The organism is Burkholderia sp. 3C, assembly GCF_054589155.1.
Map to the genome: position 1 here is coordinate 102,596 of NZ_BAAILN010000159.1, position 44,722 is coordinate 147,317.

Consider the following 44,722-nt stretch of genomic DNA (forward strand, 5'->3'; position numbering starts at 1 on the left):
CCTTCGGGATTGCATTTTTCGCACGCATCGCCCGACCGGCACATTACAATCGCCTTTCGCAAAACACGCTCATGCGCCCTGATTCGGCTTAATTGCTTGATCCGAAAGCGCATTTGCTGTGATGTCGCGGTTTTCGCCGGTGGTAGAATACCCGGCTATTTTTCTGATTTTCCCCAACGGAGAGACCAAGGTGTCGTTCATTTCCAATGCATTCGCGCAAGGTACCGGCGGTGGCGCCGAATCGAGCCTGATGAGCTTTCTGCCGCTCGTCCTGATGTTCGCGGTGCTCTACTTCATCATGATTCGTCCGCAGATGAAGCGACAGAAAGAGCATCGCAACATGCTCTCGGCCATGGCCAAGGGCGACGAGGTCGTGACGAACGGCGGCCTGGTCGGCAAGGTCACGAAGGTCGGCGAAGCCTATGTCGGCGTCGAAGTGTCGGAAGGCACCGAGATCACGGTGCAGAAGTCGGCCGTGACGACGATCCTGCCGAAGGGCACGATCAAGTCGCTGTAAGAGGTACCCCGAGCGTCCGGCATCCGGGCCGGCCCGCGTCGTGAAGCGCGGGCGGCACGGCGGCCGGACGCGACGCTTTTCAAGCCAACTTTCCCGTTCGGCCCCCTCATGAATCGTTACCCAATCTGGAAATATGTCGTGATGGTCGTCGCGCTCGCGATCGGCCTTCTGTACACATTGCCCAACTTCTACGGCGAAGCGCCGGCGGTGCAGGTGTCGAGCGGCAAGGCCACGGTCAAGATCGACACGGGCACGCTGTCCGATGTGCAAACCGCCCTCGCGGGCGCGAAGATCACGCCGGACGACATCACCTTCGACAATTCGGCGAGCAACGCGAACATCCGCGTGCGCCTGAAGGACACCGACACCCAGCTTCGCGTCAAGGATCTCTTGCAGACGGCGCTCAACAGCGACCCGAGCGATCCGCAGTACGTCGTCGCCCTGAACCTGCAAAGCGCCTCGCCGCGCTGGCTGACCGCCCTGCACGCGCTGCCGATGTACCTCGGCCTCGATCTGCGCGGCGGCGTGCACTTCCTGTTGCAGGTCGACATGAACGGCGCGCTGACCAAGAAGCTCGATTCGGATGCCACCGACGCGCGCACGCAATTGCGCGACAAGGGCGTGCGCGACGGCGGCGTGAACCGCGTCGACCTGTCGGTCGTGGCGAATTTCGCCGACCAGGACACCGCCGAACAGGCGCGTCGCCTGCTGACGGGTTCGATCACCGAACTGCAATGGGCCACCCAGCCGGGCGGCGGCGGTTACCAGGTGGTCGGCACGTTCTCGCCGGCCGTGCAGGCCGCGGTGGAAGACGCCGCGCTCAAGCAGAACCTGACCACGCTCCACAACCGCGTCAACGAACTCGGCGTGTCCGAGCCGATCCTCCAGCAGCAAGGCAAGGATCGCATCGTGGTCGAGCTGCCGGGCGTGCAGGACACGGCCAAGGCGAAGGACATCATCGGCCGCACGGCCACGCTCGAAGCGCGCCTCGCCGATCCGGTCAACCTCCATCCGAACCCCACCGACCCGGTGCCGCCGGGCGACGAGCTGTTCACGCAAGGCGCACAGGCGCCGGTGCTGCTGCGCAAGCAGGTGATCTTCACCGGCGACCGCATCATCGACGCGTCGGCCGGCTTCGACGATCACCAGCGCCCGTCCGTCAACATCCGCCTCGACGCGGCCGGTGGCCGCTCGGTGCGCGACGTGTCGCGCGAGAACATCGGCAAGCCGATGGCGATGGTGCTGTTCGAGAAGGGCAAGGGCGAGGTGCTGACGGTCGCGACGATCCAGTCCGAACTCGGCGACCGCTTCCAGATCACCGGCCAGCCCACCTCGCAGGCCGCCACCGACCTCGCGCTGCTGCTGCGCGCCGGTTCGCTGGCCGCGCCGATGGACATCATCGAGGAACGCACGATCGGCCCGAGCCTCGGCGCCGACAACATCCGCATGGGCGTGCACTCGGTGGTGTGGGGCTTCGTCGCGATCGCGGTGTTCATGGTGCTGTACTACATGCTGTTCGGCGTGGTGTCGGTGATCGGCCTGTCGCTGAACCTGCTGCTGCTGGTGGCTGCGCTGTCGATGATGCAGGCCACGCTCACGCTGCCCGGCATCGCCGCCATCGCGCTCGCGCTCGGCATGGCGATCGACTCGAACGTGCTGATCAACGAGCGGATTCGCGAGGAACTGCGCGGCGGTGCGGCGCCTCAAGTGGCGATCCAGCAAGGCTACGCGCACGCCTGGGCGACCATTCTCGACTCGAACGTGACCACCCTGATCGCCGGTCTGGCGCTGCTCGCGTTCGGTTCGGGCCCGGTCCGCGCGTTCGCGATCGTGCACTGTATCGGCATCCTGACCTCGATGTTCTCGGCCGTGTTCTTCTCGCGCGGCCTCGTGAACCTCTGGTACGGCGGCCGCAAGAAGCTCAAGTCGGTGGCGATCGGCCAGGTCTGGAAGGCACCGGCCGCCGAAGCCGCCGGCCTGCCGATCCTCGAGCAGGACGCCGACACCGATACGGCCAAGGCCGTCGCCGGTTCGTCGGCCAAGGCCTCGAAGCAAGGCGCCAAGCAGGGTGCTGCGCGCGGCAATGCCAAGCCGGTGGCGCGTCGCCGCACCGGCCCCGGCGTGCCGCCGAAGACGCCCGGCTCCTCCAACTAAGCGCCGGAGAACGTACATGGAATTTTTCCGCATCCGTAAAGACATCCCGTTCATGCGGCACGCGTTGATCTTCAACGTGGTTTCGCTCGTGACGTTCCTGGCCGCCGTGTTCTTCCTCGTGCATCGCGGCCTGCACCTGTCGGTCGAATTCACCGGCGGCACGGTGCTCGAAGTGCAGTACCAGCAAGCCGCCGAACTCGAACCGGTGCGCGCCACGCTCGGCAAGCTCGGCTACAGCGACGCGCAGGTGCAGAGCTTCGGCACCTCGCGCAACGTGCTGATCCGCCTCGCGCTGAAGTCGGGCCTGACCTCGGCGCAGCAGAGCGATCAGGTGATGGCGGGCCTGAAGGCGCAGAACCCCGACGTGCAGTTGCAGCGCGTGGAGTTCGTCGGCCCGCAGGTCGGCAAGGAACTCGCCACCGACGGCCTGCTCGCGCTGGCCTGCGTGGTGATCGGCATCGTGATCTACCTGTCGTTCCGTTTCGAGTGGAAATACGCGGTGGCGGGCATCATCGCCAACCTGCACGACGTGGTGATCATTCTCGGCTTCTTCGCGTTCTTCCAGTGGGAGTTCTCGTTGTCGGTGCTGGCCGCCGTGCTCGCGGTGCTCGGCTACTCGGTCAACGAATCGGTGGTGATTTTCGACCGGATTCGCGAGACGTTCCGCCGCGAACGCAAGATGACCGTGCAGGAAGTGATCAACCACGCCATCACCAGCACGATGTCGCGCACGATCATCACCCACACGTCGACCGAAATGATGGTGCTGTCGATGTTCTTCTTCGGCGGCCCGACGCTGCATTACTTCGCGCTGGCGCTGACGGTCGGCATCATGTTCGGCATCTACTCGTCGGTGTTCGTGGCCGGCTCGCTGGCCATGTGGCTCGGCATCCGCCGCGAGGATCTGATCCGCGACAAGAAGAGTGCGCACGATCCGGGCGACCCGAACGCGGGCGCGCAGGTCTGATCCTCACCGTGCTCGCGCTGCATGAAAAAACCGGCCGCCCTGGCCGGTTTTTTTTTGTCTGCGCGCGGTGGGCGAACGTCCGGGTTCAGGCGTCCGCCCTCGCCGGCTCCCAGTCGAGGCCGAAGCGCGCCGGGTATTTGCGCAGGCGGCGCGCGTCGTTCGGCTGCCGCGACGGGGGATGGATTCCGCTCGCACAGCGCTTTTGCACAGGCGCCTGGGGACAAGCGCTGTGAGTCGGCCATCTTCATGCGCCTGTGCGCTCGCCACAAAACAAAAACCGCCGCACCCGTTCCCGGGTTGCGGCGGTTTTTTCTGCAGGAAACCGAAACGCTTACTGCGCCACGCCTTCTGCCGTGATCAGCAGCTTCGTCTGCATCTTGAAGCCGTAGGCCTTGCCGTAGTCGAGGCCGAATTCGTCGCGGTTGAACACGCCGACGGCGTCCACGCCGCACACTTCGCGCTTGAGCATCGGGTGCTGCATGCACTTGAACGAATCGATCTTCAGCGTCAGCGGCTTGGTCACGCCGTGCATCGTCAGCGTGCCGACGGCGGCCACCGGCTTGTCGCCCTTGAACTTCAGGTCGCCCTTGAACGTCGCGTCCGGGTACTGGGCGGCGTCGAAGAACTCGGCCGTCTGGACGTGCTCGTCGAGCTTGGCGCTGCCGGTGTGGATCGAGGCGATCTTGGTCGTGACTTCAACCGAGCCCGTCTTGGCTTCCTTGTCGATCGTGACCGTGCCGCTCGACGTGTCGAACTTGCCGCGCCAGACCGACAGGCCGCCGAAGTGGTCGGTCTCGAAGCTCGGGTACGTGTGGCTCGGGTCGAGCTGGTACGTCACCGGTGCGGCCATCGCCGGGATCGACAGCGCTGCGGCGAGTGCGCCCGCAGCCATCATCAGGGTCTTGTTCAATTCATTCTCCTAACTAACGTTGAACGGACGCCGCAGCGAGTTGCGGCTTCCGGATGCGATTCGCCGGCCTTACTTGGCGGCGACGAGATGGAACTTGATCTGCACTTCGTCGGCCACGATCGAGGTGTCCTTCCACTCGCCCGTGCCGATCTCGAACGTCGAGCGCTTGATCGGCAGCACGCCGTCGAACACGCGCGTGTTGCCGCTGTCGGCGATGGTGACCGGCACCGTGACGGCCTCCGTCTTGCCCTTGATCGTCAGCTTGCCGGCGACGTTGTACTTGTTGCCGCCCGCGGGCGCGATCGAGGACGACACGAAGCTCGCCTGCGGAAAGCCCTTCGCGTCGAACCATTCCTTGCCGGCCACCTGGTCGTTGTACATCTTGTCGCCGAGGTCGAAGCTGGCGATGTCGATCGTGACCTGCGCGCTGCCTTGCGCGGCGTGGGCCGGATCGAACTTCAGGTTGGCGCTGAATTTCTTGAACACGCCTTCGGTCGGCACGTTCATCTGCTTCGAGACGGCCGACACCTTGCTCTTGGCGACGTCGACCTGCGCGAGCGCGCTGCCCGACACGGCGAGCGCGGCGGCGGCCACGGCCGCCAGCACGGTGCGATGGAACGAGATCTTCATGGCTTTCCTTTTGTTATTTGAGGAACGGGAGCATGCGGGCCAGCACGCCGTCGCGATCGACGATCTGGTGCTTGAGCGCGCCCAGCACGTGCAGCGCAACGATCGCGAGCAGCGTGTAGTTCAGCGTGATGTGGAGCGTCTTCAGCGTTTCCTTGAGCACCGGATCGGGATCGATCAGGCGCGGCAGCGGAATCAGGCCGAGATAGACGACCGGGATGTTCGAGGCCGAGCTGTACAGGTAGCCGGTGATCGGGATCGCCAGCATCAGCACGTAGAGCAGCCCGTGCACCGCGTGCGCCACGCCCGTGACCAGCTTCGAGGTGCCGGCCGGCAACGGCGGCGCGGCATGCGTGGCGCGCCACAGCACGCGGATCACGGCCAGCGCGAACACGGTCACGCCGATCCACTTGTGCCACGAGAAATACTTGAGCTTGGTGGGCGTGAAGCCGGGGATGTCGGTCATCACCCAACCGAGCGCGAAGCCGCAGACGATCAGCAGGGCGATCAGCCAGTGCAGCGCGATCGCGGTGCGCGTGTAGGCGGCCGGCCGGTTCAGCGTGAGGGACGATGCCATGTGTCGGAGCCCAGGGAATGACGGTGGAGCGTCGCCTGCCTCGGCGGCAGATTCGACGGATTCAAGGCCGCCATCCTAACCCAACAATCTGGCGCCCGATGCAACTGAAAACTGGCAAACCAGTCAGAATCGGGCAGGGTGTCGCCAACCCGGCGTAATGCGCCGTTACGTTCCCGTAACCGGGCCTTGACACCGGGAAAATGCCCTTTTGGTAAGATTGGCGCGGCTTCCCGCCCGCCCCCGCGTCCTCGCAATGCCGCGCAACCGGCTTCCAATATGGAAACAAACGAACTGATTGCCTGTCATGAGTGCGACGCACTGTTGCACAAAACGCAGCTTAGCGGCAAAGAAGCGGCCCGCTGCCCACGCTGCGACGCCCTGCTCTACCGCGCTACGGCGAGCCATCTCGAACGCATCTGCGCGCTGACGCTGACCGCGCTGATCACCTTCGTGATCGCTCAGACCTTTCCGATCCTCGAAATGGACGTCAACGGCATGCGCGTCCAGACCACCCTGGTCGGCGCACTCGGCGCGCTGTGGGACCAGGGCATGCAGGTGGTGGCGGTGATCGTATTCTGCTCGACGCTGCTGTTCCCGCTGATCGAAATGTCCGCGCTGCTCTACGTGCTGTTCGCGCTGCGCGCGGGCACCGTGCCGCCGGCCTTCAACGCCGTGATGCGGGCGATCCACCTGGTGCGTCCGTGGGGGATGATCGAGGTGTTCATGCTCGGCATCGTCGTGACGATCGTGAAGATGGTCAGCCTCGCCCGCGTGGTGCCGGAGGCCGCGCTGTTCGCGTTCGGCGCGCTGACGCTGATGCTGGCCGTGGTGGTGATGTTCGATCCGCACACGTTGTGGGACATCGCCGACGAGATCCGCGCTCGCCGCCAGGCGAAAGGCCGCGCCGGCCCGCATGAACACGCTCACGCCGGAGTGCCGCGCCAATGAAGATCACCACCGCCGCCAGCCAGGGCATGGCGAGCTGCCACACCTGCGGCCACGTGCAGAAGCTCGAGCGCCCCGCTGCGCATCCGCCCGAGCCGTGCGCGCGCTGCGGCACCGCGCTGCATCTGCGCACGCCCGACAGCGTGATGCGCACCTGGGCGCTGCTGATCGCGGCCGCGATCCTGTATATTCCCGCGAACCTGTTGCCGATCATGCGCACGGCCTCGATCGTCGGCTCGCAGGAAGACACCATCATGAGCGGGGTCGTCTATTTCTGGACCTCGGGCGACTGGCCGCTGGCGCTGGTGGTGTTCGTCGCCAGCATCCTGGTGCCGATGCTCAAGCTCGGCGCACTGACCATCCTCGTCATCACCGCGCAGCGCCGTTCGAGCTGGCGGCCGGTACAGCGCACCCGGTTGTACCGGATCGTCGAGCGGATCGGCCGCTGGTCGATGCTCGACATCTTCGTCGTCACGCTGACGGTCGCGCTCGTCCACTTCCGCTCGCTCGCCGAGATCACCGCCGGCCCCGGCGCGATCGCGTTCGGCTCGGTGGTGATCCTCACCATGCTCGCCTCGATGCAGTTCGACCCGCGCCTGATCTGGGACTACGTCGTCACCTCTGGAAAACACCATGAATAGTCCGCAAGGCCCGCAACACGACCCGAACGAGGCGCCCTCCACGCCCCCCAACCCGCTCGACCTGCCGGACGCCGTCGTCGCGCGCCGCACCGGCTGGCTGCCGTCGCTGGTGTGGCTGGTGCCGCTGGTCGCCGCGCTGATCGGCATCGGGCTGGTGGTCAAGTCGGTATTCGACCGCGGCCCCGAGGTCACCATCAGCTTCCGCAACGCGGAAGGGCTGGAGCCGGGCAAGACCCAGGTGAAATACAAGGACGTCGAGATCGGCACGGTCAAGACCATCAAGCTCTCGAAGGATTTCTCGCACGTGCTCGTCAACGTGCAGCTCAAGAAGGAAGCCGAGGATTTCGCCGTCAAGGGCACGCGCTTCTGGGTGGTGCGGCCGCGCGTCGGCGTGAGCGGCGTGTCGGGCCTCGGCACGCTGCTGTCGGGCGCCTACATCGGCGTGGATGCGGGCCGCTCGCCCGATTCGCAGACCGATTTCACCGGCCTCGAAACACCGCCGCCCGTCACGGGCGACGAAAAAGGCAGTTCCTATGTGCTGCACGGCGATTCGCTCGGCTCGGTCGACATCGGCTCGCCGGTCTATTACCGCCGCGTGCAGGTCGGCCAGGTGGTGGGTTTCTCGCTCGACAAGGACGGCACGGGCGTGACCTTCAACGTGTTCGTCAATGCGCCGTACGACCAGTACGTCGGCTCGAACTCGCGCTGGTGGCAGGCAAGCGGCGTGGACCTGCGCCTCGATTCGAGCGGCTTCAAGCTCAACACGCAGTCGCTCGCGACGGTGATTCTCGGCGGCCTCGCGTTCCAGTCGCCGCCGAACCAGTCGGCCGGCAGCACGGTGCGCAACGGCGCGACGTTCCGGCTCGGCTCGGACGAAGCCGATGCGATGCGCGATCCGGACGGCCAGCCGGTGGCGGTGGTGATGAACTTCAACCAGTCGCTGCGCGGGCTGTCGGTGGGCGCGCCGGTCGATTTCCGCGGCATCGTGCTCGGCAACGTCACGAACATCGCGATCGACTACGACCCGAAGGCCAAGAACTTCATGATGCCGGTCACCATGAACATCTATCCGGAGCGGCTCGGCAAGACCTTCCGTCAACTGGTGGCCAAGCAGGGCGAGGCGGGCCAGCGCGAGATCCTGACGCGCCTGGTCGAGCACGGGCTGCGCGGCCAGTTGCGCACCGGCAACCTGCTGACCAGCCAGCTCTACGTGGCGCTCGACTTCTTCCCGAAGGCCGCGCCGGCCAAGGTCGACCTGAACCGCAAGCCGGTGGAACTGCCGACCGTGCCGAACACGCTCGACGAGCTGCAACTGCAGGTGGCCGACATCGCCAAGAAGCTCGACAAGATCCCGTTCGACCAGATCGGCAACAACCTCAACGACGCGCTCAAGCACGCCGACACGCTGTTCCAGCAGCTCGACACGCAGGTCGCGCCGCAGGCGCGCGACACGCTGTCGGCGGCCAAGCAGACGTTCACGACGGCCGAGGCCACGCTGCAGCAGGATTCGCCGCTGCAATCGGACGTGCGCGGCGCGCTGAAGGAGCTGACGCGCACGCTTCAATCGCTGAACAACCTCGCCGACTACATGGAGCGCCATCCCGAATCGCTGCTCCGCGGCAAACCCGGAGACCAGAAATGAGCGCATCCACGCCCCGTCCGACTCGCCGCGCCGCGCGCGCCGGCCTGAAGGCGCTGGCCGCCCTAGCCGCCGCCACTGGCGTCGCGCTGGCCACCGGCTGCGCCTCGCCGAGCGCGCACTTCTACACGTTGTCGGGCGACGCCGGCAAGCTGAGCGCCGGCCGCGCGATGCCGGCCAATCCGGCGTTTCTGATCCAGGTGCCGGCCGTCAACGTGCCCGAGCAGGTCGCCAAGCCGCAGCTCGTCGTGCAGCGCGGCGACGCGCACGTGGACGTGCTCGAGGAACACCGCTGGGCCTCGACGCCGGCCGACGAAATCCGTCGCGCGCTGTCGGGTGCGCTGACGCGCCGCCTCGACACCATCGACGTGGCCGATTCGGCCGTGCCGCCGGGCGTGCCGGTGTATCGCGTCAGCGTGGATGTGCAGCGTTTCGAATCCTGGCCCGACAGCAAGGCCGCGATCGACGCCGTGTGGAGCGTGCGTTCGTTGAGCACGCAATCGGTGATGACCTGCCGCACCGCGCTGGTCGAGCCGGTCGGCGCGGGCTATGACGCGCTGGTGGGCGGCCACCGCAAGGCGATCGGCGAGCTGGCCGGGCGCATCGCGGTGGGCGTGCGCGCGATGGCGGCCGCGCCGGCGCCGGCTGCGTCGAAGAGCGGGGGGGTGAATCCGGTGGCGGTGCGGTGCCCGGTGGAAGCGGGGGGGTGACGCTGCTTCCCGGCGGATTCGGAAATCGGGCCGCTCGGCCCGCTGCGCCGTTCTCCGCCCGCCGCACCTCACGCCACTGCATCAATTTGACAATCCTTGTCATCCCCCGCCCATCCGCCGGGCCGATAATTCGCCAACGCGGTGGCCGCCCCATCGCCCACCACACGCATTTCTGACCGATTGACGCGCCCGGGCCGCACACGGCAAGCTCCTCACGGCGCGCCGCCCGCCGCACCACGCTCCGGAAGCCACCGCCGCCGCCCATCCGGCGCGGTATGTGCCGCCCCTCCGTCCGACCGACCCGCGCCGCCACCCGCGGCGCCTGACCGTCCGCTGCCATGTTCCGTTCCCTTGCCACGCTCCTGAAGAAATGGCGCGCCTCGCGCAGCGCCAGCCAGCAACTCGACGCGCTGCTCGCCTCCGCCGATGCCGCTGCGCCCTACGCCGAGCGCAGCGAATGGCTGATCGAACTCACGCACTGGCTGCGCCGCGAAGGCGGCGTGCAGCAGCCGGCCGAGGCCGAATCGCCGGCCCGCCCCGCCGAAACCGGCGACGACGACGCGCCCCGCCGCTTTGCCTCGCACGCGCGGCTGCGCTACGTGCTGCACGTGCTCGACCGCAACCCGGCCTGGAAGACCCACGTCGCGCGCATGCTGCGCGCGCTGCTGCGCGAAAGCGACGGCATCTCGCTGCTCTGCGACGCCGGCATGCCCGTGCATTCGGGCTTCTTCGGCGCGCTGTTCGAACGCATCGACGCGTCGCTGGTGCCGCCCGCGCCGAACCGCCGCGAGCTGGCCGCGCTGTTCACGCTGATGTTTCCCGCGCCCGGCGACGCAACATCGATCGAGGCGCTGCCGGCCGATCTGCTCGCGCGCCTGCAGGCGTTGTTCGCCCATGACATCTCCGACACCGAGCGCCACCAGCCCGGTTCGTTCTCGCGCGACCTGCTGGCCGCGCTGCACAACCTGACGCTGCAGATCAGCTCGACCGGGCTGTCGCACACCGTGCGCAGCCGCCTGTCCGACGACGACGCGCGCAAGCCCGCCGAGGCGCAGCCGTTCTACCGGCTCACGCGCGCGATGCTGGCCGTGGAAGCCGCGCAGGACGACACCGGCCACGCCGAGCCGGCCCGGCTGCTGCACGAGGTCAACTACCTGCGCGTGCTGCTCGACGAATGCCGCCAATCGGCCGACGACGTGTCCGCGCATCTCTATCGCAACGGCGTGTCGGTCGACATCGTGTTCCAGGTCGAGCGCATGCGCATGCGAATCCAGCGCGCCGAGGCGCTGCTCGACGCCTGGATGGCGCGCAGCGACCCGCGCAGCCTCGCGCGCCTGACCGCCGCGCTGATCGACGCGAACCAGAACAGCCAGAGCGTCTCGCACCTGGTGCGCAGCAACTTCTCGCTGTTCGCGCGCAAGCTGGTGGAAACCAACGCCGACACCGGCGAGCACTACATCACGCGCGGCCGCGCCGACTATCTGAAGATGATGCGGATGGCGGCCGGCGGCGGGCTGGTGACGGTGGCCACCGTCTGCGTGAAGTTCTGGATCACCGGCGCGCACCTGCAATCGATGGTCGAGGGCGTGCTGGCCGGCATCAACTACGCGGCCAGCTTCACGCTGATGCACTTCCTGCATTTCACGCTGGCCACCAAGCAGCCGGCGATGACCGCGCCGACGCTCGCCCGCGAACTCGACGACATCGGCCACGAGGAAGGCGTGCGGCGCTTCGTGGCGTCGGTGGTGGCGCTGATCCGCACGCAGGCGGCCGCGATCTCCGGCAACGTGCTGGCGGTGTTGCCGGTCTGCCTGGCCGTGCAGCTCGGCGCGCACGCCTGGCTGCATGCCGACGTGATCTCGGTCGAGAAGGCGCACGCCACGCTGCGCTCGTTCTCGCTGCTCGGGCCGACGCCGTTCTATGCGGCGCTGACCGGCGTGCTGCTGTGGGCGTCGAGCCTGGTGGCAGGATGGGCCGACAACTGGTTCGTGCTGCATCGCGTCGCCGACGCGATCGCCTGGCACCGCCGCCTGCGCCTGACGCTCGGCGTGGCCGGCGCGGCGCGGCTGGCGCGCTTCTGCCGCAGCAACGTGGCCGGGGTGATCGGCAACGTCGGCCTCGGCATGATGCTCGGGCTGGTGCCGGCGATCGTCAGCGCGTTCGCGTTCGGCTTCGAGGTGCGCCACGTCACGCTGTCGGCCGGCTCGATCGGCGTGGCGGTCGGCGTGATCGGCGAGCGTGCGCTCGGCTCGGGCGAGCTGTGGTGGGCGATGGCCGGCGTGCTGTCGATGGCGGTGCTCAACGTGGCCGTGAGCTTCGCGCTGGCGTTCACGATGGCGGTGCGCTCGCGCGCGCTGCGGCCGACCAAGGTGCGCGCGCTGATCGCCGCGATCTGGCGCGCCGTGCGCGCGAACCCGGCCAGCCTGATCTGGCCGCAGGCCGCGCGCGGCCAGGATGACGGCACGCCGGGTCCGCGGTCGCACTGAGGGGCGATGAGGCACGGCGGCTGCTCCGGGCTGCTCCGGGCTGCTCCGGGCTGCTCCGGCCTGCTCCGGGCTGCTCCGTGTTGCTCCGTGTTGCTCCGTGTTGCTCCGGCCTGCTCCGGCCTGCTCCGGCCTGCTCCGGCCTGCTCCGGCCTGCTCCGCGACACGCGGAGCGCCCTCGGCGACCCCCAAGCCCCCTGCTTGAACGATAGCGGCCCGACGGCGCGCACCCGCCCCGCCCGCCCTCATGCCGATTCGCCCCGGCGACAGCCCCCGGGCCGCGTACAATGACGGCTTTTGCACGCACCGCCCCGCCTAATGTCCTCTTCCGACTTCGATTTCTTCGCTCCCTGCCCCCGCGGGCTCGAAGCCGCCCTGGCCGCCGAGCTGGCCGAGATCGGCACCCGCCGCACCGGCGGCGCGCCGTTCGAGGTTGGCGCCCAGGTCCCGGGCGGTGTCCACTTCCGCGGCGGCTGGATGGCCGCGATGGCGGCGAACCTCTATTCGCGGATCGCCAGCCGCGTGCTGCTGAACATCGCCGACCGCCCGTACCGCAGCGAACAGGATGTCTACGCGCTCGCGCTCGAACAAGCCTGGGAGCGCTGGTTCGCGCCCACCCAGACGCTGCGCGTCGACATCACCGCGATCAAGTCGCCGCTCAAGAGCCTCGAATTCGCCACGCTGCGCGTCAAGGATGCGATCTGCGACCGCCTGCGCGAAAAAACCGGCTCGCGTCCGAGCATCGACACCGCGCTGCCCGACGTGCGCGTGTTCGCGTTCCTGACCGCCACGCACTGCACGCTGTATCTCGACACCTCGGGCGAGCCGCTGTTCAAGCGCGGCTGGCGGCTCGACAAGGGCGCCGCGCCGCTGCGCGAGAACCTCGCCGCCGGCATCCTGCGCCTGGCCAACTGGACGCCGGAAGTGCCGCTGTACGATCCGATGTGCGGCAGCGGCACGTTCCTCGCCGAAGCCGCACAGATCGCGCTCGACGTCGCACCGGGCGTCGAACGCCGCTTCGGCTTCGAGAAGCTCAAGCAATACGACATCAGCGCGTGGCAAACGCTGAAGGTCGCCGCGATGGACGCCAAGCGCGCCGCACGCGGCCGCCGCGACGGGCTGCAGGTGTACGGCAGCGACATCTCGGGCGACATGCTCGACAAGGCGCGCGCCAACATCGAACGGGCCGGCGCGCCGGGCGTCTCGCTCAAGCAGGTCGATGCGCGCTTCATGGCGCCGCCGTGCGACGCGCCGGGCCTGATCATCGCGAATCCGCCGTACGGCGAGCGGATCGAGGTGCGCGGACGCAACGCGCGTGGCGAAGTGCGCGAGACGGGCCGCAACCGTGGCGCCGACGACGCGTTCCGCCGCACCCACACCGACGCGCCGCCCGACAACGAGTTCTTCATCGCGCTCGGCACCGCGCTCAAGCAGCGCTTCACGGGCTGGCAGGCGTTCCTGCTGACCTCCGACCGCTCGCTGCCGGGCCTGCTGCGCCTGCGCGAATCGGCCAAGACGCCGCTGTTCAACGGCGCGCTCGAATGCCGGCTGTTCCGCTTCGACATGATGGCGGGCAGCGTGCGCCGGCAGCCGGGCGAAGCCGGCACGGACGAATAAACCGGCACCGCGCGGCGCCCGCCGCGCATCGTGCGCCTCACCCGACAGGGCCGGATTTTCCGGCCCTGTCGCATTTCCGGGGCATCCTTCAACCGCTGCGGCAGGATGTTGCCGGCTGCTGACAACACGCTGTCAGCAGCCCCCCGCCACACTGCGTCTCACGCATCCGACGCGATGCGCTCCTCCCCGCCACTTCCTCTTCCGGAGACGCCCCATGACGACCGCCACCGCTACCCCCACCGCCACGACTACCGCCGCCGACACCCCGCTCACGCGCCGCCCGATCACGTGGTTCGAGATCCCGACCGTCGATCTCGACCGCGCCACGCGCTTCTACGAGGCGATGCTCGAGATCCGCCTGCGCCGCGAAAACTTCGGCGGCGCGCCGATCGCCGTGTTCGACGGCGAAGGCGCGACCAGCGGCGCGCTGGTGCAGGACCCGCACGGCAGCAAGCCCGCCAAGGCCGGCCCGGTCGTCTACCTGGGCGCCGGCGACTCGGTGACGGGCGCGATCGAGCGCGCCAAGCGCGCGGGCGGCGCGGTCGATGGCCCGGTGCACGAACTGCCGCGCGGCATCGGCTACATCGCCTACGTGTTCGACACCGAAGGCAACCGCGTCGGCCTGCACGCCAGCGCACACTGAACGCGTCACCGCCCTGCCACGCCTGCGCCACGGCCACGCGATGACCTGCGCCGCGCCGCATGCGCGGCGCTATCATCGCGGCAACACCCACGCTTTCGCCGCACCCATGCCATGACCCGCCGCGCCGACCGCCTGTTCCAGATCGCCGAATTGCTGCGCGGCCGCCGCCTGACGACCGCGCAGCAACTGGCCGAATGGCTCGCGATCTCGCCGCGCACCGTCTACCGCGACATCCGCGATCTGCAGTTGTCCGGCGTGCCGATCGAGGGCGAGGCCGGCATCGGCTACCGGCTGAATCGCGCGGCCAGCCTGCCGCCGCTGACCTTCACGGCCGACGAGCTGTCCGCGCTCGCGGCCGGCGCGCGAATGCTCGAATCGTGGGGCGGCACGCGCTTTGCCGGCGGCGCGCGTTCGGCGCTGGCCAAGATCGCCTCGGCGATGCCGGCCGACAAGCGCATCGTGCTGGACCGCCTGCCGGTGTTCGCGCCCTCGCAGCGCGTCGATGCCGCCTATTCCGAAACGATGGACGTGCTGCACCGCGCGCTGGAGGAACGGCGCGTCGTGCATTTCCGCTATCGGGACAAGAAGGATGCGGCCAGCGAGCGGCGCATCTGGCCGCTCGGCCTGGCCTATTGGGGCGGGCAATGGACGGTGTCCGCGTGGTGCGAACTGCGCGACAATTTCCGCAATTTCGACGTGGCCCGCATGCGCGGGGCCACCGCCTGCGAGGTCCACCCCGACATCGACGGGCGCCGGCTCGCCGATTTCCTGCGCACGCTCGAACGCGAATGCGGCAAGGACTGGCCGGCGGGCTGAACGCCGCGCCGGCCGCCGCGCGACTCGAGCGACTACTCGACCGACTTGACCATGTCCTCGACCACCTTCTTCGCGTCGCCGAACACCATCATCGTCTTGTCCATGTAGAACAGCTCGTTGTCGAGCCCCGCGTAACCCGAGGCCATCGAGCGCTTGTTGACGATCACGGTGCGTGCCTTGTACGCCTCCAGGATCGGCATGCCCGCGATCGGCGATTTCGGGTCGTTCTTCGCGGCCGGGTTGACCACGTCGTTCGCGCCGAGCACCAGCACCACGTCGGTCTGGCCGAACGCGTTGTTGATGTCCTCCATCTCGAACACCAGGTCGTACGGCACCTCGGCCTCGGCCAGCAGCACGTTCATGTGCCCCGGCATGCGCCCGGCCACCGGGTGGATCGCGTAGCGCACGTCGATGCCCTTCTCGATCAGCTTGTCGGTCAGCTCCTTGAGCGCATGCTGCGCGCGCGCCACCGCCAGCCCGTAGCCCGGCACGATCACCACCGTTTCGGCGTTGGCGAGCATGAACGCGGCGTCGTCGGCCGAGCCCGATTTCACCGGCCGCTGCTCCTTCGCGCCGGCCGCATCGCCCGCGCCGGCCTCGCCGCCGAAGCCGCCGAGGATCACGTTGAAGAACGAGCGGTTCATCGCGTGGCACATGATGTACGACAGGATCGCACCCGACGAGCCGACCAGCGAGCCGGCGATGATCAGCATCGGGTTGTTCAGCGAGAAGCCGATGCCGGCCGCCGCCCACCCCGAATACGAGTTCAGCATCGACACCACCACCGGCATGTCCGCGCCGCCGATCGGGATGATGATCAGCACGCCGAGCGCGAACGCGATCGCCGTCATCACGATGAACGGCAGCCACGCCTGCGTGACGAAGAACAGGATGCCGAAGCCGAGCATGCCGAGCGCCAGCATCAGGTTGATCAGATGCTGGCCCGCGTACACCACCGGCGCGCCCTGGAACAGCCGGAACTTGTATTTCCCCGACAGCTTGCCGAACGCGATCACCGAGCCGGAGAACGTGATCGCGCCCACGAAGGTGCCGATGAACAGCTCGATGCGGTTGCCGAACGGGATGAAGTTGGCGGCCGCCGCGTCCTGCGGCACCAGGCCGAACGCTTCCGGCTCGGCCACCACGGCGTAGGCGATGCACACGGCAGCCAGGCCGATCAGCGAGTGCATCGCGGCGACCAGCTCGGGCATCTTGGTCATCTCGACGCGCGCGGCCACGTAGGCCCCCACCGCGCCGCCGACCACCAACGCGCCGAGCACCAGCGCCAGCCCGAGCGGCAGGTTGGCGCCAAGCCAGGCCGCCTGCCGGACGATCAGCGCGAGCGTGGTCAGGATCGCGATCGCCATCCCGACCATCCCGAACAGGTTGCCGCGCCGCGCGGTGCGCGGATGCGACAGCCCCTTGAGCGCCTGGATGAAGCACACCGAGGCGACCAGATACAGCAGCGTGACGACGTTCAGGCTCATCGCGCGCCCTCCGTCCTGCCCTTGGCGCCGTCCTTCGGCGTCTTCTTGCGGAACATCTCCAGCATTCGCCTGGTGACGAGGAAGCCGCCGAACACGTTGACGGCGGCCAGCGCCACCGCGATCGTGCCGAACACCTTGCCGGTGGTGCCGACCGTCAGCGCGGCGGCCAGCATCGCGCCGACGATCACGATCGCCGAAATCGCGTTGGTGACGGCCATCAGCGGCGTATGCAGCGCCGGCGTGACGTTCCAGACCACGTGATAGCCGACGTACACCGCCAGCACGAAGATGATCACGTTGATCACCGTGTGATTGATCACTTCCATCGCGATCGCCCCCTTATTTGCGGACCACGTCGCCGTCGCGACACAGCAGCGTCGCGGCGACGATGTCGTCGTTCATGTCGATGTTCAGGACGCCTTCCTGCGTGACGATCAGCTTCAGGAAGTCGGCGAGATTGCGTGCGTAGAGCGCCGAGGCATCGGCCGGCACCTGCGCGGCGAGGTTGGTGTGGCCGGCGATCGTCACGCCGTGCACGTTCACCACTTCGTCGGCCACGGTCAGCGGGCAATTGCCGCCGCGCCGTCCGTCCGGGCCGGGCGCGCCGCGCCCGGCGGCCAGGTCGACCAGCACCGCGCCGGGCTTCATGGCGGCCACCGTCTCGGCCTGGATCAGCGTGGGCGCGGCGCGGCCAGGGATCAGCGCGGTGGTGATCACGATGTCGGCCTGCTTGGCGCGCTCGTGCACCAGCGCCGCCTGCCGCGCGAGCCACGACGGCGGCATCGGCCGCGCGTAGCCGCCGGTGCCCTGCGCGGCCTCGCGTTCCTCGTCGGTCTCGAACGGCACATCGACGAACTTCGCGCCGAGCGATTCGATCTGCTCCTTGACGGCGGGCCGCACGTCGGATGCCTCGATCACCGCGCCGAGCCGCTTGGCCGTGGCGATCGCCTGCAGGCCGGCCACCCCCGCGCCGAGCACCAGCACGCGGGCCGCCTTCACGGTGCCGGCAGCCGTCATCAGCATCGGCAGGAAGCGCGGATAGAGCGAGGCGGCCAGCAGCACCGCCTTGTAGCCGGCGATATTGGCCTGGGAAGACAGCACGTCGAGGCTTTGCGCGCGGGTGGTGCGCGGCGCGGCCTCCAGCGCGAACGCGGTCACGCCGGCTGCCGCGAGCTGCGCGGCCTGCTCGGTGTTGAACGGATCGAGCATGCCGGCCAGCACCGCGCCACGGCGCATCAGCGCCAGCTCGGCCGCGTCGGGCGCCTGCACCTTCAGCACCAGGTCCGCGGCGTAGACGGCTGCGCGCTCGGCCAGCGTCGCGCCGGCGGCCGCATAGGCGTCGTCGGGGTAGCTCGCGGCCGTGCCGGCGCCATGCTCGACACTGACGGCGTGGCCGGCCGCCACGTATTTCCTGACGGTTTCGGGCGTCGCGGCCACGCGCGCCTCATGAGCCCGCGTCTCGACGGGCACTCCGATCTGCATCGTGATCCTCCAGCTGGCTTTCTGATTCTTGATTTCGACTGCGAGGCGAGCCGGAGCATTTCCGGACGACGACGACCGGCTCGGGGCAACGGCATGGTCAACGCGCCAATGTACCCGATCGCCGCCGCCGTGCCGCATCCGGCCCTTTCCCGGCTGGACAAACGGCTGCGGATCGGTCAGGCACGGTGGTGGCCGGCTTGCGACTGGCTTGCTGCAGGCTTGGGGCCGGATCGCCGCGCGTGCCGGGGCCGCCCCCGCTTGCGCTTCGGCAGCCGCGCCGCGCAACCGGTAAAATGCTCGCCCATGAAACCCGAACTCTGGACCCCGCACGTCACGGTGGCCGCGATCGTCGAACGCGACGGCCGCTTCCTGCTGATCGAGGAACACACGTCGGCAGGATTGCGGCTCAATCAGGCCGCCGGCCATCTCGAGGCCGGCGAAACGCTGATCGAGGCCGTGATCCGCGAAACGCTCGAGGAAACGGCGCACCCGTTCGAGCCGGAAGCGCTGGTGGGCGTCTATCAGACGCACTTCGAGCGGCCCGGCAAGGGCGGCGCGACCTACCTGCGCTTCACGTTCTGCGGGCGGGCCGGCGAAACCGTCGCGGGCCGCGCGCTCGACGACGGCATCGTCCGCACGCTGTGGATGACGGCCGACGAGCTGCGCGCCGCCTCGCATCGCCACCGCACGCCCGCGGTCATGCAGTGCGTCGACGATTACCTCGCCGGCCGCCGCGTGCCGCTGGAGTTCGTCCATACGCATTCCGTCGCGCCCTACCGCGCGACGCCCGAACATCAGGCTGTCAGCAAATGAAGAAGCAACGTGTCGTGGTCGGCATGTCGGGCGGTGTCGATTCGTCGGTCACCGCGTGGCTGCTGAAGGAACAGGGTTACGACGTGGTCGGCCTGTTCATGAAGAACTGGGAAGACGACGACGACGGCGAGTACTGCTCGACCCGTCAGGACTGGATCGACGTGGTGTCGGTGGCCGACCTGATCGGCATCGACGTCGAGGCTGTCAATTTCGCCGCCGAATACAAGGACCGCGTGTTCGCCGAATTCCTGCGCGAATACTCGGCCGGCCGCACGCCGAACCCGGACGTGCTCTGCAACGCCGAGATCAAGTTCAAGGCGTTCCTCGATCACGCGATGTCGCTCGGCGCGGAAACCATCGCCACCGGCCACTACGCGCGCGTGCGCGAGCGCGACGGCCGCTTCGAGCTGCTCAAGGCGTTCGATCACACCAAGGATCAGTCCTACTTCCTGCACCGGCTCAATCAGGCGCAGCTTTCGAAAACGCTGTTCCCGCTGGGCGAGATGCCGAAAACGCGCGTGCGCGAGATCGCCGAACTGATCGGCCTACCGAACGCGAAGAAGAAGGATTCGACCGGCATCTGCTTCATCGGCGAGCGGCCGTTCCGCGATTTCCTGAACCGTTACCTGCCGACCCAGCCCGGCCCGATGAAGACGCCCGACGGCCGGCGCGTGGGCGAGCACATCGGCCTGGCGTTCTACACGTTCGGCCAGCGCAAGGGCATCGGCCTCGGCGGCAGCAAGGACGGCAGCGGCGAGCCGTGGTTCGTGGCCGGCAAGGACATCGCGTCGAACACGCTGTACGTCGCGCAGGGGCACGATCATGCGTGGCTGCTGTCGCACGAACTGGTGGCCGGCAACGTCAGTTGGGTGGCCGGCGAGCCGCCCGCCGAAGGCTTCACGTGCGGCGCGAAAACACGCTACCGGCAGGCCGACGCGGCCTGCGCGTTCGGCCGCGCCAAGCCGGGCGAAGCCGGCGAGGCGCGCTTCTCGCTAGCGTTCGAGGCCGCGCAATGGGCCGTCACGCCGGGCCAGTCGGCCGTGCTCTACGACGGCGAAATCTGCCTGGGCGGCGGCATCATCGAGGTGGTCGCAACGGGCCAGCCCGGCTCGGCCGACGCAGTGGGCGCGGCGCTCGCGCGCGAGACGGCCGGCGGCGTGGCGATCTGAATCGGGCCGCTTTCTCGCGCCTTTCAACCGCCTTTAGTGGGGCCGGCTTCGAAGCGGCCTGACACATTATCGGTTTAGACTTGCGGCACGCGACGATTGGCCGCCGCACCAGCAGGCGGCCGGCGCCGTGCGCCGCCGGCCGCGGCCTTGACGGCCTCGCCATGGCGGCCAACCGAAGAATAAGGAATCCCCCATGTTTGCAAGACGCTATCTCGCGATGTGGTGCGCGACGCTCGTGCTCGTTCTGCTCGCCCTCCTCGCCTTGTCCCACCTGATCGCGTGGCCCTGGATCCTGATCCCCGCCGCCCTCGTCGGCCTCGGCCTCTGGGATCTCCAACAGGATCACCACGCGATCCTGCGGAACTACCCGCTCTGGGGCCACTTCCGCTTCATGTTCGAGTTCATCCGCCCGGAGATCCGCCAGTATTTCGTCGAGGACGATACCGACGAGAAGCCGTTCTCGCGCGCCCAGCGCAGCGTGGTGTACCAGCGCGCCAAGAACGTGGCCGACAACCGGCCGTACGGCACCGAGCTGAACGTCAAGGCGGTCGCGCACGAGTGGATCAGCCACTCGCTGGTGCCGACCCGGCTCGCGAACCACGATTTCCGGATTCGCGTCGGCGCCGAGCGCGCCCAGCCCTACGACATTTCCATCTTCAACGTCTCGGCGATGAGCTACGGCTCGCTGTCGGCGAACGCGATCCGCGCGCTGAACCTCGGCGCCAAGAAGGGCGGCTTCGCGCACGACACCGGCGAGGGCTCGCTGTCGAAATATCACCGCGAGCACGGCGGCGACATCATCTGGGAAATCGCCTCGGGTTACTTCGGATGCCGTAACGACGACGGCACGTTCAACGCGGACAAATACGCGAAGCAGGCCGCCGATCCGCAGGTCAAGATGATCGAGGTGAAGCTGTCGCAGGGCGCCAAGCCGGGCCACGGCGGCGTGCTGCCGGCCGCCAAGATCACGCCCGAGATCGCCGAGACGCGCGGCATCCCGATGGGCAAGGATTGCATCTCGCCGGCCTCGCATTCGGAATTCTCGACGCCGCGCGGCCTGCTCGAATTCGTCGAGAAGCTGCGCACGCTGTCGGGCGGCAAGCCCACCGGCTTCAAGCTGTGCATCGGCCACCCGTGGGAATTCTTCGGCATCGCCAAGGCCATGCTCGAAACCGGCATCGTGCCGGACTTCATCGTGGTGGACGGCGCCGAGGGCGGCACCGGCGCGGCGCCGCTCGAATTCACCGACCACGTGGGCGTGCCGCTGCAGGAAGGGCTGCTGCTGGTGCACAACACGCTGGTGGGCATCGGCCTGCGCGAGCGCATCAAGATCGGCGCGAGCGGCAAGATCATCACGGCGTTCGACATCGCGCGCACGCTCGCGATCGGCGCGGACTGGGTCAACTCGGCGCGTGGCTTCATGTTCGCGGTGGGCTGCATCCAGGCGCAGACCTGCCACACCGGCCGCTGCCCGACCGGCGTGGCGACCCAGGACGAAGTGCGCCAGCGCGCGCTGGTGGTGCCCGACAAGTCGGAGCGCGTCTACAACTTCCACCGCAATACGCTGCATGCGCTGCAGGAGCTGGTGCAGGCCGCCGGCCTCGCGCATCCGGCCGACCTGCACGCGCATCACATCGTGCAGCGCGTCGCCCCGCACGAGGTGCGGCTGATGTCGCAACTGCTCAAGTACGTGAAGCCGGGCGCGCTGCTGACCGGCGAGAAGCTCGGCCTGACGCTCTACGACACATGGTGGCCGGCGGCGCGCAGCGATTCGTTCTCGATCGGCGACGCGGCTTATGCGGCGTGGGCGGCCTACGACGAATAAACCCCGCGAGGCCGTGCCGCACGCGTAAAAACGCCCCGCCGGTGCGATGCCCGGCGGGGCGTTTTTTTGATGCTGTTCGTTGATAAGCCCGATGGGCGATCAGTCCTGCGGCACGGTATCGATGAACGACTGCCGCTGCGAGAGCTTCACGAAGTGCTTGTCGAGGTTCGGATGCCGCTCGCGCCAGGCGAGTTCGGGCATGCGGAAGTCGAGATACCCGAGCGCGCAACCGAGCGCGACATCCGACAGCGTGTAGTGATTGCCGACGCACCACGGCTTGCCGCCAAGGCCTTGCGACATCGCCACCAGGCCGTCGTCGATCTTGCGCTGCTGGCGCGCGATCCAGGCCTCGCTGCGCTGTTCCGGCGTGCGCTGCGTGTGTTCGACACGAATGTTGACCGTCGCATCGAGCACGCCGTCGGCGAGTGCCTCCCAGCACCGCACCTCGACGCGCTCGCGCCCCGACGGCGGAATCAGCTTGCCGACCGGCGACAAGGTATCTGCGTATTCGCAGATCACGCGCGAATCGAACACGGCCGCACCGTCGTCCATCACGAGACACGGCACCTTGCCGAGCGGATTCGAGCCGTGAATCGTGGTGTCCGGCCCCCACACGTTCTCGAGTTCCAACTGGTAATCGATCTTCTTTTCGGCCAGCACGATACGCGCCTTGCGCACGTAGGGGCTGCCGAGCGAACCGATGAGTTTGATCATCCTGCTTGCCTGCCTGCCAAGTAAATACCGCCCGAGAGTATACGTCGTCAGACGTCGGCGACGATCATAACCGCCCACCCGGCCCTCGGCGCAAGTCGCCCGGACAGCCTGTGGACCGGATGCAACAGCGTCGCAACGCCGCTTGCGACAAGGGCCGGCGGCCGGCCGCACCGACCGACGCGCGCCCTGCGCGACAGCGCTACAATCGCGCCATGAACGCACCCACCGAAACCGCCCTCGCCCCCGACGTCTACCGCCAGCGCCGTGCGCGCGTGCTCGCCGCGCTGCGCGCGACGGGCGGCGGCGTCGCGATCGTCCCCACCGCAGCCGAAGCGATGCGCAACCGCGACGCCGGCTATCCGTACCGTCACGACAGCTACTTCTATTACCTGACCGGCTTCACCGAACCCGACGCGCTGCTCGTGCTCGACGCGCGCGCGGCCAGCGGCGAACCGGAATCGATACTGTTCTGTCGTGCGAAGCATCCCGACCGCGAGATCTGGGAAGGCTTCCACTACGGCCCCGACGCCGCGCGCGAGACGTTCGGCTTCGACGCCGCGTTCGCCAACGACGTGCTCGATACCGAACTGCCGCGCCTGCTCGGCGACGCGGGCGCGGTGCACTACCGCTTCGGCGCATCGGCCGAGTTCGACCGGCAACTGGCCGGCTGGCTCGACGCCGTGCGCGCACGCAGCCGCGCCGGCGTGGCCGCGCCGGCCTCGGCCCACGATCTCACGCCGCTGCTCGACGAGATGCGCCTCGTCAAGGACGTTCACGAGCAGGCGATCATGCGCCGCGCCGGCGTGATTTCCGCGAGCGCGCACCGACGCGCGATGGCGGTCACGCGCCCCGGCATCCGCGAATACGAAATCGAGGCCGAACTGCTGCACGAATTCCGCCGCCACGGCTCGGCCGGGCCGGCCTACGGCTCGATCGTCGCGGCCGGCGCGAACGCCTGCGTGCTGCACTACCCGGCCGGCAACGCCGTGGCCCAGGACGGCGACCTGATCCTGATCGACGCGGCCTGCGAACTCGAAGGCTATGCCTCCGACATCACCCGCACGTTCCCCGCGAACGGCCGCTTCTCCGGCCCGCAGCGCGCGCTCTACGACATCGTGCTGGCCGCGCAGGAGGCGGCCGCCGCGGCCACGCGCCCCGGCGTGCCGTTCGAGGCGCCGCACGACGCGGCGGTGCGCGTGCTCGCGCAGGGCCTGCTCGACACCGGCATCGTGCCGAAGTCGCGCTTCGCGAGCGTCGACGACGTGATCGCCGAGCGCGCCTACTCGCGCTTCTACATGCATCGCACCGGCCACTGGCTCGGCATGGACGTGCACGATTGCGGCGACTACCGCGAGCGCGGCGCCGAACGCGACGCCCAGGGCGCGCTGCCGTGGCGCACGCTGCGCGCGGGCATGGCGCTGACCATCGAGCCGGGCCTCTACGTGCGCGCGGCCGACGACGTGCCGGCCGAATTCCACGACATCGGCATCCGCATCGAGGACGACGCGTTCGTCACCGCCGACGGCTGCGAGCTGATCACGCGCGACGTGCCGGTGGCCGCCGACGAGATCGAGGCGCTGATGCGCGACGCGCGGGGTGCGGCGGCTGTCGTACCCGTCGTACCCGTCGTAAGTTAAGCGCAGGCGAACCCGCACGATGACGCACGCTCCCGCTCCCACCGCCCCGTCCGACACGCCATTCGACGCCGATGTCGCCATCATCGGCGCCGGCCCGGTCGGCCTCGCCCTGGCCGGCTGGCTCGCGCGCCGCAGCGCGACGCAGGCGCTGTCGGTGGTGCTCGTCGATGCCCGCGACCCGTCGGCCAGCGCCGGCGACCCGCGCGCGATCGCCGTCTCGCACGGCAGCCGCGTGTTGCTCGGCGCACTCGGCTGGCCCGGCGACGCGACGCCGATCGAACACATCCATGTTTCGCAGCGCGGCCACTTCGGCCGCACGCTGATCGACCGCGAGGAACACGGCGTCGATGCGCTCGGCTACGTGGCGCGCTACGGCTCGCTGGTCGGCACGCTGGCGCGCGCGGTCCACGCCACGCCGGTGCAATGGCTGACCTCGACCACCGCGCGCGCGCCGCAACAGGATACCGACGGCGTGAGCGTCACGCTCGACACGCCCCAGGGCGAACGCGTACTGCGCGTGCGTACGCTCGTCAACGCCGAGGGCGGGCTGTTCCAGGACACCCCGCGCAACGGCGTGCGCGACGAGCGCCACCGCCGCGATTACGCGCAAACCGCCATCGTCGGCACCGTCAGCGTGGCCGCGCCGCAGCCGCACGTGGCCTGGGAACGCTTCACGCCCGAAGGCCCGCTCGCGCTGCTGCCGCTCGGCGGCCCGAACCAGGCCGACTACGCGCTCGTCTGGTGCTGCTCGCCGGACGAAGCCGCGCGCCGCGCCGCGCTGCCCGACGCGGCGTTTCTCGCCGAACTCGGCATCGCGTTCGGAACACGCATGGGCCGTTTCATGCAGATCGCCGGCCGCGCCGCGTTCCCGCTCGGGCTGGCCGCCGCGCCCACGCTGGTCAGCGGCCGCGTGGCGAGCGTCGGCAACGCCGCCCAAACCCTGCATCCGGTGGCGGGACAAGGGCTGAACCTCGGCCTGCGCGACGCGCACACGCTGGTCGACGCGCTGTCCGAACACGGCGCCACGCCGCTCGCGCTGGCCGCGTTCAACGGGCGCCGGGTGCTCGACCGGCGCCTGACGATCGGCGCGACCGATCTGCTGGCGCGGTTGTTTACGATCGAATCGCGCCCGCTCGCGGCGCTGCGCGGGGCCGCCCTGACCGCGCTCGAATTCGTGCCGCCGCTCAAGGCGGTGATCGCGCGTCAGATGATGTTCGGCCAGCGCCGCTGATCCCGCGCCGGTGCCCAGGTCGGGCGATATCGGCACGACATCAGGTCAACACCCGGGCAGCGGCCGGCCGGCGTGGTCGCCCGGCCCCACCGTGACACCGTCACCGGAATTTCACCGAAGCTTCATCTCGATTTGACGCTTGTCGACAATCGCGATCGCCCGGCCCCCCCGGCGCTTACGGTAAAATGCGCGTTTTCCCACCGTCCGATCGTTGCCCGCGCCCTCGCGCGGGCGCTGCCATTGCAATGCCCGTTCTCGGCTCTCACGTCCTGCGCAACAACCTGTTCGTCGCCCCCATGGCCGGCGTCACGGATCGCCCGTTCCGCCAGCTCTGCAAGCGGCTGGGCGCCGGCTACGCCGTGTCCGAGATGGTCGCGTCGAACGCGCAGCTCTGGAAAAGCGAGAAGACCATGCGCCGCGCCAACCACACGGGCGAGGTCGAACCGATCGCGGTGCAGATCGCCGGCGCCGATCCGGCGATGATGGCCGAGGCGGCCCGCTACAACGTGGCGAACGGCGCGCAGATCATCGACATCAACATGGGCTGCCCGGCCAAGAAGGTCTGCAACGTGGCGGCCGGTTCGGCGCTGCTGCAGAACGAACCGCTGGTGGTGCGGATCGTCTCGGCGGTGGTGGCGGCTGTGGGCACCGGCCCCGACGCGGTGCCGGTCACGCTGAAGATCCGCACCGGCTGGGATCGCGAGCACAAGAACGCGCTGACCATCGCGCGGCTCGCGCAGGACGCCGGCATCGCGATGCTGACCGTGCACGGCCGCACGCGCGCCGATCTCTACAAGGGCGACGCCGAATACGACACGATCGCCGCCGTGAAGGCCTCGGTGAAGATCCCGGTGGTGGCGAACGGCGACATTACCTCGCCGGCCAAGGCACGTGCCGTGCTCGACGCCACCGGCGCCGACGCGCTGATGATCGGTCGCGCCGCGCAAGGCCGCCCGTGGCTGTTCCGCGAAATCGAGCATTTCCTGCGAACCGGCGAAACCCTGCCGCCACCGAGCGTTGACGAGATCCAGCACCTGCTCAACGAGCACCTGGAAGATCATTACGCGTTCTACGGCGAATTTACCGGCGTACGTACTGCGCGCAAGCACATCGGCTGGTACACTCGCGGCCTTTCCGGCGCCAACGCGTTCCGGCACCGGATGAATACGCTCGATTCCACACGCGACCAGCTTGCCGCCGTCAACGATTATTTCGACGCGCAGCGCGCGCTGTCCGACCATCTCGTCTATGTCGACGACGGCGGCGCATCCGACCCTATTCAATAGCAGCATGAGCAAGCACAACATCGAACAATGTGTCCGCGACAGCCTGGACGTGTATTTCCGGGATCTCGACGGGTCCAATCCGCATGACGTCTACGACATGGTGATGTCGTGCGTCGAGAAGCCGATGCTTGAGGTCGTGCTCGAACAGGCGGGCGGCAACCAGTCGCTCGCCGCCGAGTACCTCGGCATCAACCGCAACACGCTGCGCAAGAAGCTGCAGCAGCACGGCCTGCTGTAAGGCCGTTGCACGACCGGCCGCTTCCGTCCCCCGTTTCCCTGGCTACTGGTGCTCCCCATCATGATCAAGCAAGCGCTCCTTTCCGTTTCCGATAAAACCGGCATCGTCGAATTCGCGACGGCCCTCTCGCAACAGGGCGTCAAGCTGCTGTCGACGGGCGGCACCGCGAAGCTGCTGGCCGACGCGGGCCTGCCCGTCACCGAAGTGGCCGACTACACCGGTTTCCCGGAAATGCTCGACGGGCGCGTGAAGACGCTGCACCCGAAGGTGCACGGCGGGATCCTGGCGCGCCGCGACCTGCCCGAACACATGCAGGCGCTCGACGCGCACGGCATCCCGACCATCGACCTGCTGGTGGTGAACCTGTACCCGTTCGTCGCGACCATCGCGAAGGACGACTGCACGCTGGCCGACGCGATCGAGAACATCGACATCGGCGGCCCGACCATGCTGCGCTCGGCCGCGAAGAACCACCGCGACGTGACCGTGATCGTCGATCCGGCCGACTACGCCGTGGTGCTCGACGAAATGAAGGCGAACGGCAACACGGTGGGCTACACCACCAACTTCCGCCTCGCCACCAAGGTGTTCGCGCACACCGCGCAATACGACGGCGCGATCACGAACTACCTGACGAGCCTGACCGAAGAGCTGCAGCACGCCACGCGCAAGCCGTACCCGGCCACGCTGAACCTGGCGTACGACAAGGTGCAGGACCTGCGCTACGGCGAGAACCCGCACCAGACGGCCGCGTTCTACCGCGACCTGACCACCCCGGCCGGCGCGCTGGCGAACTACCGCCAGTTGCAGGGCAAGGAACTGTCGTACAACAACATCGCCGATTCCGACGCGGCCTGGGAATGCGTGAAGACCTTCGACGCCCCGGCCTGCGTGATCATCAAGCACGCCAACCCGTGCGGCGTGGCGGTGGCCGCCAGCCCGGCCGAAGCCTATGCCAAGGCATTCCAGACCGATCCGACCTCGGCGTTCGGCGGCATCATCGCGTTCAACCGCGAAGTGGACGAAGCGACCGCGCAAGCGGTGGCCAAGCAGTTCGTCGAAGTGCTGATCGCCCCGTCGTTCTCGGAAGCGGCCAAGCAGGTGTTCGCGGCCAAGCAGAACGTCCGTCTGCTCGAAATCGCGCTCGGCGAAGGCTTCAATGCATTCGACCTGAAGCGCGTCGGCGGCGGGCTGCTGGTGCAGTCGCTCGACTCGCGCAACGTGCAACCCGAAGAACTGCGCGTGGTGACGAAGCGCCAGCCGACGCCGAAGGAACTCGACGATCTGCTGTTCGCCTGGCGCGTCGCGAAATTCGTCAAGTCGAACGCGATCGTGTTCTGCGGCAACGGCATGACGCTCGGCGTCGGCGCCGGCCAGATGAGCCGTGTGGATTCGGCCCGCATCGCCGGCATCAAGGCGCAGAACGCCGGCCTCACGCTGACCGGCTCGGCCGTGGCGTCGGATGCGTTCTTCCCGTTCCGCGATGGCCTCGACGTGGTGGTGGCCGCCGGCGCGACCGCGGTGATCCACCCGGGCGGCTCGATGCGCGACGACGAAGTGATCGCGGCAGCCGACGAACACGGCATCGCGATGGTGCTGACGGGCATCCGTCACTTCCGTCACTGATCACCCGCGCCGGCCACGGCGCTCGACAGGCGGCAAACCGGGGCGAGCGGGCAACCGCCACCGCCCCGCGAAACGGCGGCGCAGGCTTTCCTCGCCGCCGTTTTTCATGGCGCGACGTGGTGCGAACCGCGCCCGCCGTTGCCCAACCCACGCGGTGATCGTTGTACCATCGGCGCATTCCGCTGATTTCCCCTGCGCTCCTCACCCGCTTTCCCACCCGCTCTTCATGCGTATCATCGGCATCGACCCCGGCCTGCGCGTCACCGGCTTCGGCGTGATCGACGTGCACGGCAGCAAGCTCGCCTACGTGGCGAGCGGCGTGATCCGTACCCCGTCCGCCGCCGATCTCTCGGTGCGCCTCGGCGTGATCTTCGACGGCGTATCCACGCTCGTGCGCGAACATGCGCCGGACCAGGCCTCGATCGAGAAAGTGTTCGTCAACGTCAATCCGCAATCCACCCTGCTGCTCGGCCAAGCCCGCGGCGCGGCGATCTGCGGGCTGGTGGCCGGTGCGCTGCCGGTGGCCGAATACACCCCGACGCAACTGAAGCAGGCCATCGTCGGCTACGGCCGCGCCACCAAGGAGCAGATGCAGCAGATGGTGGTGCGCCTGCTCGCGCTGTCGGGCCTGCCCGGCACCGACGCGGCCGATGCGCTCGGCGTGGCGATCTGCCATGCACACGGCGGCGGCACGCTCGAAGCGCTCGGCGGCCTCGCCCCTTCGCTGGTCAAGAAGGGCTTTCGCGTGCGGCGCGGCCGGCTGGTGGGCTGAGGCGGGCGCGGGCGCCTGCGCTTCCCTCTCACACTTCACGCCTGCGGCGCGATCAGCGCGAGCTTCGGGAAATAGGTGCGATAGCGGCCGATATCCCGCGTCAGCAGTTGCACGCCGAGCACGCTGGCGTGGGCACCGATGAAAAAATCGGGCAGCACGCCGACCTTCGCGCCGGCCGTGCGCCGGTATCGCCCGAACGCCTTGCCGGCCAGGAACAGCGCGGCACGCGGCATCGGTTCGATGCGCAGCCCGGCCCTCGCCACGAACGCATCGAGCGCCTCGATGCGCGCATACCCCACGCCAAGTTCCGCATAAACGACCTCGTTGATCGACAGCGGCCCGTGCAGCGAAGCGGCTTCGAGCTGATGCTGGGACCAGCCGGCCCAGACCGGATCGTCGGTCGCCAGATCGAGCAGCACGTTGGTGTCGACGAAGATCATGCGTCGTCGCCTCGCGTGAGGGCGAGGATCTCGTCGGTGCTCATCGGCGCCTCGAGCGAGCCGCGCAGCTCGGCAAAACGCGAGGCCGGCGCGCCGCCGTCCGCCCGCTGCACCGTCACGCGGCCATCGCTCTCCATCCGAAAATCCACCTCCATGCCCGGCACGAGGCCGAGGCGCTCGCGCACGGCCTTCGGAATCGTCACCTGCCCCTTCACGGTCATCGTCGACATCGTCGCTCCCGAGTAATACCTGAAATCGAGAGCGTAATACTTCAACTCCGGAGCGACAAGCGACACGATGTCGGCCGGTTCGCGTCGCACGGCGTGGCGTGCGCTACACTCGCGCTTTCGGTCCTTCGTTGTCCTCGCCATGATCGGTCGCATTGCCGGCACCCTCCTCGAAAAAAACCCACCCCACCTGCTGGTCGACTGCAACGGCGTCGGCTACGAGCTCGACGTGCCGATGAGCACGTTCTACAACCTGCCGAACACGGGCGAGCGCGTGGTGCTGCTCACGCAGATGATCGTGCGCGAGGATGCCCACCTGCTGTACGGCTTCCTCACGCCGCAGGAACGCACCACGTTCCGCGAGCTGCTGAAGATCACCGGCATCGGCGCGCGCATGGCGCTCGCGGTGCTGTCCGGCATGAGCGTGCAGGAGCTCTCGCAGGTCGTGACGATGCAGGACACCGCGCGCCTCACGCGCCTGCCCGGCATCGGCAAGAAAACCGCCGAACGCCTGCTGCTCGAACTGAAGGGCAAGCTCGGCGCGGACCTCGGCGAACTGGCCGGCCAGGCCTCGCAATCGGACCACGCCGCGGACATCCTCAACGCGCTGATCTCGCTCGGCTATTCCGAGAAGGAAGCGCTGGCCGCGATCAAGAACGTGCCGGCCGGCACCGGCGTGTCCGAGGGCATCAAGATCTCGCTGAAGGCGCTCTCGAAGGCCTGATCACCGGCCGGCGGCAGCCCGTGGCCGGCCTGGCACCACCACGATCTCATGCCGCGCCCGGCCGCGCGAGTCGGCCGTTCGGCCGATTCTTCGGCGCGGGGCCGCGCGGTACAATGCGCGCATGATCGAAACCGACAAACTCGCCGGCGAGCGCATCATCGCCGCCACGCCCGCCTCGTCGCACGAGGAGGCGTTCGAACGTGCGCTGCGGCCGCGCCAGCTTGACGAATACGTCGGCCAGGAAAAGGTGCGCGGCCAGCTCGAAATCTTCATCGAAGCCGCCAAGCGCCGCGCCGAAGCGCTCGATCACGTGCTGCTGTTCGGGCCGCCGGGCCTCGGCAAGACCACGCTCGCGCACATCATCGCGCGCGAGATGGGCGTGAACCTGCGGCAAACCTCCGGCCCGGTGCTGGAACGCCCGGGCGATCTCGCCGCGCTGCTGACCAACCTCGAAGCGAACGACGTGCTGTTCATCGACGAAATCCACCGGCTCTCGCCGGTCGTCGAGGAAATCCTGTATCCGGCGCTCGAGGATTACCAGATCGACATCATGATCGGCGAGGGGCCCGCCGCGCGCAGCGTCAAGCTCGATCTGCAGCCGTTCACGCTGGTCGGCGCCACCACCCGCGCCGGCATGCTGACCAACCCGCTGCGCGACCGCTTCGGGATCGTCGCGCGGCTCGAGTTCTACGATGCGGGCCAGTTGTCGCGGATCGTCCAGCGCTCGGCCTCGCTGCTCAATGCGCGCATCGATCCGAACGGCGCGTTCGAGATCGCGCGGCGCTCGCGCGGCACGCCGCGGGTCGCCAACCGCCTGCTGCGCCGCGTGCGCGATTACGCCGAGGTGAAGGCCGACGGCGCGATCACCGCCGAGGTGGCCGATGCGGCGCTGGCGATGCTCGATGTCGATCCGGTCGGCTTCGACGTGATGGACCGCAAGCTGCTCGAAGCGATCCTGCACAAGTTCGACGGCGGCCCGGTCGGCGTCGACAACCTCGCCGCCGCGATCGGCGAGGAGCGCGACACCATCGAGGACGTGCTCGAGCCTTACCTGATCCAGCAGGGCTTCCTTCAACGCACGCCGCGCGGGCGCGTCGCCACGCTGCTGACCTACCGCCACTTCGGCCTGCCGGTGCCCGAGTCGGGCAACGACACCACGCCGCGCTAGCTCGCGGCACCCAGCCATGTCGCGGCCACCACCGGATCGGGATCGCAAGCAGGCGCCTTCCGCGCAGGCCGCGCCTTCGTCCGGCGGCCTCGCCGGGTTGCTGCGCGCGCGGCTCGCGGCCGGCGTCACGATGCTGACCTCGGGCGGCGGCGGGCCGTCGATCGATTATTCGTCGCCGCCGGGCGACCCCGGCCTGTTCGGCCCCGACGCCGTGTGCTGGCGGGTGCACGCCGATTTCACCTCGATGATGGCGGGCGGCATCGCCGCGCTGCTGTTGCAGGCGCTGCATCCGCTCGCGCTGGCGGGCGTCTGGGATCACTCCTCGTTTCGTACCGACATTCTCGGCCGGCTGCGCCGCACCGCCACGTTCGTGGCCGGCACCACGTTCGCGAGCCGCGCCGATGCGCTGCACCTGATCGAGCGCGTCAAGACCATTCACGACGGCGTGACCGGCACCGCCCCCGACGGCCGGCCCTACCGCGCCAGCGATCCCGCGCTGCTGACCTGGGTGCATGTGGCCGAGGTGTCGAGCTTCCTGGCCGGATACCTGCGTTACGTGAATCCGGCGCTCACCGGTGAGGAGCAGGACCGCTACTACGCCGAAACCTCGCGCATCGCCGTGATGCTCGGGGCGGCCGACGTGCCGTGTTCGCGCGCGGAAATCGCCGCCTATCTCGAACGGATGCGCGGCGAGCTGGTGGCCAGCGAGCGCACCCATGAAGTGATCCGCGTGCTGCGCGAGGCGCCGGTGCCGCGCGCGGTGATGCGCCCGGCGTCCGCCATGCTGTTCCACGCGGGCGTGGATCTGCTGCCCGACTGGGCGCAACAGCAGCTCGGCCTCGCGGCCCTCGCACCGATGCGGCGAATGGTTGCCATCCCCGGCGTGCGGCTCATGGGGCCGGTGATGCGCTGGGCGCTCGTCAACGGTGCGTCGAAGCGTTCGCGGCGCCGGGCCGCGGCGGCCCCGGCCCCGGCATCGGCCCCGGCATCGGCCCCGGCATCTGCCCCGGCATCGGCATCGGCATCGGAGTCAGTATCAGCGCCGAAGTCGGCACCGACAGCGCCCGCAACAGCCGAATCCGCGCCGCCGCGCCAGCAAACCGAACCACCTCGCACGACCGTAGCCCCTCAATCCGCCCCGCACCGCACCCCGGCCGTCGACGAATAACGCCGCTCGTTCAACGCCCGACCGCCCTCGCTTTCACGGCCAGACACCGCCGCTCCACCGCCTCGCCCGCCTCATCGATTTGTCATATTTCAAATCGCTGTCACATCCCGTCGGCAAGCTTGCGCCTTTTCTTGCATCTGCCTTCCAACTCTTACCGATTGCTACCCCGATGATTCCTTCGCTCCACCGAATCGCGCTGGCCGCCTCGTTCTCGTCGCTGATCGCGCTTGCCGCGTGCGGTGGCGACGGCACGTTGGCCTCGTCCTCGCTCGCCACCTCGCCGGCGCCGGCTTCCTCGACGCCCACGACCGCCCCGGGCAAATGGGCCGCGGCCGTGCCCGGCGACATCCTCGACGTCGCGCTGAGCGACCTGCACCCGAGCCAGGACGCGCTCGGCTACGACCAGATCTATTACAAGCTCGGCCGCTACGAACTCGATCCGACCAAGAAGTTCGACGACTTCTGCGCCGACGAAGGCCTCGGCGGCCTCGTCTCGGGCAGCTCGACCCCCACCTCGAAGCTGACCGACGCCACCACCTACACCTGCACCACCACCGACCCGACCAAGCGCGACACCACCGTGCTGAACCCGGTCGTGATCGGCCCGAACGGCAGCACGCTCTACCTGACCGACGGCCACCACGGCCTGTCGACCTACTACGAAACGACCGACGGCGGCCCCGCGCTGCACGTCCACGTGCTGGTCAAGGCGAACTTCAGCAGCTACGCCGGCAGCACGTTCTGGTCGATGATGCAGACCGGCGGCTTCACGCGCCTGAAGGACGCCAACGGCGCGGCCATCACGCCGGACAAGCTGCCCACCGCACTCGGCCTGACGCACGGCATGCAGAACGATGTCTACCGCTCGCTCGTCTACTTCACGCGCGACATCGGCTACAGCAAACCGACGCCGTCGACCGACTTCCTGGAATTCTTCTGGGCCGACTGGCTGCGCGCCAACTTCCCGCTGTCGGGCTACACGCTGACCAAGCTCGGCACGGTCAGCCCCGATCCGGCCACGGCCGATACCGGCTACCTGAACGCCACCTGGAACGCGTCGATGAAGATGGTCGCCACCACCGATCCGGTGATCGACGGCAAGACGGGCGCCGAACTCGGCCGCCTCGCCCAGATCAATATCGGCAAGGCCTATACGAAGGGCAATTTCGGCGATCTCAGCGCGGCGATCACCGCCTCGAAGCCGGGCAAGCTCGCCTACGCACTCGACTACAAGTCGCGCCACAACATCCAGTAAGCCGTCTCGGCCCGCCGGCCAACGCACCATGACGCCGCCCGCACGAGCGAGGCGGCGAAAAAAAAGCCTCGCGAATGCGAGGCTTTTTTCTGGGCTGGCGGGCACGGCGTTACATCACCTTGCGATAGCCGTCGTCCTCGCTCTCGCCACCGAGATGATCGACATCGGCCCAACGGACGATGCGCGGCGCGTTGCCGTCGAACTCCACCACGTTGATGCTGGTGTTCAGCAGCGCGTACTGGCGCGGCGCGTCGAGCGGCAGCGAAATCGCCCACCGATAGACGCAATCGAGCACGCCGCCATGCGCCACCACGGCGATCCGGCCGCCCGGATGCGCCGCCACGATCGGTTCGAGCGCATGCAGCACGCGGTGGTAGAACGCGCGCTGCGATTCGCCGCCGGCCGGCTCGAAACCGGGGTCGCGCGTCTGCCATTGGGCATGGGCATCGGGAAACTTCTCGGCGATCTCGGCGCTGTCGTGGCCCTGGAACGCACCGTAGTTGCGCTCGCGCAGCCCTTCGTTCAGCACCACCGGCAAGCCGAGTGCGTCGGCGAACGGCTGCGCCGTCTGGCGCGCGCGTTGCAGGTCGCTCGAATAGATCGCGTCGAGCCGCTGGCCTTCGCGGGCCTCGCGCGCGAGCCGTTCGGCCAGTTGCGCCGCCTGCTCGACGCCGCTTTCCGCGAGCGGAATGTCGATATGGCCCTGGATGCGCTTGATGCGGTTCCACGGGGTTTCGCCGTGGCGAATGAAGAGGATTTGCGTGGTGGTCATCGTGTGGCGAAGCGAGAGAAGGGCCGGCGGCCGCACGGCATCACGACGGACGCACCTGCAGCCAGAACGTGACGGGCCCATCGTTGACGAGCGATACCTGCATGTCCGCGCCGAACTCGCCGGTCTCGACGACCGGATGGCGCGCGCGTGCCGCATCGACGAAATGGGAGAACAGCCGGGCGCCTTCATCGGGCGGCGCGGCCGGCGTGAAGCTCGGCCGCATCCCGCTTTGCGTGTCGGCCGCCAGCGTGAACTGCGAGACCAGCAGCAGGCCGCCGGCGCGGCCTTCGCCGTCGAGGTTGGTGACGGGCAGGTTCATCTTGCCGGCCGCATCGCTGAACACGCGGTAGCCGAGCACCTTGGCGAGCAGCTTGTCGGCCACCGCCTCGGTGTCGCCGCGCTCGGCGCACACCAGCGCGAGCAGGCCCGCGCCGATTTCGCCGGTGACGCGCTCGCCCACCCGCACGTCGGCGCGCTTCACGCGCTGGATCAGCGCGATCATGCGCCGAGCGTCACGCGCGCGAAGCGGCGCTTGCCGACCTGCACGACGTATTCGCCGGCTTCGATCTTCACGCCCTTGTCGGACACGGTGGCGCCGTCGATCTTCACGCCGCCCTGCTCGATGTTGCGCAGCGCTTCGCTGGTGGACGGCACGAGGCCGGCCTGCTTGAGCAACTGGCCGATCGCGAGCGGCGCACCGGTCAGCACGACCGACGGAATGTCGTCGGGCACACCGCCCTTGGCGCGGTGGTTGAAATCTTCCAGCGCGCGTTCGGCATCGGCCTGCGAGTGGAAGCGCGCGACGATTTCCTGCGCGAGCAGCACCTTGAAATCGCGCGGGTTGCGGCCGCCCTCGATCTCGGCCTTGAACTTCTCGATCTCGCCCAACGGACGGAACGACAGCAGTTCGAAGTAACGCCACATCAGCACGTCGGAAATGCTCATCAGCTTGCCGAACATGTCGTTGGGCTTCTCGCTGATGCCGATGTAGTTGTGCTTCGACTTCGACATCTTCTCGACGCCGTCGAGGCCTTCGAGCAGCGGCATCGTCAAAATGCACTGCTGTTCCTGGCCGTATTGCTTCTGCAGTTCGCGACCGACCAGCAGGTTGAACTTCTGGTCGGTGCCGCCGAGCTCCAGGTCCGCGTTGAGCGCGACCGAATCGTAGCCCTGCATCAGCGGGTACAGGAATTCATGGATCGAGATCGGCACGCCACCTTGGAAGCGCTTGGTGAAATCCTCGCGCTCGATCATGCGCGCGACCGTGTAGCGCGATGCCAGCTTGATCAGGCCGTCCGAGCCGAGCGGCAGGCACCATTCGCTGTTGTAGCGAATTTCGGTTTTTTCGCGGTCGAGCACCAGCGCGGCCTGCTCGAAGTAGGTCTTCGCGTTGTGCTCGATCTGCTCGCGCGTGAGCGGCGGACGCGTGGCGTTGCGGCCCGACGGATCGCCGATCAGCGACGTGAAATCGCCGATCAGGAAGATCACCGTGTGGCCGAGATCCTGGAGCTGACGCATCTTGTTCAGCACCACGGTGTGGCCGATGTGGATGTCGGGGGCGGTCGGATCGAGGCCCAGCTTGATTCGCAGCGGCGTGCCGCTGGCTTCGCTGCGCGCGAGCTTCTGCGCGAACTCGTCCTCGATCAGCAGTTCGTCGACGCCGCGTTTCGTGATCGCGAGCGCTTCGCGCACGCCGTCGGTGATCGGGAGCGCGGGCTTCGTTTGGGGATCGTGGCTCATCGGTGCAAGAAAGAGGAAAGTCGAAAAAAGAAGGATTTTCCCATAACTCGCGGGCGGACCGGTATCGCTTAACGGCGCGGCGGCTTGCGCGGATAATCGGGGCACCGCGGCGCGGGCATGTTGCCCGCGTGCGCGACGACAGAACAGGAGCGAAACCGTGGCGCCCAATCCCACGCAGTCCGGCCAGCGCGCCGGCACGCACGACGCCGATCCGGCCGATGGCGTCTACTTCGGCCTGATGTCGGGCACCAGCATGGACGGCTGCGACGGCATCGCCGTGCGCTTTCAGGCCGGCTCGGCGCCCGAGGTGCTGGCCGAGGCCTTCGTCGGCTTCGACGGTGCGCTGCGCGAGGCGCTGTTCGCGCTGCAGCAGCCCGGCGACAACGAGATCGAACGCGAATCGCTGGCCGCCAACGCGCTGGCCACGCGCTACGCGGTGTGCTGCCACGAATTGCAGCGCGCCGCGCATCTCTCGCCCGATGCGGTGCGCGCGATCGGCGTGCACGGCCAGACGGTGCGCCACCGTCCCGAGCGCGGTTACACACGCCAGATCAACAACCCGGCGCTGCTCGCCGAGTTGACGCGCGTGGACGTGATCGCCGATTTCCGCAGCCGCGACATCGCGGCCGGCGGCCAGGGCGCGCCGCTCGCGCCGGCGTTTCACGCCACCGTGTTCGGCGCGGCCGACGAAACGCGGGTGGTCTGCAACCTCGGCGGCATCAGCAACATCACGATCCTGCCGGCCGAGGGCGCGCATCATGGCGCCGGCGTGCGCGGCTTCGACTGCGGCCCGGCCAACGCGCTGCTCGATGCCTGGGCGCTGCGCCATCTCGGCAAGCCGTTCGACGAGGGCGGCCAGTTCGCCGCGCGCGGCACGGTCGACACCGCGCTGCTGGCGGCCCTGCTCGCCGAGCCGTATTTCGACCTGCCGCCGCCGAAAAGCACCGGCCGCGACCTGTTCAATCCCGATTGGCTGCACGCGCGGCTGCAGGCGTTCGCGCAAGTCTCGCCCGAGGACGTGCAGGCCACGCTGACCACGCTCACGGCCGTGACGATCGCGCGCGAAATCGGCCGACATGCACCGGATTGCCGCGATGTTTATGTCTGCGGCGGCGGCGCCCGCAATCCGGCGTTGATGCAGGCGCTTGCCGACGCGCTGGCCAAGGCCGGCGTGGCAGCGGCCGTCGACACCACGGCCGCGCTCGGCGTGCCGCCGCAGCAGGTCGAGGCGATCGCGTTCGCCTGGCTCGCGTGGCGCTTCACGGCCCGCGAACCCGGCAACATCGCCGGCGTGACGGGCGCGGCCGGCGAGCGCGTGCTCGGCGCGTTGTATCCGCGCTGAATCGGGGGCAGCGCTTCAGGCAGCCCGCGCACTCGAAACGCCGGAAACGACAAAACCCCCACGCACGCGTGGGGGTTTTTCATGGCACCAACGGCAAGCGCCCCAATCGGGCGCCCGCTGAAACGCCTAGGCGCTCAGACCGAGAACGACGAGCCGCAACCGCAGGTGGTCGTGGCGTTCGGGTTCTTGATCACGAACTGCGCGCCGTTCAGGTCGTCCTTGTAGTCGATTTCTGCGCCGACCAGGTACTGGTAGCTCATCGAATCGACCAGCAGTTGGACGCCGTTCTTGACCAGCACGGAGTCGTCTTCGTTGACTTCTTCGTCGAACGTGAAGCCGTACTGGAAGCCCGAGCAGCCGCCGCCTTGCACGAACACGCGCAGCTTCAGTTCGGGATTGCCTTCTTCGTCGATCAGTTGCTTGACTTTGTCGGCCGCCGAGTCGGTGAAGACGAACGGGGTCGGCATTTCGGTGGCGGTGCTTACCGCGGATTCAGTGACAGCGTTCATGACGAACTCTCCAAAAAGCACTAGCCGCTATTGTAGGGCTGTTCCGAAGATCGTGCCGAAGTCCACGAAATCAAGCGGGACATGCGCATCGCGCACCGGCGGGATCGGATCGATACGGGTCGCGCCCCGATTCCACGGGAATCGAAGCGCGCATAAAAAAACCGCCAGTCGAGGACTGGCGGTTTTCGTCGGCGGCATCGCCCGAGGGCGACGAGCCGGAAGCGCTTAACGCTTCGAGAACTGCTTTGCGCGACGTGCCTTGCGCAGACCCATCTTCTTACGCTCGACTTCACGCGCATCGCGCGTCACGAAGCCGGCGGTCGACAGTTGCGGCTTGAGCGTTGCATCGTAGTCGATCAGCGCGCGGGTGATGCCGTGACGCACTGCGCCTGCCTGACCCGTTTCGCCGCCGCCCGTCACGTTCACCTTGATGTCGAACGTTTGGCCGTGGCTCGTGAGCTCCAGCGGTTGGCGCACGATCATCAGCGACGTTTCGCGCGAGAAGTAGTCGGCGATGGGCTTGCCGTTGACAATGATGTCGCCCTTGCCTGCCTTGATGAAGACACGTGCAACGGCGCTCTTGCGGCGGCCCGTACCGTAATTCCAGTTACCGATCATGTGGGTCTCCTTAGAACTCGAGCGCCTGCGGCTGTTGGGCCGAGTGCGGATGCGTCGCTTCTGCGTAGACCTTGAGCTTCTTGATCATCGCGTAACCGAGCGGGCCCTTGGGCAGCATGCCCTTGACCGCCTTCTCGAGCGCACGGCCCGGGAAGCGTTCTTGCATCTTGCCGAACGTCGTTTCATAGATACCGCCCGGGTAGCCCGAGTGGCGGTAGTACTTCTTGTCCAGCGTCTTGTTGCCCGTGACTTTCAACTTGCTCGCGTTGATGACGATGATGAAATCACCGGTGTCGACGTGCGGAGTGAACTCAGGCTTGTGCTTGCCGCGCAGACGGCGTGCCACTTCGCTGGCAACACGGCCGAGAACCTTATCCGTCGCGTCAATCACGTACCATTCGCGCGTCACCTCATGGGCTTTTGCGGAAAACGTCTTCATGATCGATCCAAAAATAATGACTGCTGCCCTTGTTTTTTTCCTGCTTGGATTTGGTTGCGCTCTGGGCGCTGTGCAGGCTCTCCCTGATTCTTCTCCGCGGGCATGAATGCGGAAAACCGAGAATTATAAAGGAAATTTTGGCAAGCGGACAAACAAATCGACGATTGTCGACGCAGCCCTGAGCGATCGGCAGGCGGTGCGCCGCGATCCACGAAAAAAAGCCCGAACCGTCGTTCGGGCTGAATCCACCTTTGGAGAAGGGTGGAGGAGACATAAGGGGATTGCCGCAGCGCGGCAATCAATGGTCTGAATGATAGGAAGCCCGTCGCTGAAATTCAAGTCAATCCATATGGTAAAAACATATACCATCATGCGAAATTTCCATATCGATGCGTCGGCTGCCGCTCGGCCCCATTGAAATCAGTCACTTAGCCGCTATCTGCCGGGCATGAAAGCCCCGGAACGCGCGGCAACTTGCCCGTCCCGGCACCCTGGTGGAGCGGCCGCACGCGCGACCATCTCCTCCGATTCTTTCCATTCCCGCACTGCATCAGCCGACAGTTGCCACGCGGGCTACAATGCCGGTTCGCAATCGAAGCCGGAAAGACGGGAGCACACGCATGGAATGCAAAGTTAGCTGGATGGGCCAGGAAGGCATGGCGTTCGTCGCCGAGACGGGCAGCGGCCACCTCGTGACGATGGATGGCGCGCCGGAAGGCGGCGGCCACAACCTCGCCGCCCGCCCGATGGAAATGGTGTTGCTCGGCACCGGCGGCTGCACCGCATACGACGTCGTGCTGATCCTGAAGAAAAGCCGCCAGGAAGTGACGGGCTGCTCGGTCACGCTGAAGGCCGAACGCGCCAGCGAGGATCCGAAGGTGTTCACCAAGATCCACTTCCACTTCACCGTCACGGGCCGCAACCTGAACCCGGCCACGGTCGAGCGCGCGATCAACCTGTCGCACGACAAATACTGCTCGGCCTCGATCATGATCGCCAAGACGGCCGAACTGACGCACGGTTTCGATATCGTCGCCGGTTGAGGCAGGCTTTCGGGCGCGGCGAGCGCCCATGAAAAAAGGCCGGCACCCTTCGGGGGCGCCGGCCTTTTTGCTTGAATCGGGGCAAAGCGGGCCGATAAGCCGGATTCTGTGCGTCGTGCGCGCAGGACGCGCACGACGTGGCAGCCATTCCTCTAGGCGCGCCATTGCTGACGCGCTCAAGCTTCCTACCCGCAGACGAGACGGGGGCACCGTCCTGCATCTCGAAGATGCGCGCCTGCCTACTTGGAATTGCTCCGGGTGGAGGTTACCGTGCCGGCGTACGTCGCCGCAGCCGCGGTGCGCTCTTACCGCACCGTTTCACCCTTACCTGATCCCGGCTTGCGCCGGGCCATCGGCGGTCTGTTCTCTGTTGCCCTGTTCCGCGTGTCGCCACGGATGGCCGTTAGCCATCACCCTGCCCTGGCGGAGTCCGGACTTTCCTCGCCCCGCGCGGCCGAAACCGCGCAGGCCGCGACTGCCTGGCCCACTTTGCGACGCGGATTCTAGCATCCGCGCCGCCGCACCGCGAGCCGCATGGCGCGGAAACCGCCTGCGGGCATCGATGCAATCGAGATGGAATCGGAATGGGACCGACCAACAAACGGGGATCGAATCGCAATCGATCGACGCCACGCCGGATTACGCCACGGCCCGCCGCCCCGCGCGAAACACCTGCGCGTCGTCGTAGAAGCCCGCATCGGCATTGGCCGGCCACCAGCCCGGCACACCGAGCACCGGCAGCGGCGCGAACCCGCGGCTCGACGGCAGCCGCGCGTCGAAGCCGGCCGCCACGTGCGCATCGAGCCAGCCTCGCCGCGCGCCTTCGTCCCAGTCGAAGAACGCCGGCGGCGCCTCGACGATCCACGCATGCGCCGTGCACGCCTTGTACGGCTGCACGAGCTTTTCGAGCAACGCATGCCCGACCAGCCGCAATTCGCAGGCGCGCCCCCAGGCGGCGCGGTTCTCGACGAACAGCGCCTGCCAGCCGAAGTCGCGCAGCGCGGCGCCGAGCGCCGGATCGGCGGTGACGAACAGCGCGCCGTTCTCGTCGAGCAAGGTGAGCGCGTCGCGCACGCCGCCGCGCTCGCCGCCCACGCCGAGCGCATCGATGGCGGCCGACTGGCGTGCGTTGATCGCCGCCTTGATCCGCGGATACGCGAACCAGACGAGCGCATTGAAGAAATCGTGGAGATTGTGGCGAGTGGGCACGCCGCCGGTGGCGGCGATCTGCGTTTCGTAGGCGACGCCGGCCGGCAGCCCGGCCTGCTCGATGAAATGCAGCGGATGGCCGCGCCCGGTGGTCAGGCCAGCCGCGGTAGCGTCATCGCCGAGCGCCGCGAGCCAGGCGGCTTCGCCGGCCAGCGCCGCGGCCTGCCAGCGCGGGCCGCGCGCCGCGAACGGCGCGAGCCACGGCGCGGCCCAGTCGATCGAATCGAATCCGGCCGCGCGCGGGCCGCCGGCCGCCGATGTCACGCGAGACGCCAGCCGATCGATTCGCCACCGCGCAGCGGCACCACCGAGGTGTCGCCCGCTTCCACCGTGGCCGGCAGTTGCCAGGTGTCACGCAGCAGCGTGACGGTGTCGGTGGCGCGCGGCAGGCCGTAGAAATCGGCGCCGAAGAAGCTCGCGAAGCCTTCGAGCTTGTCGAGTGCGCCGACCTGATCGAACGCCTCGGCATACAGTTCGAGCGCATGCAGCGCCGTATAGCAGCCCGCGCAGCCGCAGGCGGCTTCCTTCGCGTCCTTCTCGTGCGGCGCGCTGTCGGTGCCGAGGAAGAAGCGCGCGTTGCCCGAGGTGGCGGCTTCGACCAGCGCGACGCGGTGCGTCTCGCGCTTGAGCACCGGCAGGCAGTAGTAATGCGGACGAATCCCGCCGGTAAAGATGGCGTTGCGGTTGTAGAGCAGGTGATGCGCCGTGATCGTCGCGCCGAGCGTGCCCGGTGCGGCATCGGCGTCGCGCACGTAGTCAGCCGCGTCCTTGGTGGTGATGTGCTCGAACACCACCTTCAGCGCCGGGAAATCGCGGCGCAGCGGCGTCATCACGCGGTCGATGAAGACCTTCTCGCGATCGAACAGATCGATATCGGCATTGGTCACCTCCCCGTGCACGAGCAGCGGCATGCCCACGTCCTGCATCGCCTCGAGCGCGCTCGCGCATTTGCGCAGGTCGGTCACGCCCGCATCCGAATTGGTGGTGGCGCCGGCCGGATACAGCTTCACGCCGTGCACGAAGCCGCTCGCCTTGGCGCGGCGGATCTCGTCGCCGGGCGTGTTGTCGGTCAGGTAGAGCGTCATCAGCGGCTCGAACGTCATGCCGGCCGGCAGCACGGCCAGGATGCGCGCGCGATAGGCTTCGGCCTGCGCCGTGGTGGTCACGGGCGGCTTCAGGTTCGGCATGATGATCGCGCGGCCGAACTGGCGCGCGGTGTGCGGCAGCACGGCCGCCAGCATCGCGCCGTCGCGCACGTGAAGGTGCCAATCGTCGGGACGGGCGAGAGTCAGCGAGGAGACGGGAGCGGAGGCGGCGTTCTGGGCGGTCATGGCGTCGTAGGGGTAAGGCGGGCAACCAGCAGCGAGATGGCTGCTGCAGCCGCGCCCCGCGGCGCCAAGTGACGGAAAACCGCAACACGATGTCGTGTGCGCGCGGTTCCGCTTTTGGCCGCCCGGGGCTGGGTGTATGCTTGAAACCACTATTGTACCGGTTCCGCCCGGTGTCCCTACCCGCCAGACCTGCCGCAACATCTATGTGCCAACTCTTCGGAATGAACTGCGCCGAGCCGACGGACGTGACCTTCTCGTTTACCGGTTTCGCGGCCCGCGGCGGGCTGACGGATCATCACGCGGACGGTTGGGGCATCGCCTTCTTCGAAGATAAAGCCTGCCGCCTGTTCCTCGATCACCAGTCGTCGGCCACCTCGCCGATCGCCGAAATGGTGAAGCGCTATCCGATCAAGTCGAAGAACACGATCGCCCATATCCGCAAGGCCACGCAAGGCGCCATCCTGCTCGAGAACAGCCATCCGTTCATGCGCGAGCTGTGGGGGCGCCACTGGATCTTCGCGCATAACGGCGACCTGCCCGGCTATGCGCCCGAACTGAGCGACGGCGTGTATCAACCGGTCGGCACGACCGACAGCGAACAGGCGTTCTGCATGCTGATGCAGGGCCTGCGCGACACGTTCCCCGGCGCGCAGCCGCCGCTGCCCGAACTGTTCGAGCGGCTCGCCGAGCTGACCGAGGCGATCACCGCCTACGGCGTGTTCAACTTCCTGCTGTCGAACGGCCAGGCGCTGTTCGCGCACTGCTCGACGCGGCTGCACTATCTCGTGCGCCGCTGGCCGTTCTCCACCGCGCACCTGATCGACGAGGATCTCTCGATCGATTTCGCGAAGTACACCACGCCCGAGGATCGCGTCGCCGTGATCGCCACCCAGCCGCTGACCGACGACGAAGTCTGGACCGCGTTCGAGCCGGGCGAACTGATGATGTTCCAGTGCGGCGACGTGGCCGCGCAAACGCGCGTGAAGGTGCCCGAAATCGTGCTCGAGAAGCTGCGCAATCCGTCGCTCGATCCATCGTCCTCGCAAAACTGCCGCCGCACCGCCGCCACCGCCGGCGACACCACGCTCGCCGCGGCAGCCGCTGCGATGGCCACCGGCGACGATCCCGTCGATTTCTGAGGCGGCGCACGCAACACATTCCCTGCTGCAATGAAAAACGCCCGGCGCGATGCCGGGCGTTTTTCATTGGAA

The 44,722-nt window shown here is 68.0% G+C and carries 45 protein-coding genes and 1 other RNA gene; 27 read left to right on the forward strand and 19 right to left on the reverse strand.

Annotation, left to right across the window (positions count from 1 at the left end; translation table 11 throughout):
- The first annotated feature begins 190 nt into the window (after positions 1–190).
- From yajC to secF, 3 genes are all read left to right on the forward strand, one after another.
- Positions 191–517: a preprotein translocase subunit YajC gene (yajC, locus tag ACYP33_RS34490; protein ID WP_414443965.1), complete on the forward strand. Its 327-nt coding sequence runs from the start codon at positions 191–193 to the stop codon at positions 515–517.
- Positions 518–625: 108 nt separating this feature from the next.
- Positions 626–2,671: a protein translocase subunit SecD gene (secD, locus tag ACYP33_RS34495; RefSeq protein ID WP_414450322.1), complete on the forward strand. Its 2,046-nt coding sequence runs from the start codon at positions 626–628 to the stop codon at positions 2,669–2,671.
- Between the two features lie 16 nt (positions 2,672–2,687).
- A complete protein-coding gene (gene secF, locus ACYP33_RS34500; RefSeq protein ID WP_414450323.1) occupies positions 2,688–3,638 on the forward strand; it encodes a protein translocase subunit SecF in 951 nt (316 codons plus the stop codon).
- Positions 3,639–3,969: 331 nt separating this feature from the next.
- Here secF and ACYP33_RS34505 read toward each other — a convergent pair whose 3' ends face one another.
- From ACYP33_RS34505 to ACYP33_RS34515, 3 genes are all read right to left on the reverse strand, one after another.
- On the reverse strand, positions 3,970–4,548 hold the full coding sequence (locus ACYP33_RS34505) for a YceI family protein (RefSeq protein ID WP_414443962.1): 579 nt from the start codon (positions 4,546–4,548) through the stop codon (positions 3,970–3,972).
- A gap of 69 nt (positions 4,549–4,617) precedes the next feature.
- Positions 4,618–5,178 (reverse strand): YceI family protein, encoded by a 561-nt coding sequence (locus ACYP33_RS34510; protein ID WP_414443961.1) that lies wholly within the window; start codon positions 5,176–5,178, stop codon positions 4,618–4,620.
- A 13-nt stretch (positions 5,179–5,191) separates the two neighbouring features.
- Positions 5,192–5,752 carry a cytochrome b gene (locus tag ACYP33_RS34515; protein WP_414443960.1) on the reverse strand — a complete coding sequence of 187 codons (561 nt, stop codon included), beginning with the start codon at positions 5,750–5,752 and terminating at the stop codon, positions 5,192–5,194.
- Between the two features lie 276 nt (positions 5,753–6,028).
- On the opposite strand from ACYP33_RS34515, the gene ACYP33_RS34520 reads away from it, so the two are divergent.
- The 8 genes from ACYP33_RS34520 (at position 6,029) to ACYP33_RS34555 (ending at position 15,246) form a co-directional block, all read left to right on the forward strand.
- Entirely contained in the window at positions 6,029–6,700 is a 672-nt protein-coding gene (locus ACYP33_RS34520; protein WP_459625587.1) for a paraquat-inducible protein A, read from the forward strand.
- Entirely contained in the window at positions 6,697–7,338 is a 642-nt protein-coding gene (locus ACYP33_RS34525) for a paraquat-inducible protein A (protein ID WP_459625563.1), read from the forward strand. Before ACYP33_RS34520 ends, ACYP33_RS34525 begins: the two co-directional genes overlap by 4 nt.
- Positions 7,331–8,980 carry a PqiB family protein gene (locus tag ACYP33_RS34530; RefSeq protein WP_459625564.1) on the forward strand — a complete coding sequence of 550 codons (1,650 nt, stop codon included), beginning with the start codon at positions 7,331–7,333 and terminating at the stop codon, positions 8,978–8,980. The genes ACYP33_RS34525 and ACYP33_RS34530 overlap by 8 nt, the downstream gene beginning before the upstream one ends.
- Positions 8,977–9,687 (forward strand): PqiC family protein, encoded by a 711-nt coding sequence (locus ACYP33_RS34535; RefSeq protein WP_414450326.1) that lies wholly within the window; start codon positions 8,977–8,979, stop codon positions 9,685–9,687. Before ACYP33_RS34530 ends, ACYP33_RS34535 begins: the two co-directional genes overlap by 4 nt.
- Positions 9,688–10,025: 338 nt before the next feature.
- Positions 10,026–12,173: a site-specific recombinase gene (locus ACYP33_RS34540; RefSeq protein WP_459625565.1), complete on the forward strand. Its 2,148-nt coding sequence runs from the start codon at positions 10,026–10,028 to the stop codon at positions 12,171–12,173.
- A gap of 315 nt (positions 12,174–12,488) precedes the next feature.
- On the forward strand, positions 12,489–13,787 hold the full coding sequence (locus ACYP33_RS34545; protein WP_414450328.1) for a THUMP domain-containing class I SAM-dependent RNA methyltransferase: 1,299 nt from the start codon (positions 12,489–12,491) through the stop codon (positions 13,785–13,787).
- Positions 13,788–14,001: 214 nt separating this feature from the next.
- Positions 14,002–14,430 (forward strand): VOC family protein, encoded by a 429-nt coding sequence (locus ACYP33_RS34550; protein WP_414450329.1) that lies wholly within the window; start codon positions 14,002–14,004, stop codon positions 14,428–14,430.
- A 111-nt stretch (positions 14,431–14,541) separates the two neighbouring features.
- Positions 14,542–15,246 carry a helix-turn-helix transcriptional regulator gene (locus ACYP33_RS34555; protein ID WP_414443952.1) on the forward strand — a complete coding sequence of 235 codons (705 nt, stop codon included), beginning with the start codon at positions 14,542–14,544 and terminating at the stop codon, positions 15,244–15,246.
- A 32-nt stretch (positions 15,247–15,278) separates the two neighbouring features.
- On the opposite strand, the gene ACYP33_RS34560 is transcribed toward ACYP33_RS34555, so the two are convergent.
- The 3 genes from ACYP33_RS34560 to ACYP33_RS34570 are packed head-to-tail and all read right to left on the reverse strand — an operon-like array spanning position 15,279 to position 18,215.
- A complete protein-coding gene (locus ACYP33_RS34560) occupies positions 15,279–16,733 on the reverse strand; it encodes an NAD(P)(+) transhydrogenase (Re/Si-specific) subunit beta (protein ID WP_414443951.1) in 1,455 nt (484 codons plus the stop codon).
- Positions 16,730–17,059, reverse strand: coding sequence for an NAD(P) transhydrogenase subunit alpha part 2 (locus tag ACYP33_RS34565; RefSeq protein WP_459625566.1), 330 nt, complete (start codon positions 17,057–17,059; stop codon positions 16,730–16,732). Before ACYP33_RS34565 ends, ACYP33_RS34560 begins: the two co-directional genes overlap by 4 nt.
- Before the next feature lie 13 nt (positions 17,060–17,072).
- The gene (locus ACYP33_RS34570; protein WP_459625567.1) at positions 17,073–18,215 is read right to left on the reverse strand and encodes a Re/Si-specific NAD(P)(+) transhydrogenase subunit alpha; all 1,143 of its coding nucleotides are present in this window, start codon (positions 18,213–18,215) and stop codon (positions 17,073–17,075) included.
- 303 nt (positions 18,216–18,518) lie between these two features.
- Between ACYP33_RS34570 and ACYP33_RS34575 the strand changes: the two genes are divergently transcribed.
- The 3 genes from ACYP33_RS34575 (at position 18,519) to ACYP33_RS34585 (ending at position 22,022) form a co-directional block, all read left to right on the forward strand.
- Complete coding sequence (locus tag ACYP33_RS34575) at positions 18,519–19,028, forward strand: NUDIX hydrolase (protein WP_414450334.1); 510 nt, start codon at positions 18,519–18,521, stop codon at positions 19,026–19,028.
- The gene (gene mnmA, locus ACYP33_RS34580; protein WP_459625568.1) at positions 19,025–20,197 is read left to right on the forward strand and encodes a tRNA 2-thiouridine(34) synthase MnmA; all 1,173 of its coding nucleotides are present in this window, start codon (positions 19,025–19,027) and stop codon (positions 20,195–20,197) included. The genes ACYP33_RS34575 and mnmA overlap by 4 nt, the downstream gene beginning before the upstream one ends.
- A 193-nt stretch (positions 20,198–20,390) precedes the next feature.
- Positions 20,391–22,022, forward strand: a complete 1,632-nt coding sequence (locus tag ACYP33_RS34585; protein WP_414443946.1) for an FMN-binding glutamate synthase family protein — start codon at positions 20,391–20,393, stop codon at positions 22,020–22,022.
- Between the two features lie 99 nt (positions 22,023–22,121).
- On the opposite strand, the gene ACYP33_RS34590 is transcribed toward ACYP33_RS34585, so the two are convergent.
- Positions 22,122–22,736 carry a glutathione S-transferase family protein gene (locus ACYP33_RS34590; protein ID WP_414450336.1) on the reverse strand — a complete coding sequence of 205 codons (615 nt, stop codon included), beginning with the start codon at positions 22,734–22,736 and terminating at the stop codon, positions 22,122–22,124.
- A 119-nt stretch (positions 22,737–22,855) separates the two neighbouring features.
- Between ACYP33_RS34590 and ACYP33_RS34595 the strand changes: the two genes are divergently transcribed.
- The 6 genes from ACYP33_RS34595 to ruvC all read left to right on the forward strand — a co-directional run bounded on the left by ACYP33_RS34595 (position 22,856) and on the right by ruvC (position 29,526).
- Positions 22,856–24,373 carry an aminopeptidase P N-terminal domain-containing protein gene (locus ACYP33_RS34595; protein ID WP_459625589.1) on the forward strand — a complete coding sequence of 506 codons (1,518 nt, stop codon included), beginning with the start codon at positions 22,856–22,858 and terminating at the stop codon, positions 24,371–24,373.
- A gap of 19 nt (positions 24,374–24,392) precedes the next feature.
- Positions 24,393–25,604: a UbiH/UbiF/VisC/COQ6 family ubiquinone biosynthesis hydroxylase gene (locus ACYP33_RS34600; RefSeq protein ID WP_459625570.1), complete on the forward strand. Its 1,212-nt coding sequence runs from the start codon at positions 24,393–24,395 to the stop codon at positions 25,602–25,604.
- A gap of 245 nt (positions 25,605–25,849) precedes the next feature.
- Complete coding sequence (dusB, locus tag ACYP33_RS34605; RefSeq protein ID WP_414443942.1) at positions 25,850–26,890, forward strand: tRNA dihydrouridine synthase DusB; 1,041 nt, start codon at positions 25,850–25,852, stop codon at positions 26,888–26,890.
- Between the two features lie 4 nt (positions 26,891–26,894).
- Positions 26,895–27,128 carry a Fis family transcriptional regulator gene (locus tag ACYP33_RS34610; RefSeq protein WP_013696668.1) on the forward strand — a complete coding sequence of 78 codons (234 nt, stop codon included), beginning with the start codon at positions 26,895–26,897 and terminating at the stop codon, positions 27,126–27,128.
- A gap of 60 nt (positions 27,129–27,188) precedes the next feature.
- On the forward strand, positions 27,189–28,754 hold the full coding sequence (gene purH / locus ACYP33_RS34615) for a bifunctional phosphoribosylaminoimidazolecarboxamide formyltransferase/IMP cyclohydrolase (RefSeq protein WP_459625572.1): 1,566 nt from the start codon (positions 27,189–27,191) through the stop codon (positions 28,752–28,754).
- 226 nt (positions 28,755–28,980) lie between these two features.
- The gene (gene ruvC / locus ACYP33_RS34620; RefSeq protein WP_414443940.1) at positions 28,981–29,526 is read left to right on the forward strand and encodes a crossover junction endodeoxyribonuclease RuvC; all 546 of its coding nucleotides are present in this window, start codon (positions 28,981–28,983) and stop codon (positions 29,524–29,526) included.
- A 35-nt stretch (positions 29,527–29,561) separates the two neighbouring features.
- Here ruvC and ACYP33_RS34625 read toward each other — a convergent pair whose 3' ends face one another.
- Complete coding sequence (locus ACYP33_RS34625; RefSeq protein ID WP_459625573.1) at positions 29,562–29,966, reverse strand: type II toxin-antitoxin system VapC family toxin; 405 nt, start codon at positions 29,964–29,966, stop codon at positions 29,562–29,564.
- A complete protein-coding gene (locus ACYP33_RS34630) occupies positions 29,963–30,196 on the reverse strand; it encodes an AbrB/MazE/SpoVT family DNA-binding domain-containing protein (protein ID WP_459625574.1) in 234 nt (77 codons plus the stop codon). Before ACYP33_RS34630 ends, ACYP33_RS34625 begins: the two co-directional genes overlap by 4 nt.
- A gap of 139 nt (positions 30,197–30,335) precedes the next feature.
- On the opposite strand from ACYP33_RS34630, the gene ruvA reads away from it, so the two are divergent.
- The 4 genes from ruvA (at position 30,336) to ACYP33_RS34650 (ending at position 34,508) form a co-directional block, all read left to right on the forward strand.
- Positions 30,336–30,917 carry a Holliday junction branch migration protein RuvA gene (ruvA, locus tag ACYP33_RS34635; RefSeq protein ID WP_414450340.1) on the forward strand — a complete coding sequence of 194 codons (582 nt, stop codon included), beginning with the start codon at positions 30,336–30,338 and terminating at the stop codon, positions 30,915–30,917.
- A gap of 121 nt (positions 30,918–31,038) precedes the next feature.
- Positions 31,039–32,085, forward strand: a complete 1,047-nt coding sequence (gene ruvB / locus ACYP33_RS34640; RefSeq protein ID WP_414443936.1) for a Holliday junction branch migration DNA helicase RuvB — start codon at positions 31,039–31,041, stop codon at positions 32,083–32,085.
- A gap of 16 nt (positions 32,086–32,101) precedes the next feature.
- Positions 32,102–33,253, forward strand: a complete 1,152-nt coding sequence (locus ACYP33_RS34645) for an oxygenase MpaB family protein (protein WP_459625575.1) — start codon at positions 32,102–32,104, stop codon at positions 33,251–33,253.
- 169 nt (positions 33,254–33,422) lie between these two features.
- Complete coding sequence (locus tag ACYP33_RS34650; protein ID WP_459625576.1) at positions 33,423–34,508, forward strand: ParB/Srx family N-terminal domain-containing protein; 1,086 nt, start codon at positions 33,423–33,425, stop codon at positions 34,506–34,508.
- Between the two features lie 109 nt (positions 34,509–34,617).
- Here the strand turns inward: ACYP33_RS34650 and ACYP33_RS34655 are convergent, their stop codons facing one another.
- From ACYP33_RS34655 to tyrS, 3 genes are read right to left on the reverse strand one after another with little or no spacing between them, the layout of a single operon-like run.
- Positions 34,618–35,280, reverse strand: a complete 663-nt coding sequence (locus ACYP33_RS34655; protein WP_414443934.1) for a histidine phosphatase family protein — start codon at positions 35,278–35,280, stop codon at positions 34,618–34,620.
- Positions 35,281–35,320: 40 nt separating this feature from the next.
- Positions 35,321–35,782, reverse strand: a complete 462-nt coding sequence (gene dtd, locus ACYP33_RS34660) for a D-aminoacyl-tRNA deacylase (protein ID WP_414443933.1) — start codon at positions 35,780–35,782, stop codon at positions 35,321–35,323.
- The gene (gene tyrS / locus ACYP33_RS34665; protein ID WP_414450344.1) at positions 35,779–37,020 is read right to left on the reverse strand and encodes a tyrosine--tRNA ligase; all 1,242 of its coding nucleotides are present in this window, start codon (positions 37,018–37,020) and stop codon (positions 35,779–35,781) included. The genes dtd and tyrS overlap by 4 nt, the downstream gene beginning before the upstream one ends.
- A 157-nt stretch (positions 37,021–37,177) precedes the next feature.
- On the opposite strand from tyrS, the gene ACYP33_RS34670 reads away from it, so the two are divergent.
- A complete protein-coding gene (locus tag ACYP33_RS34670; protein WP_459625577.1) occupies positions 37,178–38,362 on the forward strand; it encodes an anhydro-N-acetylmuramic acid kinase in 1,185 nt (394 codons plus the stop codon).
- 134 nt (positions 38,363–38,496) lie between these two features.
- On the opposite strand, the gene erpA is transcribed toward ACYP33_RS34670, so the two are convergent.
- The 4 genes from erpA to ACYP33_RS34690 all read right to left on the reverse strand — a co-directional run bounded on the left by erpA (position 38,497) and on the right by ACYP33_RS34690 (position 40,202).
- The gene (gene erpA / locus ACYP33_RS34675; protein WP_206129224.1) at positions 38,497–38,871 is read right to left on the reverse strand and encodes an iron-sulfur cluster insertion protein ErpA; all 375 of its coding nucleotides are present in this window, start codon (positions 38,869–38,871) and stop codon (positions 38,497–38,499) included.
- A gap of 225 nt (positions 38,872–39,096) precedes the next feature.
- Positions 39,097–39,489 carry a 30S ribosomal protein S9 gene (gene rpsI, locus ACYP33_RS34680; protein ID WP_414443930.1) on the reverse strand — a complete coding sequence of 131 codons (393 nt, stop codon included), beginning with the start codon at positions 39,487–39,489 and terminating at the stop codon, positions 39,097–39,099.
- A 10-nt stretch (positions 39,490–39,499) separates the two neighbouring features.
- On the reverse strand, positions 39,500–39,928 hold the full coding sequence (gene rplM, locus ACYP33_RS34685) for a 50S ribosomal protein L13 (RefSeq protein WP_414443929.1): 429 nt from the start codon (positions 39,926–39,928) through the stop codon (positions 39,500–39,502).
- Positions 39,900–40,202: a hypothetical protein gene (locus ACYP33_RS34690; RefSeq protein WP_459625578.1), complete on the reverse strand. Its 303-nt coding sequence runs from the start codon at positions 40,200–40,202 to the stop codon at positions 39,900–39,902. Before ACYP33_RS34690 ends, rplM begins: the two co-directional genes overlap by 29 nt.
- Before the next feature lie 346 nt (positions 40,203–40,548).
- Between ACYP33_RS34690 and ACYP33_RS34695 the strand changes: the two genes are divergently transcribed.
- Entirely contained in the window at positions 40,549–40,971 is a 423-nt protein-coding gene (locus tag ACYP33_RS34695) for an OsmC family protein (protein ID WP_414443927.1), read from the forward strand.
- 79 nt (positions 40,972–41,050) lie between these two features.
- Here ACYP33_RS34695 and rnpB read toward each other — a convergent pair.
- The 3 genes from rnpB to pyrC form a co-directional block, all read right to left on the reverse strand.
- An RNA gene (rnpB, locus tag ACYP33_RS34700) (RNase P RNA component class A) lies at positions 41,051–41,462 on the reverse strand.
- 148 nt (positions 41,463–41,610) lie between these two features.
- Complete coding sequence (locus ACYP33_RS34705) at positions 41,611–42,444, reverse strand: DUF3025 domain-containing protein (RefSeq protein WP_414450346.1); 834 nt, start codon at positions 42,442–42,444, stop codon at positions 41,611–41,613.
- Positions 42,441–43,511: a dihydroorotase gene (pyrC, locus tag ACYP33_RS34710; protein WP_459625580.1), complete on the reverse strand. Its 1,071-nt coding sequence runs from the start codon at positions 43,509–43,511 to the stop codon at positions 42,441–42,443. Before pyrC ends, ACYP33_RS34705 begins: the two co-directional genes overlap by 4 nt.
- A 203-nt stretch (positions 43,512–43,714) precedes the next feature.
- Between pyrC and ACYP33_RS34715 the strand changes: the two genes are divergently transcribed.
- Complete coding sequence (locus ACYP33_RS34715; RefSeq protein WP_414443925.1) at positions 43,715–44,650, forward strand: class II glutamine amidotransferase; 936 nt, start codon at positions 43,715–43,717, stop codon at positions 44,648–44,650.
- The last annotated feature ends 72 nt before the right edge of the window (positions 44,651–44,722 follow it).

Coding starts and splice junctions, on each gene's coding strand:
- secD (WP_414450322.1), top strand. CDS start 626: ATGAATCGTTACCCAATCTGGAAATATGTCGTGATGGTCGTCGCGCTC.
- secF (WP_414450323.1), top strand. CDS start 2,688: ATGGAATTTTTCCGCATCCGTAAAGACATCCCGTTCATGCGGCACGCG.
- ACYP33_RS34510 (WP_414443961.1), bottom strand. CDS start 5,178: ATGAAGATCTCGTTCCATCGCACCGTGCTGGCGGCCGTGGCCGCCGCC.
- ACYP33_RS34515 (WP_414443960.1), bottom strand. CDS start 5,752: ATGGCATCGTCCCTCACGCTGAACCGGCCGGCCGCCTACACGCGCACC.
- ACYP33_RS34520 (WP_459625587.1), top strand. CDS start 6,029: ATGGAAACAAACGAACTGATTGCCTGTCATGAGTGCGACGCACTGTTG.
- ACYP33_RS34525 (WP_459625563.1), top strand. CDS start 6,697: ATGAAGATCACCACCGCCGCCAGCCAGGGCATGGCGAGCTGCCACACC.
- ACYP33_RS34530 (WP_459625564.1), top strand. CDS start 7,331: ATGAATAGTCCGCAAGGCCCGCAACACGACCCGAACGAGGCGCCCTCC.
- ACYP33_RS34535 (WP_414450326.1), top strand. CDS start 8,977: ATGAGCGCATCCACGCCCCGTCCGACTCGCCGCGCCGCGCGCGCCGGC.
- ACYP33_RS34540 (WP_459625565.1), top strand. CDS start 10,026: ATGTTCCGTTCCCTTGCCACGCTCCTGAAGAAATGGCGCGCCTCGCGC.
- ACYP33_RS34545 (WP_414450328.1), top strand. CDS start 12,489: ATGTCCTCTTCCGACTTCGATTTCTTCGCTCCCTGCCCCCGCGGGCTC.
- ACYP33_RS34550 (WP_414450329.1), top strand. CDS start 14,002: ATGACGACCGCCACCGCTACCCCCACCGCCACGACTACCGCCGCCGAC.
- ACYP33_RS34555 (WP_414443952.1), top strand. CDS start 14,542: ATGACCCGCCGCGCCGACCGCCTGTTCCAGATCGCCGAATTGCTGCGC.
- ACYP33_RS34560 (WP_414443951.1), bottom strand. CDS start 16,733: ATGAGCCTGAACGTCGTCACGCTGCTGTATCTGGTCGCCTCGGTGTGC.
- ACYP33_RS34565 (WP_459625566.1), bottom strand. CDS start 17,059: ATGGAAGTGATCAATCACACGGTGATCAACGTGATCATCTTCGTGCTG.
- ACYP33_RS34570 (WP_459625567.1), bottom strand. CDS start 18,215: ATGCAGATCGGAGTGCCCGTCGAGACGCGGGCTCATGAGGCGCGCGTG.
- ACYP33_RS34575 (WP_414450334.1), top strand. CDS start 18,519: ATGAAACCCGAACTCTGGACCCCGCACGTCACGGTGGCCGCGATCGTC.
- mnmA (WP_459625568.1), top strand. CDS start 19,025: ATGAAGAAGCAACGTGTCGTGGTCGGCATGTCGGGCGGTGTCGATTCG.
- ACYP33_RS34585 (WP_414443946.1), top strand. CDS start 20,391: ATGTTTGCAAGACGCTATCTCGCGATGTGGTGCGCGACGCTCGTGCTC.
- ACYP33_RS34590 (WP_414450336.1), bottom strand. CDS start 22,736: ATGATCAAACTCATCGGTTCGCTCGGCAGCCCCTACGTGCGCAAGGCG.
- ACYP33_RS34595 (WP_459625589.1), top strand. CDS start 22,856: ATGCAACAGCGTCGCAACGCCGCTTGCGACAAGGGCCGGCGGCCGGCC.
- ACYP33_RS34600 (WP_459625570.1), top strand. CDS start 24,393: ATGACGCACGCTCCCGCTCCCACCGCCCCGTCCGACACGCCATTCGAC.
- dusB (WP_414443942.1), top strand. CDS start 25,850: ATGCCCGTTCTCGGCTCTCACGTCCTGCGCAACAACCTGTTCGTCGCC.
- ACYP33_RS34610 (WP_013696668.1), top strand. CDS start 26,895: ATGAGCAAGCACAACATCGAACAATGTGTCCGCGACAGCCTGGACGTG.
- purH (WP_459625572.1), top strand. CDS start 27,189: ATGATCAAGCAAGCGCTCCTTTCCGTTTCCGATAAAACCGGCATCGTC.
- ruvC (WP_414443940.1), top strand. CDS start 28,981: ATGCGTATCATCGGCATCGACCCCGGCCTGCGCGTCACCGGCTTCGGC.
- ACYP33_RS34625 (WP_459625573.1), bottom strand. CDS start 29,966: ATGATCTTCGTCGACACCAACGTGCTGCTCGATCTGGCGACCGACGAT.
- ACYP33_RS34630 (WP_459625574.1), bottom strand. CDS start 30,196: ATGTCGACGATGACCGTGAAGGGGCAGGTGACGATTCCGAAGGCCGTG.
- ruvA (WP_414450340.1), top strand. CDS start 30,336: ATGATCGGTCGCATTGCCGGCACCCTCCTCGAAAAAAACCCACCCCAC.
- ruvB (WP_414443936.1), top strand. CDS start 31,039: ATGATCGAAACCGACAAACTCGCCGGCGAGCGCATCATCGCCGCCACG.
- ACYP33_RS34645 (WP_459625575.1), top strand. CDS start 32,102: ATGTCGCGGCCACCACCGGATCGGGATCGCAAGCAGGCGCCTTCCGCG.
- ACYP33_RS34650 (WP_459625576.1), top strand. CDS start 33,423: ATGATTCCTTCGCTCCACCGAATCGCGCTGGCCGCCTCGTTCTCGTCG.
- ACYP33_RS34655 (WP_414443934.1), bottom strand. CDS start 35,280: ATGACCACCACGCAAATCCTCTTCATTCGCCACGGCGAAACCCCGTGG.
- dtd (WP_414443933.1), bottom strand. CDS start 35,782: ATGATCGCGCTGATCCAGCGCGTGAAGCGCGCCGACGTGCGGGTGGGC.
- tyrS (WP_414450344.1), bottom strand. CDS start 37,020: ATGAGCCACGATCCCCAAACGAAGCCCGCGCTCCCGATCACCGACGGC.
- erpA (WP_206129224.1), bottom strand. CDS start 38,871: ATGAACGCTGTCACTGAATCCGCGGTAAGCACCGCCACCGAAATGCCG.
- rpsI (WP_414443930.1), bottom strand. CDS start 39,489: ATGATCGGTAACTGGAATTACGGTACGGGCCGCCGCAAGAGCGCCGTT.
- rplM (WP_414443929.1), bottom strand. CDS start 39,928: ATGAAGACGTTTTCCGCAAAAGCCCATGAGGTGACGCGCGAATGGTAC.
- ACYP33_RS34690 (WP_459625578.1), bottom strand. CDS start 40,202: ATGTCTCCTCCACCCTTCTCCAAAGGTGGATTCAGCCCGAACGACGGT.
- ACYP33_RS34695 (WP_414443927.1), top strand. CDS start 40,549: ATGGAATGCAAAGTTAGCTGGATGGGCCAGGAAGGCATGGCGTTCGTC.
- pyrC (WP_459625580.1), bottom strand. CDS start 43,511: ATGACCGCCCAGAACGCCGCCTCCGCTCCCGTCTCCTCGCTGACTCTC.
- ACYP33_RS34715 (WP_414443925.1), top strand. CDS start 43,715: ATGTGCCAACTCTTCGGAATGAACTGCGCCGAGCCGACGGACGTGACC.